Annotated in this window: 59 protein-coding genes (2 of these 59 only partly in view); 22 read left to right on the forward strand and 37 right to left on the reverse strand. The window is 61.6% G+C overall.

The window, feature by feature from the left end:
• Positions 1–730 carry the 5' portion of a tRNA dihydrouridine(20/20a) synthase DusA gene (gene dusA, locus LH464_RS00530; RefSeq protein WP_226784394.1) on the reverse strand. Its footprint begins 302 nt before the window's first position, so 730 of the gene's 1,032 nt are visible here — the first part of the coding sequence; the start codon lies at positions 728–730; its stop codon lies beyond the left edge, outside the window.
• A gap of 148 nt (positions 731–878) precedes the next feature.
• Between dusA and LH464_RS00535 the strand changes: the two genes are divergently transcribed.
• A complete protein-coding gene (locus tag LH464_RS00535) occupies positions 879–1,406 on the forward strand; it encodes a gamma carbonic anhydrase family protein (protein ID WP_226784563.1) in 528 nt (175 codons plus the stop codon).
• On the opposite strand, the gene LH464_RS00540 is transcribed toward LH464_RS00535, so the two are convergent.
• The 3 genes from LH464_RS00540 to LH464_RS00550 are packed head-to-tail and all read right to left on the reverse strand — an operon-like array spanning position 1,403 to position 3,535.
• Complete coding sequence (locus tag LH464_RS00540) at positions 1,403–1,807, reverse strand: Fur family transcriptional regulator (RefSeq protein ID WP_226784395.1); 405 nt, start codon at positions 1,805–1,807, stop codon at positions 1,403–1,405. The genes LH464_RS00535 and LH464_RS00540 overlap by 4 nt on opposite strands.
• The gene (gene znuB / locus LH464_RS00545) at positions 1,804–2,631 is read right to left on the reverse strand and encodes a zinc ABC transporter permease subunit ZnuB (protein WP_226784564.1); all 828 of its coding nucleotides are present in this window, start codon (positions 2,629–2,631) and stop codon (positions 1,804–1,806) included. Before znuB ends, LH464_RS00540 begins: the two co-directional genes overlap by 4 nt.
• A complete protein-coding gene (locus LH464_RS00550; protein WP_390624890.1) occupies positions 2,624–3,535 on the reverse strand; it encodes an ATP-binding cassette domain-containing protein in 912 nt (303 codons plus the stop codon). Before LH464_RS00550 ends, znuB begins: the two co-directional genes overlap by 8 nt.
• Positions 3,536–3,627: 92 nt before the next feature.
• On the opposite strand from LH464_RS00550, the gene znuA reads away from it, so the two are divergent.
• Both znuA and LH464_RS00560 read left to right on the forward strand, forming a co-directional pair.
• Positions 3,628–4,635, forward strand: a complete 1,008-nt coding sequence (znuA, locus tag LH464_RS00555) for a zinc ABC transporter substrate-binding protein ZnuA (protein ID WP_390624891.1) — start codon at positions 3,628–3,630, stop codon at positions 4,633–4,635.
• Positions 4,636–4,719: 84 nt separating this feature from the next.
• Positions 4,720–5,919 carry a GTP-binding protein gene (locus LH464_RS00560; protein WP_226784398.1) on the forward strand — a complete coding sequence of 400 codons (1,200 nt, stop codon included), beginning with the start codon at positions 4,720–4,722 and terminating at the stop codon, positions 5,917–5,919.
• Positions 5,920–5,993: 74 nt separating this feature from the next.
• On the opposite strand, the gene LH464_RS00565 is transcribed toward LH464_RS00560, so the two are convergent.
• From LH464_RS00565 to LH464_RS00610, 10 genes are all read right to left on the reverse strand, one after another.
• Positions 5,994–6,356, reverse strand: coding sequence for an RcnB family protein (locus LH464_RS00565; RefSeq protein WP_226784399.1), 363 nt, complete (start codon positions 6,354–6,356; stop codon positions 5,994–5,996).
• A 125-nt stretch (positions 6,357–6,481) separates the two neighbouring features.
• A complete protein-coding gene (locus LH464_RS00570; RefSeq protein ID WP_226784400.1) occupies positions 6,482–8,092 on the reverse strand; it encodes a glycoside hydrolase family 43 protein in 1,611 nt (536 codons plus the stop codon).
• Between the two features lie 181 nt (positions 8,093–8,273).
• On the reverse strand, positions 8,274–9,317 hold the full coding sequence (gene mgrA, locus LH464_RS00575) for an L-glyceraldehyde 3-phosphate reductase (protein WP_226784401.1): 1,044 nt from the start codon (positions 9,315–9,317) through the stop codon (positions 8,274–8,276).
• Between the two features lie 65 nt (positions 9,318–9,382).
• On the reverse strand, positions 9,383–10,516 hold the full coding sequence (locus LH464_RS00580) for a Gfo/Idh/MocA family protein (RefSeq protein ID WP_226784402.1): 1,134 nt from the start codon (positions 10,514–10,516) through the stop codon (positions 9,383–9,385).
• Positions 10,517–10,540: 24 nt separating this feature from the next.
• Positions 10,541–11,302, reverse strand: a complete 762-nt coding sequence (locus LH464_RS00585) for a sugar phosphate isomerase/epimerase family protein (protein WP_226784403.1) — start codon at positions 11,300–11,302, stop codon at positions 10,541–10,543.
• A gap of 44 nt (positions 11,303–11,346) precedes the next feature.
• Positions 11,347–13,806, reverse strand: coding sequence for a beta-mannosidase (locus tag LH464_RS00590; protein WP_226784404.1), 2,460 nt, complete (start codon positions 13,804–13,806; stop codon positions 11,347–11,349).
• Positions 13,807–14,033: 227 nt separating this feature from the next.
• Entirely contained in the window at positions 14,034–15,122 is a 1,089-nt protein-coding gene (locus tag LH464_RS00595; protein ID WP_226784405.1) for an ABC transporter ATP-binding protein, read from the reverse strand.
• A gap of 8 nt (positions 15,123–15,130) precedes the next feature.
• The gene (locus LH464_RS00600; RefSeq protein ID WP_226784406.1) at positions 15,131–16,087 is read right to left on the reverse strand and encodes a carbohydrate ABC transporter permease; all 957 of its coding nucleotides are present in this window, start codon (positions 16,085–16,087) and stop codon (positions 15,131–15,133) included.
• Positions 16,080–16,982, reverse strand: a complete 903-nt coding sequence (locus tag LH464_RS00605) for a carbohydrate ABC transporter permease (RefSeq protein ID WP_226784407.1) — start codon at positions 16,980–16,982, stop codon at positions 16,080–16,082. The genes LH464_RS00600 and LH464_RS00605 overlap by 8 nt, the downstream gene beginning before the upstream one ends.
• A 133-nt stretch (positions 16,983–17,115) precedes the next feature.
• Positions 17,116–18,351 carry an ABC transporter substrate-binding protein gene (locus LH464_RS00610; RefSeq protein WP_226784408.1) on the reverse strand — a complete coding sequence of 412 codons (1,236 nt, stop codon included), beginning with the start codon at positions 18,349–18,351 and terminating at the stop codon, positions 17,116–17,118.
• A gap of 405 nt (positions 18,352–18,756) precedes the next feature.
• Here LH464_RS00610 and LH464_RS00615 point away from each other — a divergent pair, with 405 nt between their 5' ends.
• Positions 18,757–19,809 (forward strand): LacI family transcriptional regulator, encoded by a 1,053-nt coding sequence (locus tag LH464_RS00615; RefSeq protein ID WP_226784409.1) that lies wholly within the window; start codon positions 18,757–18,759, stop codon positions 19,807–19,809.
• A gap of 79 nt (positions 19,810–19,888) precedes the next feature.
• Here the strand turns inward: LH464_RS00615 and gndA are convergent, their stop codons facing one another.
• The 5 genes from gndA to ccoG all read right to left on the reverse strand — a co-directional run bounded on the left by gndA (position 19,889) and on the right by ccoG (position 25,899).
• The gene (gene gndA, locus LH464_RS00620; RefSeq protein WP_226784410.1) at positions 19,889–21,319 is read right to left on the reverse strand and encodes an NADP-dependent phosphogluconate dehydrogenase; all 1,431 of its coding nucleotides are present in this window, start codon (positions 21,317–21,319) and stop codon (positions 19,889–19,891) included.
• A gap of 92 nt (positions 21,320–21,411) precedes the next feature.
• The gene (gene ccoS, locus LH464_RS00625) at positions 21,412–21,567 is read right to left on the reverse strand and encodes a cbb3-type cytochrome oxidase assembly protein CcoS (protein ID WP_226784411.1); all 156 of its coding nucleotides are present in this window, start codon (positions 21,565–21,567) and stop codon (positions 21,412–21,414) included.
• Complete coding sequence (locus tag LH464_RS00630; protein ID WP_226784412.1) at positions 21,564–23,858, reverse strand: cation-translocating P-type ATPase; 2,295 nt, start codon at positions 23,856–23,858, stop codon at positions 21,564–21,566. The genes ccoS and LH464_RS00630 overlap by 4 nt, the downstream gene beginning before the upstream one ends.
• On the reverse strand, positions 23,855–24,349 hold the full coding sequence (locus LH464_RS00635) for a FixH family protein (protein ID WP_226784413.1): 495 nt from the start codon (positions 24,347–24,349) through the stop codon (positions 23,855–23,857). The genes LH464_RS00630 and LH464_RS00635 overlap by 4 nt, the downstream gene beginning before the upstream one ends.
• Positions 24,346–25,899, reverse strand: coding sequence for a cytochrome c oxidase accessory protein CcoG (gene ccoG, locus LH464_RS00640; protein WP_390624894.1), 1,554 nt, complete (start codon positions 25,897–25,899; stop codon positions 24,346–24,348). Before ccoG ends, LH464_RS00635 begins: the two co-directional genes overlap by 4 nt.
• Positions 25,900–26,045: 146 nt before the next feature.
• Here ccoG and LH464_RS00645 point away from each other — a divergent pair, with 146 nt between their 5' ends.
• Together LH464_RS00645 and LH464_RS00650 are read left to right on the forward strand one after the other, a co-directional pair.
• Positions 26,046–26,474 (forward strand): SRPBCC family protein, encoded by a 429-nt coding sequence (locus LH464_RS00645; protein WP_226784415.1) that lies wholly within the window; start codon positions 26,046–26,048, stop codon positions 26,472–26,474.
• Complete coding sequence (locus LH464_RS00650) at positions 26,464–26,820, forward strand: VOC family protein (protein WP_226784416.1); 357 nt, start codon at positions 26,464–26,466, stop codon at positions 26,818–26,820. Before LH464_RS00645 ends, LH464_RS00650 begins: the two co-directional genes overlap by 11 nt.
• Before the next feature lie 54 nt (positions 26,821–26,874).
• Here LH464_RS00650 and ccoP read toward each other — a convergent pair whose 3' ends face one another.
• The 4 genes from ccoP to ccoN are packed head-to-tail and all read right to left on the reverse strand — an operon-like array spanning position 26,875 to position 30,274.
• The gene (ccoP, locus tag LH464_RS00655) at positions 26,875–27,738 is read right to left on the reverse strand and encodes a cytochrome-c oxidase, cbb3-type subunit III (protein ID WP_226784417.1); all 864 of its coding nucleotides are present in this window, start codon (positions 27,736–27,738) and stop codon (positions 26,875–26,877) included.
• Between the two features lie 3 nt (positions 27,739–27,741).
• A complete protein-coding gene (locus LH464_RS00660; RefSeq protein WP_226784418.1) occupies positions 27,742–27,894 on the reverse strand; it encodes a cbb3-type cytochrome c oxidase subunit 3 in 153 nt (50 codons plus the stop codon).
• 11 nt (positions 27,895–27,905) lie between these two features.
• On the reverse strand, positions 27,906–28,637 hold the full coding sequence (gene ccoO / locus LH464_RS00665; protein WP_226784419.1) for a cytochrome-c oxidase, cbb3-type subunit II: 732 nt from the start codon (positions 28,635–28,637) through the stop codon (positions 27,906–27,908).
• Positions 28,638–28,651: 14 nt separating this feature from the next.
• Entirely contained in the window at positions 28,652–30,274 is a 1,623-nt protein-coding gene (gene ccoN, locus LH464_RS00670; RefSeq protein ID WP_226784420.1) for a cytochrome-c oxidase, cbb3-type subunit I, read from the reverse strand.
• 210 nt (positions 30,275–30,484) lie between these two features.
• On the opposite strand from ccoN, the gene LH464_RS00675 reads away from it, so the two are divergent.
• Complete coding sequence (locus LH464_RS00675) at positions 30,485–30,973, forward strand: hemerythrin domain-containing protein (RefSeq protein ID WP_226784421.1); 489 nt, start codon at positions 30,485–30,487, stop codon at positions 30,971–30,973.
• A 9-nt stretch (positions 30,974–30,982) separates the two neighbouring features.
• On the opposite strand, the gene LH464_RS00680 is transcribed toward LH464_RS00675, so the two are convergent.
• From LH464_RS00680 to LH464_RS00710, 7 genes are all read right to left on the reverse strand, one after another.
• On the reverse strand, positions 30,983–31,693 hold the full coding sequence (locus LH464_RS00680) for a PAS domain-containing protein (protein ID WP_226784422.1): 711 nt from the start codon (positions 31,691–31,693) through the stop codon (positions 30,983–30,985).
• Between the two features lie 141 nt (positions 31,694–31,834).
• Entirely contained in the window at positions 31,835–32,770 is a 936-nt protein-coding gene (locus LH464_RS00685; protein WP_226784565.1) for a lipid A biosynthesis lauroyl acyltransferase, read from the reverse strand.
• 5 nt (positions 32,771–32,775) lie between these two features.
• Positions 32,776–33,804: a zinc-binding dehydrogenase gene (locus LH464_RS00690; RefSeq protein ID WP_226784423.1), complete on the reverse strand. Its 1,029-nt coding sequence runs from the start codon at positions 33,802–33,804 to the stop codon at positions 32,776–32,778.
• 58 nt (positions 33,805–33,862) lie between these two features.
• Complete coding sequence (locus LH464_RS00695) at positions 33,863–35,149, reverse strand: beta-ketoacyl-ACP synthase (RefSeq protein WP_226784424.1); 1,287 nt, start codon at positions 35,147–35,149, stop codon at positions 33,863–33,865.
• A 10-nt stretch (positions 35,150–35,159) separates the two neighbouring features.
• Positions 35,160–36,365, reverse strand: a complete 1,206-nt coding sequence (locus LH464_RS00700; RefSeq protein ID WP_226784425.1) for a beta-ketoacyl-ACP synthase — start codon at positions 36,363–36,365, stop codon at positions 35,160–35,162.
• A 21-nt stretch (positions 36,366–36,386) separates the two neighbouring features.
• A complete protein-coding gene (locus LH464_RS00705) occupies positions 36,387–36,860 on the reverse strand; it encodes a 3-hydroxyacyl-ACP dehydratase FabZ family protein (RefSeq protein WP_226784426.1) in 474 nt (157 codons plus the stop codon).
• Between the two features lie 21 nt (positions 36,861–36,881).
• Positions 36,882–37,160, reverse strand: a complete 279-nt coding sequence (locus LH464_RS00710; RefSeq protein ID WP_003502893.1) for an acyl carrier protein — start codon at positions 37,158–37,160, stop codon at positions 36,882–36,884.
• A gap of 456 nt (positions 37,161–37,616) precedes the next feature.
• Here LH464_RS00710 and LH464_RS00715 point away from each other — a divergent pair, with 456 nt between their 5' ends.
• Positions 37,617–38,345 carry a Crp/Fnr family transcriptional regulator gene (locus LH464_RS00715; RefSeq protein ID WP_226784427.1) on the forward strand — a complete coding sequence of 243 codons (729 nt, stop codon included), beginning with the start codon at positions 37,617–37,619 and terminating at the stop codon, positions 38,343–38,345.
• 20 nt (positions 38,346–38,365) lie between these two features.
• On the opposite strand, the gene LH464_RS00720 is transcribed toward LH464_RS00715, so the two are convergent.
• Entirely contained in the window at positions 38,366–39,325 is a 960-nt protein-coding gene (locus tag LH464_RS00720; RefSeq protein ID WP_226784428.1) for a nucleoside hydrolase, read from the reverse strand.
• A gap of 159 nt (positions 39,326–39,484) precedes the next feature.
• Here LH464_RS00720 and LH464_RS00725 point away from each other — a divergent pair, with 159 nt between their 5' ends.
• Positions 39,485–40,270: a TSUP family transporter gene (locus LH464_RS00725; protein WP_226784429.1), complete on the forward strand. Its 786-nt coding sequence runs from the start codon at positions 39,485–39,487 to the stop codon at positions 40,268–40,270.
• Here LH464_RS00725 and LH464_RS00730 read toward each other — a convergent pair.
• Together LH464_RS00730 and cobU are read right to left on the reverse strand one after the other, a co-directional pair.
• On the reverse strand, positions 40,267–40,692 hold the full coding sequence (locus LH464_RS00730) for an EamA family transporter (protein ID WP_226784430.1): 426 nt from the start codon (positions 40,690–40,692) through the stop codon (positions 40,267–40,269). The genes LH464_RS00725 and LH464_RS00730 overlap by 4 nt on opposite strands.
• Positions 40,693–40,695: 3 nt before the next feature.
• Complete coding sequence (gene cobU, locus LH464_RS00735; RefSeq protein WP_226784431.1) at positions 40,696–41,217, reverse strand: bifunctional adenosylcobinamide kinase/adenosylcobinamide-phosphate guanylyltransferase; 522 nt, start codon at positions 41,215–41,217, stop codon at positions 40,696–40,698.
• A gap of 487 nt (positions 41,218–41,704) precedes the next feature.
• On the opposite strand from cobU, the gene LH464_RS00740 reads away from it, so the two are divergent.
• The 4 genes from LH464_RS00740 (at position 41,705) to LH464_RS00755 (ending at position 45,322) form a co-directional block, all read left to right on the forward strand.
• On the forward strand, positions 41,705–42,700 hold the full coding sequence (locus LH464_RS00740) for a glycine betaine ABC transporter substrate-binding protein (protein ID WP_226784432.1): 996 nt from the start codon (positions 41,705–41,707) through the stop codon (positions 42,698–42,700).
• A gap of 143 nt (positions 42,701–42,843) precedes the next feature.
• The gene (locus LH464_RS00745; protein ID WP_226784433.1) at positions 42,844–43,896 is read left to right on the forward strand and encodes a quaternary amine ABC transporter ATP-binding protein; all 1,053 of its coding nucleotides are present in this window, start codon (positions 42,844–42,846) and stop codon (positions 43,894–43,896) included.
• A gap of 58 nt (positions 43,897–43,954) precedes the next feature.
• On the forward strand, positions 43,955–44,968 hold the full coding sequence (bmt, locus tag LH464_RS00750) for a betaine--homocysteine S-methyltransferase (protein WP_226784434.1): 1,014 nt from the start codon (positions 43,955–43,957) through the stop codon (positions 44,966–44,968).
• 3 nt (positions 44,969–44,971) lie between these two features.
• On the forward strand, positions 44,972–45,322 hold the full coding sequence (locus tag LH464_RS00755) for a hypothetical protein (RefSeq protein ID WP_226784435.1): 351 nt from the start codon (positions 44,972–44,974) through the stop codon (positions 45,320–45,322).
• Here the strand turns inward: LH464_RS00755 and LH464_RS00760 are convergent.
• Together LH464_RS00760 and LH464_RS00765 are read right to left on the reverse strand one after the other, a co-directional pair.
• On the reverse strand, positions 45,319–45,993 hold the full coding sequence (locus LH464_RS00760; protein ID WP_226784436.1) for a 4Fe-4S dicluster domain-containing protein: 675 nt from the start codon (positions 45,991–45,993) through the stop codon (positions 45,319–45,321). The genes LH464_RS00755 and LH464_RS00760 overlap by 4 nt on opposite strands.
• A 101-nt stretch (positions 45,994–46,094) precedes the next feature.
• The gene (locus LH464_RS00765; RefSeq protein ID WP_226784437.1) at positions 46,095–47,666 is read right to left on the reverse strand and encodes a trimethylamine methyltransferase family protein; all 1,572 of its coding nucleotides are present in this window, start codon (positions 47,664–47,666) and stop codon (positions 46,095–46,097) included.
• A 241-nt stretch (positions 47,667–47,907) separates the two neighbouring features.
• Between LH464_RS00765 and LH464_RS00770 the strand changes: the two genes are divergently transcribed.
• Entirely contained in the window at positions 47,908–48,606 is a 699-nt protein-coding gene (locus LH464_RS00770) for a corrinoid protein (RefSeq protein WP_226784438.1), read from the forward strand.
• 54 nt (positions 48,607–48,660) lie between these two features.
• Here the strand turns inward: LH464_RS00770 and LH464_RS00775 are convergent, their stop codons facing one another.
• Complete coding sequence (locus LH464_RS00775; protein ID WP_226784439.1) at positions 48,661–48,819, reverse strand: entericidin domain-containing protein; 159 nt, start codon at positions 48,817–48,819, stop codon at positions 48,661–48,663.
• Between the two features lie 14 nt (positions 48,820–48,833).
• Between LH464_RS00775 and LH464_RS00780 the strand changes: the two genes are divergently transcribed.
• The 6 genes from LH464_RS00780 to LH464_RS00805 all read left to right on the forward strand — a co-directional run bounded on the left by LH464_RS00780 (position 48,834) and on the right by LH464_RS00805 (position 54,608).
• Positions 48,834–49,475, forward strand: a complete 642-nt coding sequence (locus LH464_RS00780; protein WP_226784440.1) for a DUF1638 domain-containing protein — start codon at positions 48,834–48,836, stop codon at positions 49,473–49,475.
• 129 nt (positions 49,476–49,604) lie between these two features.
• Complete coding sequence (locus LH464_RS00785) at positions 49,605–49,907, forward strand: virulence factor (protein WP_226784441.1); 303 nt, start codon at positions 49,605–49,607, stop codon at positions 49,905–49,907.
• Positions 49,900–50,481 carry a methylenetetrahydrofolate reductase C-terminal domain-containing protein gene (locus LH464_RS00790; RefSeq protein WP_226784442.1) on the forward strand — a complete coding sequence of 194 codons (582 nt, stop codon included), beginning with the start codon at positions 49,900–49,902 and terminating at the stop codon, positions 50,479–50,481. Before LH464_RS00785 ends, LH464_RS00790 begins: the two co-directional genes overlap by 8 nt.
• A complete protein-coding gene (locus LH464_RS00795) occupies positions 50,478–51,569 on the forward strand; it encodes a methylenetetrahydrofolate reductase (protein ID WP_226784443.1) in 1,092 nt (363 codons plus the stop codon). The genes LH464_RS00790 and LH464_RS00795 overlap by 4 nt, the downstream gene beginning before the upstream one ends.
• 33 nt (positions 51,570–51,602) lie before the next feature.
• Positions 51,603–52,565, forward strand: coding sequence for a methyltetrahydrofolate cobalamin methyltransferase (locus LH464_RS00800; protein ID WP_226784444.1), 963 nt, complete (start codon positions 51,603–51,605; stop codon positions 52,563–52,565).
• Between the two features lie 9 nt (positions 52,566–52,574).
• Entirely contained in the window at positions 52,575–54,608 is a 2,034-nt protein-coding gene (locus tag LH464_RS00805; RefSeq protein WP_226784445.1) for an ASKHA domain-containing protein, read from the forward strand.
• Between the two features lie 13 nt (positions 54,609–54,621).
• On the opposite strand, the gene LH464_RS00810 is transcribed toward LH464_RS00805, so the two are convergent.
• Positions 54,622–55,563, reverse strand: a complete 942-nt coding sequence (locus LH464_RS00810; RefSeq protein ID WP_226784446.1) for a LysR family transcriptional regulator — start codon at positions 55,561–55,563, stop codon at positions 54,622–54,624.
• A gap of 152 nt (positions 55,564–55,715) precedes the next feature.
• On the opposite strand from LH464_RS00810, the gene LH464_RS00815 reads away from it, so the two are divergent.
• Positions 55,716–55,916, forward strand: coding sequence for a hypothetical protein (locus LH464_RS00815; RefSeq protein WP_226784447.1), 201 nt, complete (start codon positions 55,716–55,718; stop codon positions 55,914–55,916).
• A gap of 216 nt (positions 55,917–56,132) precedes the next feature.
• On the forward strand, positions 56,133–56,145 hold the beginning of the coding sequence (locus LH464_RS00820) for a GlxA family transcriptional regulator (protein WP_390624896.1). It continues 1,007 nt past the right edge of the window; the window shows 13 of its 1,020 coding nt (coding positions 1–13); the start codon lies at positions 56,133–56,135; the stop codon falls past the right edge of the window.

A 56,145-nucleotide genomic window follows, 5' to 3' on the forward strand; every position in this document is an offset into this window, starting at 1 on the left:
CCAGAAGTCCGGCATTCTGGTAGGCGGCGCGGCCGAGCATCACCCCGTCCATATGGGCAAGGTGCGCGGCCGCCTGGTCGAGGTCGCCAATGCCGCCATTGATGCCGATGAAGACATCCGGGTTCTGCTGCTTCATCCGGTAGACGATCTCGTAGTCGAGCGGCGGCACCTCGCGGTTTTCCTTCGGCGAAAGACCCTTCAGCCAGGCCTTGCGGGCATGGATCCAGACGGCGTCCGCGCCGGCTGCGATCACCCTGGCCAGGAAATCCGGCAGAACCGCTTCCGGCTCCTGCTCATCGACGCCGATCCGACATTTCACCGTCACCGGAACGGTCGCCACGCGCTTCATGGCGGTAACGCAATCCGCAACCAGGTCCGGCGTCCTCATCAGGCAGGCGCCAAAAATCCCGGACTGCACCCGGTCCGACGGACAGCCGACATTGAGGTTGATCTCGTCATAGCCGAAGTCCGAGGCGATCCGCACCGCTTCCGTCAGCTTTGCCGGGTCGGAACCGCCGAGCTGCAGTGCCACCGGGTGTTCCTGAGGCGAAAACGACAGGAGGCGCTCACGCGGCCCGTGGATGATCGCGTCGGCCACCACCATCTCGGTATAGAGCAGCGCATGCCCCGTCAGCTGCCGGTGGAAATAGCGACAGTGGCGATCAGTCCAGTCGATCATCGGCGCAATGGCGAAGATCTTGCGGTCGTCTTTCAGGGCGGAGGCGTACATCGAAATCCTTTCGTTGGCGCCGCTCTTACAGCAAGTGCGGCCTGTCCGCCAGTTTTGCCAACCGGTCCGGAGGCGATAGGATTATAGCGTGGAATCGCCCATGGTGGACGACCCGACAATTGAGACTGGACAGACCGGAGGACAAACCATGCCGCTCTACGCCCTCGGCCAACTCGAACCGAAGCTCCCTGCCCCGGACCGCTACTGGATTGCACCCAACGCGACGGTTATCGGCGATGTCAACGTCGGCGAGGATGTCGGCATCTGGTTCGGCGCCGTGCTGCGCGGCGACAACGAGCCGATCCTGCTCGGTGCCGGCACCAACATCCAGGAAGGCGTGATGATCCACAACGACCTGGGCTTTCCGGTCGCGATCGGTACCGGCTGCACGATCGGCCACCACGCCATCATCCACGGCTGCACGATCGGCGAAAATTCGCTTGTCGGTATGGGCGCGACCATTCTGAACGGTGCAAGGATCGGCAACAACTGCCTCGTCGGCGCCAATGCGCTCATCACCGAGGGCAAGGAATTTCCGGACAATTCCCTGATCGTCGGCTCGCCTGCGAAAGCGATCCGCACGCTCGACGACACGGCCGTCGCGGCACTGAGAAAATCCGCCGCCCACTATGTCGAACGGTGGAAAATGTACGCACGGGATCTGCGGCTGCTTTAGGCGCAGCTCTCGCAAAGCCCGCGGATTTCGATCGTCCGCTTTTCCGGCTTGAAGCGCTGGCCACGTGCCCAGTCGTCCAGCCGATGATCGACCTCATGGTCGTGGAACTCGATCACATGACCGCAGCTGTCGCAGATGGCGAAAGCGACCGTGCCATGACCGTGCGAGCCGCAGCAGGCGCTCTGCTGATGGGCACAGGCGACAAAGGCATTGAGGCTTTCCAGCCGGTGCACCATGCCGTGTTCGAGCAGCTTGTCGAGCGCCCGGTAGACTTGCAGCGGCGCACGAAAGCCGTTGTCGCGCAGCTTGTCGAGGATCGTATAGGCGCTAAGCGCGCTCTCCGACTTCGTCAGCACGTCGAAGACCAGCGTCTGGTTCTTGGTCAAGGCGGGCGAAGTCATGGGCGTACTCCTTTATTCGTCACTCCGTCCGATCGGTTTGACCGCGTGACGGGCAGCAGGCTCAGGATGAAGAACACGAGCGCGGCGACCACGATCGAAGGACCGGATGGCGTATCGTAATGTAGGGATCCGAACAGGCCTCCTACAACGGCCAGCGCCCCGATCAGCGAAGCAAAGACTGCCATTTTCTCGGGGCTTGCCGCAAAACGGCGTGCGGTCGCGGCGGGAATGATCAGGAGTGCGGTGATCAGCATGATCCCGACAATCTTCATGGCAATGGCAATGACGAGGGCCATCAGCAGCATGAACAGAAGCCGCGCACGCTCCGGCTTCAAGCCTTCGGCCTCTGCGATGTCCTCGCTGACAGTGGAGGCCACCAGCGGACGCCAGAGGTAGACGACAGCCGCCAGAACGACGAGGCCACCGCCCCAGATCAGCGTGATATCCTGGCGGGTCACCGCCAGAATGTCGCCGAACAGGAATGCCATCAGGTCTATCCGTACCCATGTCATGAAGGCGACCAGAACCAGACCGATTGCAAGCGTCGAGTGTGACAGGATGCCGAGCAACGCATCGGCCGACAAGGCCTTCTGTCGCTGCAGGAGAAGGAGTAGCAGCGATACGATAACCGCCACGCAGAAGACGCTGACCAGCAGGTTCAACTGCAGGAGCAGCGACAGCGCTACTCCAAGCAGTGCCGAATGCGCCATCGTATCGCCGAAATAGGCCATGCGCCGCCAGACGACGAAACAGCCGAGCGGTCCGCTGGTGAGCGCAACGCCGACCCCGGCGAGCAGTGCACGGACGAAGAAGTCGTCAAGCATGGCGGCCGGTCTCCCCCGCCTGATCGGCATGGCTATGTTCGTGACCGTGATGATGGTCATGGTCATCGTGGCCGTGATGAGCATGGTCATGGTCGTGATGGCCGTCGGCCGGGTGGCAATGGTCGGTGATCGAGCCGTCGCCATGCAGCACGCGGCCATCCGGCAGATGCGTGTGGTCGTGGTCGTGGCTGTAGAGCGCAAGCCCGCGCCCGGCGCCGCCGAACAGGCGTTGATAGTCCTCGCTGCGGCTCACCGTCTCGGGCGTGCCACGGCAGCAGACATGGCCGTTCAGGCAGATGACCGTATCGGTGCCGGCCATGACCATGTGCAGGTCATGCGAAATGAGAAGGATGCCGCAGCCCGTCGTGTGCCGGATCTGGCGGATAAGGTCATAGAGCGCCGTCTCGCCGGCGAAATCGACGCCCTGAACGGGTTCGTCCAGGACGAGAAGATCGGGTCTGCGAGCAATCGCCCGCGCCAAAAGGGCACGCTGGAACTCGCCTCCCGACAGATGGCGGACTTCGGCGTCGATGAGATGCGGAATGCCGGTGGCGGCAAGGGCAGCGTCGAGATCGACGTCGGAGAGCTTGCCTGTCAGCCGCATCAGCCGGCGCACCGACAGCGGCATGGTCCAGTCGATGGTCAGTTTCTGCGGGACATAACCGATGCGCAGATCGCCGGCGCGACGGACCGAACCTTCGTCGGAGCGAAGCACGCCTGTCACAAGCTTTGCCGTGGTGGACTTGCCTGCCCCGTTAGGGCCAATGAGTGTCAGAATTTCGCCGCGGCGGATGGTGAGATCGACACCCCGCACAAGCCAGCGCTTGTCCCTGTAGACACCGGCGTCTTTCAATTCGACGAGCGGTTCGGAAGTCGAAGGATCAGCCTGTTTATTCATCAGCATCTTTTTCTGGCGCCCTGTTGCCTGAGGCTATGACACACGTTATAGCATAACGCAATTGATGTAATAACATTACATTTCAAGACAAGGATGCAGTGATGAGACCAGCGGCCCTTCTCCTAGCAACGTCGGCACTTTTCGGCGCCTCCGCCGCAAACGCGGCACCTGATGTTGTCGTATCGATCAAGCCGATCCACTCGCTGGTCGCATCGATCATGCAGGGGGTCGGAGAACCGGCGCTGATCGTGGAAGGCGCCGCCTCCCCGCATACGTTCACGATGAAGCCTTCCAACGCCCGCGCGGTACAAGGCGCCGACATCGTGTTCTGGATGGGTCCCGGCATGGAAGCATTCCTTGAAAAGCCGCTGGAGGCGCTGGCATCGGACGCAACGGTCGTCAGGCTCGATGATGTCGAAGGCCTGGAGAAGCTGCCGTTCCGCGAGGGCGGCGCATTCGAGGCGCACGATCATGGTGACGATCACGGTCACGCGGGTTCACATGATCACGCTGAAGCAGCGGACGGTGACGACCATGAAGGGCACGCCCACGGCGACCATGGTCACGACGACCATCATCACGGCGAGTTCGATACCCATCTCTGGCTTGACCCCGCCAATGCCAAGGCCATGGCGGCAGCTATCGAAAAGTCGCTCGCCGCTGCCGATCCGGACAACGCCTCTGCCTACGCAGCAAATCTCGATGCGTTGAACGGCAAGATCGACGTCCTGGACAAGGAGATCACCGCGACAATCGCCCCGATCAAGGAAAAGCCCTTCATCGTCTTCCACGATGCCTATCAGTATTTCGAGAGCCATTACGGTGTGCGGGTCGTCGGCTCGATCACGGTGAGCCCCGAAGTCATGCCGGGAGCCGAGCGCGTGACCGAAATTCACGACAAGGTAAAGGAGCTCGGCGCCACCTGCGTCTTCGCCGAACCGCAGTTCGAGCCGAAGCTGATTCAGGTCGTTACCGAGGGCACGCCTGCGAAATCCGGCACGCTCGATCCGGAAGGCGCGAGCCTCACGGAGGGACCGGCACTCTATTTCGACCTGATGCAGTCGATCGCCACCAACCTCAAGATTTGCCTCGGCCAGGACACCTGAGCCGACCAGTCTACAAGCGAGGCGGGCTCTGTCCGCCTTTCTATTTTGAATCAAGTGTAATGTTATATCATATGGATAAATACGATGGATAACAGATTGCCGGTCACCGTCATCTCCGGGTTTCTCGGAGCCGGAAAGACGACGCTTCTCAACCACATCCTTGGCAATCGAGCTGGCCTGCGCGTCGCCGTCATCGTCAACGACATGAGCGAGGTGAACATCGACGCCGCGCTCGTTCGCGAAGGCAGCAAGCTCTCGCGAACGCAGGAGCAACTGGTTGAGATGACCAATGGCTGCATCTGTTGCACGCTGCGCGACGACCTGCTGACAGAGGTGCGCAATCTGGCCGGCCAGAACCGGTTTGACTACCTGCTGATCGAATCCACCGGCATCGCCGAACCCCTCCCTGTCGCCGCGACCTTCGACTTTCGCGACGAGAACGGGAAAAGCCTTTCCGACCTGGCGCGTCTCGATACGATGGTGACCGTTGTCGATGCGGCAAATCTCCTGAACAATTACGGATCATCCGATTTCCTTGCGGAACGCGGACAATCTGCCGGCGACGGTGACAGTCGAATGCTGGTCGACCTTCTGGTCGAGCAGATTGAATTCGCCGACGTCGTCATTCTCAACAAGTCATCCGCCGCTTCAGCGGATGAACGAGACGCCGCGCGGAAAATCATCGCCGGGCTTAATCCGGATGCCAGGCTCATCGAGGCCGATTTCGGCCAGGTGGCCGCCACTGATATTCTCGGCACCGGCCTGTTCGACTTTGCGAAAGCCGAGACCAATCCACTGTGGTTCAAGGAACTCCACGGCTTCAAGTCTCATGTGCCCGAGACCGAGGAATACGGGATCCGCAGCTTCGTCTATCGCGAACGGCGTCCCTTCGATCCGGCGAAACTCCAGGCCTTCATCGCCCGTTCCTGGCCGGGCGTCATTCGCGCCAAGGGCTTCTTCTGGCTGGCGACCCGGCCGCACCATGTCGGAGAGATAAGCCAGGCGGGCGCGATCGTGCGGACCGAAAAGCGCGGTCTCTGGTGGGCCTCCGTGCCCCGAGAACAGTGGCCCGCCGATGAGGACTTCCTGCGCATGCTGCAGCCCTATCTCGATCCGACCTGGGGTGACCGTCGCCAGGAGATCGTCTTCATCGGCGCCGATCCGATGAGCGAAGCGGCACTACGGGCAGGGCTGGACGAGTGCCTGGTGGAAGAATGCGACTTTCAACCGCAGCACTGGCACGGGCTGCCCGATCCGTTCACATCCTGGGAACGCAGCGCCTGAGGAATGCGGCGATCAAAAACAGCGAACCCCGCCACGCCATTTCGGGCGGGCGGGGTTCGGGCGTCCAAGGAGAATTACCGGCTGGCGATGATGCTCGCAATGATGCCGGAGGTGATGCCGACCAGCAGGAAGTCGTTGTCTACCCGGACCCAGCGATGGCCGCGCGGCGGTGCGGACAGGCGATGACGGCGATAGTCCCGCACCTCGCGCATGTGGCGACGCTCGGATGACGACATGCGGTGACCCTTGTTCCAGCGCTGCTTGTGCACGTTGGCTTTCCTGTCTGGCCTTACATCCCGGTCAGCGTGACGGCCCCGGTCGTTATCCCGATTGTCGTAATGCCGGCCGCGGTCGTTGCCACGATAATCGTCGCGTGCCTGCGCCATCGGCGCGGCCAGGAAAGTTGCAGCGAGCATAAGGGCAACGAACTTTTTCATCGGTCTCTCCACGTGTTGTTCATGAGGAGGACGATAGGTGGGATGCGATGAATGATAGATGAATTTGATATTAAACTTCCGTAATAAACGCAGGCATTTATCTTGTCTTCCTAAAGTGAGAAACATTAACCGAGGCGCTCGTACACGAAGCCTTGGAAGTCTGCAGGCTGGCCTCTGCCGGACGTATCGAAGGCAAACACGCCGGCAAAGGCGCCGGTGAAGGAGCCGTGCTCGCCTCGGCCACCCTCATCGGAAATCACGCTCGCATCCAGAACAGGGCCGATCGGCTGCCACTCCACCTCCTTAGAGGCCCGCCAGAGGAATTGCAGGTCGTTTTCGCGGATCTCCATTGCCAGATGGACGGGACCTTCGGGCACGGCAACGCCGCTTGCGACGGGAAAGCTCATGCGGCCATGCGGGAAATCTCCCGGGCAGGAGAAGATCGTCACGACACGCCCCAGCTTTTCGTGCAGCGTCACCACCAGCGCATGGAACTTGTGGCGGTTGTAGTAGTGCGTCAGCCCCGCCGCCTGCTGATAGGTATCGGGAGCAAACTCGACGACGGTGTCCGCCCGGAAGGAATGATGCTCCTGCCGGCGCGCCACGAGCGCCTGATCGAACCACGATCCGATGCTCTCCCGACCATGAAGGCGCAGGTACCCGGGTCGCTCCGTGAGGCTGAAGATCCGCTCCGGATACGGCGTGCGCAGCCACTGGAACTCGTCGGGCAGCGGCCCCGGCTGAAAGTGGGTCTCGATGCGGTCCGACCGCCTGGTGAGTGTCGCATTGCCGGGTGCCTGCACGTCGACATCCGGAACCGTTCCACCCTGTGCCAGATAGAGCCAGTCGTCCTCCCAGATGCACTTCTGCAGTGCCGTTTCACGCCCGAGGGTGCAACGCCGTTTCGGCGGCATGGGTCGCCCGCACAGATGGGTGTGATAGGCCTGCCCATCCGGCGTCTCGACATACTGGCCGTGGCCCGCCCGCTGGAGCACGGCCTTGGGATCGTCCTTGGAGGTGATGAGGTGCGTGTTCGGATGCATCTCGTAGGGACCATCGATGGCACGGGATCTCGCCATGGTCACGGCGTGGTCGTAGCCCGTACCGCCCTCGGCGGTGGTCAGGTAGTACCAGCCGTTGCGCTTGAAGAGATGCGGCCCCTCGACCAGGCCGAGCGGGCTGCCCGGAAAGATGTTCCTGATCGGCCCCTTCAGCGATTTCGTTTCGGCATCCCATTCCTGGAAGAGTATCCCGTCGAAGGCCGGATGCTTCGGCGCGCCGCCATAGCTTTCCGTGCGATGGTTCCACTGCATGTTGAGGAACCACTTGCGGCCATCGTCGTCATGGAAAAGCGACGGGTCGAAGCCGGAGGAATTGACATAGACGGGATCCGACCACTCGCCCTCGATCGTCGGCGAGGTGACGATGTAGTTATGGGCGTCCTTGAAGTTGCCGTCGTAGCGTTTGACATCCGTGTAGACGAGCCAGAACAGCCCGTCCGCGTATGAAAGGCATGGCGCCCAGATGCCGCAGCTGTCGGGATTGCCGCGCATGTCGAGCTGGCTCGCACGCTCCAGCGGGCGGTGCACCAGCGTCCAGTTCACAAGATCGCGGGAGTGATGGATCTGAACGCCGGGGTACCACTCGAACGTGGATGTGGCGATGTAATAGTCCTCGCCGACGCGGCAGATCGAGGGGTCGGGGTTGAAACCCGGCAGGATCGGGTTGTGGATCATGTGTTTCCTCCCAATTACGTTTGGCAATGCCCCCTCTGGCCTGCCGGCCATCTCCCCCACAAAGGGGGAGAAACCCGTGGCGCCTGCCTGCCTCAATGGGCCTGGACGGAAGCACCGGGTTAAGCCCTCCCCTTGTGGGGAGGGTGGGAGGGGCCTTTCGACACGCCGGTGAGGCCAACGCCTACCGCTGTGGTCCCTTGCGCTCGGCGGATGCCGCCCAGAGATTGATGTTGCCTTCCTTGGCATGGGTGTCGATGGCGGCCAGTTCCTCCGGCGTGAACTGCGGGTTCTCCAGCGCCTTGACGCAGTCCTCCACCTGTTCCGGGCGGCTGGCGCCGATCAGCGCCGTCGTGACACGTCCACCGCGAAGCACCCAGGCGATTGCCATCTGCGCCAGCGTCTGTCCGCGCTTTTCGGCAATGGCGTTGAGCGCGCGAAGGTTCTCTATGTTCTCGTCGCTCAAGAATTCGGAACGCAGCGACTTGCCCTGCGCGGCACGGCTGCCTTCCGGAACGCCGCCCAGATATTTCGAGGTGAGCATGCCCTGCGCCAGCGGCGAAAACACGATGGAGCCGATGCCGAGGTCGTCCAGCGTGTCGAGCAGTCCGTCCTCCTCGATCCAGCGATTGATCATCGAATAGCTCGGCTGGTGGATGAGGACCGGCGTGCCAAGCGCCTTCAGGATCGCGGCCGCCTCGCGGGTGCGGTTCGAATTGTAGGACGAGATGCCCACATAGAGCGCCCTGCCCGACCGGACGATGTGGTCCAGCGCGCCGCAGGTCTCCTCCAGCGGTGTGTCCGGGTCGAAACGGTGCGAGTAGAAGATGTCGACATAGTCGAGGCCCATGCGCTTCAGGCTCTGGTCGCAGGACGAGATCAGGTATTTGCGGCTGCCCCACTCGCCGTAGGGACCCGGCCACATGTTGTAGCCGGCCTTGGACGAGATGATCAGCTCATCGCGGTAACCGGCAAAATCGGTGCGCAGGATTTCGCCGAACGCGGTTTCGGCACTGCCGGGCGGCGGACCATAATTGTTGGCAAGGTCGAAATGGGTAATGCCGAGATCGAAGGCCTTGCGGCAGATGGCGGTCTTGCGCTCGTGCGGCGTATCTTGGCCGAAATTGTGCCACAGGCCGAGCGAAAGCGCCGGCAGCTTGAGACCGGAATGGCCGCAACGGTTGTACTTCATCTTCGAGTAGCGGTCGTCCGCCGGTTGCCAGACCATGACATCCTCCTTGTCCTTGGAATACGAGGCGGGCTTGGGAAAACCCGCGTCGCATTGATAGTCGATCAGCGCAGAAGTGCCAGCGCCTCATCGATGCCGAGCGGCTGGGGCTGGGTGCAGGTGGTGGTCATGTTGACGAAGCTCCCCTCCTCGCCCGACTTCAGGATAGAGGTCAGAACATCGATGCCGTGCAACGACCGGTCCAGCGAGCAGCGCGGGTCACGCCCCTCGATGAGCGCCACAGCCATGTCGGCGAGGCCTGCAGCCCTGTAGTTGGCGCGCGGCCCGTTCGGATGCTCCTGGTTCGCCTTGGCAAAGGGATGATCCCAGTCCGGCAGCGGCTTGATGTCCTTGTCGCGACCCGCGACCTCCACGAGACCGCCGAAGAAGTTCGGATCGGGGACGTAGATGGAACCCTCGGTGCCGTATAGTTCCATGTTGGCGTGCCGGTGCGACCAGACGTCCCAGCTCGCGGACATGGTGATCGTCGCACCACTGACGAACTCAAGCAGCGCATGGATATTGGTCGGCGTCTCGACGGGGATCACCTGCCCGGCGAGCGGTTCGCTGGTAACCGTTCGCGTGGGGCTCGCCATGGAGGTGAGTGCCGCGACACGGCGCACCGGCCCGATCAGGTTGATGAGGTTTGCCACGTAGTAGGGACCGAGATCGAGGATAGGCCCGCCGCCGGGCAGGAAGAAGAAGCCTGGATTGGGATGCCACATCTCCATGCCGGGGCTCATCACGTGGCAGGTGCCCGACGTGATCCGGCCGATACCGCCCTCGTCTATGTACTTGCGGGCAAGCTGGTGGGCACCGCCAAGGAAGGTGTCGGGTGCGCAGCCGATGGCGAGCCCCCTTTCCGTCGCGATCCGCCTCAGTTCCTCGCCCTCCTCGAGCGAGAGAACCAGCGGCTTTTCGGAATAGACGTGCTTGCCGGCCTCAAGGATCGCGCGGGACACGGTAAAATGCGCCGCGGGGATCGTCAGGTTGACGATGAGATCCAGCTCGTCATTGGCGAGCAGATCCTCGATCGCCTGCGCCTTGACGCCGTATTCCGCCGCCCGAAGCTCGGCCACAGTGCGGTCGAGATCGGCGCAGGCCAGTATCTTGAAACCCTTGAACAACGGCGCCAGCGCCAGGTAGGTGATTGAAATATTGCCGCATCCGATGATGCCGACGCCGAGTTCCTTGGCCATGATGGGCTCCGAAATGCTGTTGTATCAAAAGGTCTTGAAGGCTTCGATCGAGCGGGCGATCAGGCGCTCCAGGTCGTTCGGGTTGTCGTGCTCGACGATGAAGTGTTTGACGGATGTCTTGCGGAGTGCCGCCATCAGCCCCTTCCAGTCGACGGTGCCGTGGCCGACATCCGCCCAGCCATCCTCATCGGTGTTCTGGCCGGCCGGTGCGATATCCTTGACGTGGACCGCCGTGATCCGGTCGCCGTAGCGCTCCATCCAGGCGAACGGATCGGCACCGCCACGGATGACCCAGGCGATATCTGCCTCCCAGGAGAGGTCTGGGCCGCCCGCAAAAATCTGCTCCTGCGGTGTCGTGCCGTCGCCAGTTACGTGAAACTCGAAATCATGATTGTGCCAGCCGAAGGCATAGCCGGCGTCCAAGTAGCGTTTGCCGGCTTCCTGAAGACGCTGACCGAAGGCGAACCAGCCTGCGGCATCGGTGGGACGCTGGTCGGGCATAAGATAGGGGCAATAGATCGCCTCGATACCGAGCGTCCTGGCGATCAGCAGCGCCTTGGCCGGTTCCTTCTCCAGCAGATCAAGGCCGAAATGTCCGGTCGGCATGGTCAGGCCGTTGGCGTCAAGCTCGGCCTTCATCGTCTTGAGCGAACTTTCGTCGAGCGTCGCATAGAGAGCGCCATAGCCCTCGACCTGCGCATAGCCGGCCTTGGCAAGCGCGGCCAGCGTGTCGGCGAGCGGCGGGAAATTACGCGCGCTGTAAAGCTGGAAGCCAAGTTTCGTCATGTGTCATCCTCCTTGGGCGGACGGCCCGTATTGAATGGAAAAGGTCACCCCGCCGACTGGCAGGAATAGAGGTCGTAGATACGGAAGACAGGCCCCCCGGAGACAGGCGCCCCGTTGACAGGCGCCGTCGGGGTGGCAGAGGGGGTGAAGACAATGCGGCGGCTTTCGCCGGCGGCAAGATCGAAGGCATTGTCGGAGTAACGCCCGGCAGTCCCGCTCTCCAGCACCACGTAAAGAGCGAGACCCGAGGCACGGACGTTGATGCCGAAGGTACCGTCACCGACAGGAGACACCGAGAACTCCAGCCCGGGCGGCTGAAGGTCGAGAGCCTTGTAGGTTCCGTGGACATAGTGCCCCTCGCCGCCGGTGCCGTTGGACGCGGTAAAGCTCCAGAACAGGATGGCGCCTGCCGGGATGTCCGATGCGGCAACGGTCAGAGCCGTCACCGCCGCATCCGGCGAGCAGACAGCCGCGATACTCTTGAGAGACTGGCGATGTCCGTCCAGCGTCACCAGCGACAGACTGATGTCGACCGTGACGTCCTCCCTCGTGTCGTTGACGAGCGAGATGCGGATGTCCGAACCGTCCTCCGAGGGAATGGCTGCGACCGCGACTGGCTGGAAGAAGCGGCGGGCAGCGTAGTGGAGAACCTTCCAGCCGCCGCCATAGTCGAGGCTGGACCAGGAGGCGACGGGCCAGGTGTCGTTGAGCTGCCAATACAGCGTGCCCATGCAATGGGGCTTCAGCGACCGCCAGTAATCGACAGCGGTACGGATGGCGAGAGCCTGCTGCACCTGACTGAGATAGACGAAATTGGCGAAATCTGTCGGGAAGCGGAAGTAGCGGAACATGGTCGCCGCGATCCGCTCGTTACCGCCGGCATTCTTCTGGTGGTGCTCCATCACCGGCGAGGCGATGTTCATGTCCAACGCGCTCGCATAGGTCTCGATCACCGGCAGCGACGTGTAGGACTGGAAGCCGAACTCCGAGCAGAAGCGCGGACGGACCGAACGGTAATTGTCGAACGACTTGTTCTCGTGCCAGACGGACCAGAAGTGCATGTCGCCCGAACCGTCCGCGTGCCAGGCATCGCCATAGTCGAGGTAACCGGAAGCCGGGCTCGACGGCCACCAGATCGCCTCGGGCGCCGCCTTCTGGAGCGCCTGTTCGATGGTGCGGTTCAGCCGGTCGTAGGAGACGAGATACCGGTCGCGGTTCTCGACAGATTCCTTGAACCAGTTGAGCGCGCCGACGAGTTCATTGTCACCGCACCAGATGACGATCGAGGGATGCGAGATCAGCCGGCGGACCTGATAGTTCACCTCCGCCGCCACATCGTCGAGGAAGTCCGGCGTCGAGGGATAGAGGTTGCAGGCGAACTGGAAATCCTGCCAGACCATTAGGCCCAGGCGGTCGCAGAGATCGTAGTACCAGTCGGGCTCATAGAAGCCTCCGCCCCAGATGCGGATCATGTTCATGTTCGCGTCGACTGCGGAACGAAGCAGGTCCTCCGTCTTCTCACGGCTGGACAGCGAGAAGAGCGCGTCCGACGGGATCCAGTTGGCGCCGCGGCAGAAGGTTTCACGGCCGTTGATCCTGAAGCCGAAGCGGCTGCCTGCCTCGTCGGGATCGGTGATCAGTTCCACGGTCCGCAAGCCGATCTGGCGCGTGATGCTTTCGCCGGGAATGTCGACAGAGAGACGATAGAGATGCTGATCGCCGCTGCCGGCCGGCCACCATAGGTTCGGCTCATCAATCTCGAACACATGGCGGATCGTCGTCGTACCGGCGCCGATGCCGCAGTCGAGCCGGACGCGCTCCCCGTCGAGGTCGAAATGCACGGGAACGATCGCCGGGTTGTCGGCATGAAGCGTGAGCGACACATGCAATTCGGCCCGCCCCGCCTCATGTCGCTGAGTGGTGACGATGTGTTCGATGCGGGCCGTATCCAGCCGCTTCAGCGAAATCTCGCCGTAGAGCCCGAGCGGCGCAAGCGCGATGTTCCAGTCCCAACCGAAATGGCATTGCGGCTTGCGCAGCATGTTGCCGTTGGGGATCGGGCTGTTGCCCGTCGAATAGGGGATGTAGAAGGGCTGGCGCGCCTGACGTTCGGCGCCGGCCGCGACACTGGAATGGAAGTGGATGCGGATCGTGTTCTCGCCCGATTGCAGCGCCGACGAGACATCCGGCCGGTAGCGGCGGAAGCAGTTGTCGGCGGACAGAACCGGCACATCGTTGACGAAAACGATCGCGACCGTGTCCAGATAAGTGATGTCGAGGTACCAGGCTCCATCCGGATCATCAATGACGAAGCGACGCTCCATCACCCATTCCCGATCGGCCACCCAGCGGACGTCATCCTCGTTGCGACCGACATAGGGATCAGGAATGACGCCGGCCACTTTCAGGGCGGTGTGCACGTCTCCGGGCAGAGATATGGGGGCTCGGTGCTGGCCGTCGGTGGAGGAGAGCTGCCATGGGCCGGAGAGGTCGATGATATTCATGCGCTATAACTGCACTGCTGTTTGTCTAGAAAACTCCCCCTCTGGCCTGCCGGCCATCTCCCCCACAAGGGGGGGAGAGGACTCGCGGCACGGCTTTCGCCCACAGCCGTCCAGATTCGTCAGTCGAACGCCAACTGGAGGGTGGAGATCATGCGCCCAGCTAGTCTCCCCCCTTGTGGGGGAGATGGCCGGCAGGTCAGAGGGGGTGATACGCACACTCAGACCCATCAGATCCGCTCTTCCGTTTCGGCATCGAAGACAGACGCCACCGACATGTCGAACGAGAGGCGAAGCTTCGATCCGGGCGAAAACCGTTTCGCGCCGCCGATGCGCACGGACATGGTGTGGCCGGCATGCTTGAGCCAGAGGAGATTGTCGGCTCCCATCGGCTCCTCGATGTCGACGACCGCATCATGCACTTCGCCGCCTGACAGATGGCCATCCACACGGACGTGCTCGGGGCGGACACCAAGCACGACCTTGCGGCCGGCGTTCAGCGGACCCGCGGTCTCGTAGCCGTCGAGGGAGAAGGTGACGCCATGCGTCCTGAACACCGGGCGACCGCCCTCCTCCGCCAGCTCGCCGCGCAGGAAATTCATGGAGGGCGAACCGATGAAGCTGGCGACGAACAGGTTCCGCGGGCGGTTATAGATCGTCATCGGATCGTCGAGCTGCTGGATGACGCCGCTCTTCATGATGGCGATACGGTCGGCAAGCGTCAGCGCCTCGATCTGGTCGTGGGTGACGTAGATCATCGTGTTCTTCAGTGAATGGTGCAGCCGCTTGATCTCGACACGCAGTTCGGAGCGCAGCTTGGCGTCGAGGTTGGAGAGCGGCTCGTCGAACAGGAACACGTCCACGTCGCGCACCAGCGCGCGCCCGATCGCCACACGCTGCCGCTGCCCGCCGGAAAGCTCGGCCGGCTTGCGATTGAGCAGCGGCTGGATCTGCAGGATATCGGCAGCCCGCGCGATGCGCCGGTTGATGTCCTCCTTCGGAACCTTCGCCACGCGCAGGCCGAAAGACAGGTTCTTCTCCACCGTCATCTGCGGATAGAGCGCATAGGACTGGAACACCATTCCTATGCCGCGATCCTTCGGCTCTTCCCAGGTGACGTTGCGCTCCTTGATGAAGATCTGTCCGTCCGTCGGTTCAAGCAGTCCGGCGATGCAGTTGAGCAGCGTCGATTTTCCGCAGCCGGACGAACCGAGCAGGACGAGGAACTCGCCATCGCGAATATCGAGGTTGAGGTTCTCCAGCACATTCACCGCGCCGAAGGAGAGCGAGAGGTCCCGGATGGATACGCTATTGTTCATGGATCGAGTTACCCCTTCACTGCGCCTGCGGCGATGCCGCGGACAAACAATCGGCCGGAGATGAAATAGACGACGAGGGGAATGGCACCCGTCAGAAGCGTCGCGGCCATGTTGACGTTGTATTCCTTCACGCCCTGGACCGAATTGACGATGTTGTTGAGCTGAACCGTCATCGGATAGGTGTCAGGGCGGGTGAAGACGACACCGAACAGGAAGTCGTTCCAGATACCGGTGACCTGCAGGATCATGGCGACCACGAAGATCGGCAGCGCCATCGGCAGCATGATGCGGAAGTAGATTTGCCAGAAACCGGCTCCGTCGATGCGGGCCGCCTTGAAGAGCTCGACCGGAAGCGAGGTAAAATAGTTCCGGAAGAGCAGCGTCAGGATCGGCATGCCGAAGATCGTGTGGACGATCACCAGCCCGGTAAGGGTGCCGTAGACGCCCAGTTCACGAAGCGCGATCACCACCGGATAGATCATCACCTGATAGGGAATGAAGGCGCCAATGATGAGGATCGAGAAGAACAGTTCCGATCCCTTGAAGCGCCAGTTCGCCAGGGCGTAGCCGCTGACCGATGCGACCGCGATGGACACAACGACCGAAGGAATGAGGATGCGGACCGAGTTCCAGAAGCCGCGCGACAGACCATCGCAATTCAGCCCGGTGCAGGCCTGCGCCCACGCCTTCACCCAGGGCTCGAAGGTGATTTCCATGGGCGGCGAGAAGATGTTGCCCATGCGCACTTCCGGCATGCCCTTGAGCGAGGTGACGACCATCACGTAAAGGGGCAGAAGATAGTAGAGCGCGGCGACTGCCAGCGTGCCGTAGAGCATGATGTTGCGTGCGGACATGACGCGCTTCGGCTTGCGGCCACGCGGCCCGGTGGCGACCTGGTCCGCGATCCGATCAGAGACCGCATCGAGGCCGGTGACCGGGGCATTGAGGCTGGAGATGTTAGCCACGCTTCTTGCCTCCGAATTCGAGATAGGCCCAGGGAATGACGATGATGGCGACGGTGAGCAGCATCATCGTCGATGCCGCGAAGCCCTGACCCAGGTTCTGGGCCTGGAACATGTAGTCATAGACATACTTTGCCGGCACTTCAGACGCGTTGCCCGGCCCACCGCTGGTCTGCGCCACCACGAGGTCGTAGACCTTGACGATGCCGCTCGCGATGATGACGAGCGTGGTGATGAAGACCGGCCGCATCATCGGGATGACGATGAAGATATAGGTCTTCCACATGGGGATGCCGTCGACGCGGGCGGCCTTCCAGATGTCCTCGTCGATGCCGCGCAGGCCGGCCAGCATCAGGCACATCACCAACCCCGTTCCCTGCCAGAGACCGGCAATCAGGATGCCGTAGATGACGATGCTGGCGTCGTAGAGCGGATCGAACTGGAAGCTTGTCCAGCCGAGCGAGCGAACGATGCCCTGCACGCCGAACTCGGGATTGAGGATCCACTGCCAGACGAGGCCGGTAACGATGAAGGACAGCGCGAAGGGATAAAGGAAAATGGTTCGGAACGTGTTCTCGAAGCGGATCTTCTGGTCCATCAGGGCCGCAAGAACGAAGCCGATCACCAGGCTGAAGATCAGCGACAGGATGCCGTAGATGGCGAGATTCTGGATCGAGATGATCCAGCGCGACGACGCCCACAGCCGCTCGTACTGGTCGAAGCCCACGAAAGTGGCGCGCGGTAGGAGCTTCGAATTGGTGAAGGAATAGACGACGGTCCAGAGAGAGCCGCCCAGGAAAATCCCCACGGCCACAAGGATCATCGGGATGGATGCAATCTTGGAATTCAGATTGCGAAAGAGCTGGTTTGGTCGTTTGGCAGGTGCATGACCTGTCATCAGGAAGTCCTCCTCGAACGCGACGGCGGCAACGGGCACGGAAGTCCGTGCTCACGGCCATACGTTGCGACGGCGCGGGTCAATCCGGCCGACGTTCACAACGGAACGCCGGCCGGTTGGCGGTCGCTTGGGATCAGTCGGCCGAGGAGATGATCTCCGCGAAGCGTTCCTGAGCTGCCTCGGGCGTCATCGACGTGCTGGCGAAGAACTCGGTCATCAGGTCCTCCTTCTGCTTCTGCGTGTCGGCGGAAAGCAGCTGGTCGGTGCTGGTCAGCGCATTGCCCTTGGAGACGATGTCCAGGCCCTTCTGCATGCAGTCGTTGACCGACGCGAGGTCCACGTCGCCGCGGATCGGCAGCGAGCCCTTCTTGAGGTTGAACGCCACCTGGGTTTCCGGCGCCACGAGGATTTCGGCCAACGTATCCTGCGCCTTGGATCTTTCCTCGTCATCGAGAACGGGGAAATAGAACGCATCGCCACCGGTGGTGATGTAGTCGCTCACGCCGAGCCCGGGCAGGCAGCTGTAATCCTTGCCCGCCTGCATGCCGGCGATCTGGAACTCGCCCTGCGCCCAGTCACCCATCACCTGACCGCCAGCCTTGGCCGTGATCACCATGTTGGTCGCCTGGTTCCAGTCCTGAACGTTCGTACCGATCGACAATTCACGGGCCTGGGCTGCCGCCGCGAAAATCTTGGCGACGTCCGGGCCGGCAGCCGCTTCGCCGTTCTTGTTGACGTAGACGGCCTCGTGCAGATCCTTGCCGCCAAGCGCGAGCAGCAGCGTGTCGAACAGGCCGTTCGCCTGCCATGCCTGGCCACCGAGCGCGAGCGGCTGGATGCCGGCTTCCTTCAGCTTCGGCCCGGCTGCAACGAATTCATCCCAGTTCGTCGGAACGGCAACGCCGGCCTTCTCGAAGGCTGCGTTCGAAAGCCATAGCCACTGCCACGAGTGGATATTGACAGGCACGCAATAGATCTTGCCGTCGATGGTGCAGCTGTCCAGGAGGCTCGCCGGCTTGATGACGTCCTTCCAGTTGCCCTTCTCGGCAACTGCGGTCAGGTCGCGCATCAGCCCGGCCTCGACCAGTTCCTGTGCCTGACGGCCATGGTTGAACTGCGTCGCCGCCATCGGGTCACCACCGGTGATGCGGCTGATCATGATCGGGCGTGCCGTGCTGCCGCCACCGGCGATCGCACCATCCACCCACTTGTTGCCGGAAGCATCGAAGGCCTTGGCGAACTCGGAGACCGCGGCAGCCTCGCCGCCCGACGTCCACCAATGCGTCACCTCGAGGTCCGCAGCCTGTGCCGCCCCGATCGGCAACACGACAGTCGCCGCCAGAGCGGTCGCTATTGCACGAATATTCATTGAGTCTCCTCCCTCACTGAAACGTTACAGTAAAAAGCTATGTCAAACCTGCCGAGGAGGCAACCGGTCGAGATATAAAAAATTTTGGATTCACTCAAATACAACCCATGAGCGATTTTCCGAAAGCCAGCAAAACGGGCATCAGGCGGGCAACACTACTGTTTTAATTGAATATTTAATATGAACTTTAGTCTTGTATCTTCGCAGACGCACAAAATCATCCCGCAGTTGCGTTATGCAACCTGCAAGACAGGGTTGATCGATGGACTTCGAGATTTCACTCGACATTCTTCCTGTATCGTTTCAGGTTGAACACTCAGTGGTGCCGATGCACGGAGGAGGCATCCGTATCCAGGCGCGGCAAAGACTTCTATAGTCCAAGCCGGATTCGGGTGGCGGCAGGGAATGGACGAAAGCAACACGAACAAGATGTCCAAGCTGCCTCAGGCAGCCCGGGAGCGGCCAACGCTCAAGACGATCGCCTACATGACCGGGCTCGGGATCACCACGGTCTCACGTGCCCTGAAGGACGCGCCGGATATCGGCGCGGACACCAAGGAGCGCGTCCGGCTGGTCGCCAACCAGCTCGGCTATCAGCCAAACCGTGCCGGCGTGCGCCTCAGAACGGGCAAGACCAATGTCATCGCGCTGGTCCTCAGCATCGAGGAAGAGCTGATGGGCTTCACCAGCCAGATGGTGTTCGGCATTTCCGAAGTACTGGCAGGCACCCAATACCACCTCGTGCTAACCCCGCATTCGCACCAGAAAGACCCGATGGTGCCGGTCCGCTACATCCTGGATACCGGTTCTGCCGACGGCGTGATCATCTCCAGGGTGACGCCGGACGATCCGCGGGTCCGGCTGATGAGCGAGCGCAACATGCCGTTTGCGACCCATGGCCGAACCGACATGGGGATCGACCACCCGTTCCACGACTTCGACAACGAGGCGTTTACCTATCAGGCGGTTGAAAAGCTCGCCGCCAAGGGCCGTCGGCGTATCGCCCTTCTGCCACCGCCGGCCACCCTCTCCTTCTACCTGCACAGCCGCACCGGATTCGAACGCGGCCTTTCAGATTTCGGCGCCACCGAGGTTGCCCTGGGGCGGATCAGTACGGAGACGCCGCTCGGCGACATCCGAACCTATGCGGAAAGGATGATGGGTTCCGCAAATGCGCCTGATGGCATCATTTCGATCAGCGGAAGCTCGACCATCGCGCTGGTGGCCGGCATCGAGGCGGCCGGCAAGAAGCTCGGACTGGACGTCGATCTTGTCTCCAAGCAGTCGGCCGATTTCCTCAACTGGATCCGTCCTGAAATCCATACGATGAACGAGGATGTGCGGCTGTCGGGCCGGGAACTCGCAAAGGCCGTGATCGCGCGGATAGACGGCGTGGCCCCGGAACTGTTGCAGAGCATCAGCCAGCCCGCCTGGTCCTCCATGGGACCGACGGACTGATACGCGCCAAGTTTGAATTGCTGAAGCTTCACATAAAAAACCCGCCACAAGGGCGGGTTTTTTATTAGCATTGTTGCATTCAGCTCTGATTGAGGCCGCTGCCCCATGGGCCGTGCGGGCGATCCACCCCGTCCACACGCTCGAAGCCGTGGGCGCCGAAGAAATCGCGCTGTGCCTGGATGAGGTTTGCCGTACCACGACCGCGACGATAGGCGTCGAAGTAGGATAGTGCCGACGAAAGCGCCGGAACCGGCAGACCCGACAGGACTGCATAGGATACGACGCGGCGCAGGGCGCCGTCCGTCTCCTTCACCATCTGCGAGAAGGCAGGCGTGACAATCAGGTTTGCGACATCCGGGTCCTTCGTGAAGGCCGAGGTGATCTCGTCGAGGAACTGCGAACGGATGATGCAGCCGGCACGCCAGATCCGCGCGATCGTCGGCATCGGCAGGTTCCAGTTGTATTCCGTCGAAGCCGCGGACATCACGGCAAAGCCCTGGGCATAGGCCCCGATCTTGGCGGCGAGAAGCGCGTTTTCGAGGTCTGCGAGGAAGGCAGCGCGATCCTTGGGAGCCTCCGCCAGAACCGGAACACCGAGGATCTTCTCGGCGGCTTCGCGCTCAGGCTTCTGCGACGACAGGATGCGGCCGGCAACGGCTGCTTCGATGGCAGTGGCGGCGACGCCCATGTTCTGGGCTTCGATGACCGACCACTTGCCGGTACCCTTCTGGCCGGCGCGGTCGACGATCATGTCGACCATCGGCTTGCCGGAAACGGGATCCGTCGCCTTGAGCACCTTTTCGCTGATTTCGGTCAGGTAGGAGTTGAGACGGCCGGTATTCCACTTGCCGAACACCTCACCGATCTCGGAGGCGCTCATGCCAAGACCGTCACGCAGGATGCCGTAGATTTCGGCGATCATCTGCATGTCGGCATATTCGATGCCGTTGTGGATCGTTTTCACGAAGTGACCCGCGCCGTTCTCGCCGAGCCAGGCAACGCAAGGATCGTCGTTGAATTTTGCGGAAATGGAGGTCAGCACCTTCTCGACGCGCTTCCAGCTCTCTTCCTTGCCGCCGACCATGATCGACGGACCATGGCGTGCACCTTCTTCACCGCCGGACACGCCCATGCCGATGAAGGTCAGCCCGCTGTCCTTGAGATTGTCGAAGCGGCGCATCGTGTCGCGGAAATTGGCATTGCCGGCGTCGATCATGATGTCGCCTGCGGACAGATAGGGCTTCAGCGCTTCCATCTGCTGGTCGACCGGCTCACCGGCCTTGATCATGATGATGATCGGCCGTGGCGGGCGGATCGAAGCGACGAACTGCTCCAGCGTTTCGCAGGGAATGATCTGCCCCTGCAGGTCACCAGCCTCTGCGTAGAATTTCCGCGTTGCCTCGGGGCTGCGGTTGAAGACCGCGATGCGGTTGCCTTTCTCGGCGATATTGAGCGAGAGGTTCGAACCCATGACGCCGAGCCCGATAAGGCCGATTTCTGCCTGTTCCACGGAAGTGCCTCCATTTTCATTCGGCGCTGTTTTGGCACCCCGAATAGCAAACGGCAAGGCTCAAACGATTAAATTGAAATGATATCAGCTTGTCAGACAGGGGGACGATCGTCGTCGTCATCGATCGCCCGCCAGGCGGCACCGTCCATATCCTCGTACTGACCACTCTTCAAAGACCAGAGGAAGGCAAGCAACCCCATACCACCCAGAAAAAGCGCAATCGGGATGAAATAGACGAGAATATTCATGCCAGCTTCGCCTCCGCCGGAACAGTGTGAGCCTGTCCCATTGGTGCAAGGCCGATTTCCGTCCTGGCCATGCTGTTTAGCCTGAGAGCATTCGCGACCACGATGATCGAGGACGTGGACATGGCGACAGCGGCGATCAGCGGCGTTGCGTAGCCGGCCAGTGCGATGGGAACAGCGAAAACGTTGTAGCCGATGGCCAGAGCAAAGTTCTGGCGGATAAGGCGACCGGCCCGCTTCGACACCTCTATGGCCAAGGGCACGGCGTTCAGGCTGTCGTGCATGAACACGAAATCGGCAGCCTGCCGGCCCACATCGGCAGCCGTGGCGGGCGCTATGGACACATGCGCGGCGGCAAGAGCCGGCGCGTCGTTGATGCCGTCACCCACCATAAGAACCCTGTTCCGGTTTCGACCAAGTTCCTCGACAGCATCCACCTTGTCGCGAGGAGAAAGCTCCGCACGCCACAGGGCGACATCGAGGCGCCGGGCCAAGGCCTCCACGACAGGGGCACGATCACCCGACAGAATGCCGGTCGCAAATTCCGCATCGCTCAAGGCCGCGACCGCATTCTGGGCGTCGGGACGAATGGCATCCTCGAACCGGAAGCAGGCGAGTTCTTTCTCGTCCAACGACAGGACAACCTCGGAAGCCGTGCCTGTCTCGGCGGCGCTGCCGCAGGCAAAAACCCGGTTGCCCAGGCGATAGACGCCTTCCTCGGTGCGGGCTTCCAACCCCTGGCCCGGCAATTCGGAAACCCCGGAAAACATCGTCACGGCTCCCGGGACACTTCCGTGGAGCGCCTGCGAAAGCGGATGACGGGAATGGACGGCGAGACCGCCGGCGATTTCGAAATAGGCCGGCTTCACCTCCTGCGCGTTGATCAGCCGCGGGCGACCGAGCGTCAGCGTTCCGGTCTTGTCGAACAGGACCGTGTCGATCTCCGCCAGACGTTCCATGGCCGAACCATCCTTGACCATCACGCCGTTCCTGAAGAGCCTGCCGGCGGCAACGACCTGCACGACAGGCACAGCAAGACCCAGCGCGCATGGGCAGGTGATGATGAGGACCGCGACGGCGACGAGCATGGCCTGCTTCCAGTCACCGCCGAAAATACCCCAGGAGAAAAATGCGATCAGTGCCAGCAGGTGAACGGCCGGCGAATAGAGCTGCGCCGCGCGGTCGGCGATCCGCCGGTAACGTGCCCTGCCCCCTTCGGCGGCCTCCATCAGCAAAATGACTTCGGCGAGGAAGGAATCCCTGGCCGCGGCCGTCGCGCGAACCACCATGGAGCCCGTGAGGTTGAGCGTGCCCCCCTGCACGGCGCCACCGGGGCCGACCCCGACCGGCGCGCTTTCTCCATTGACGATCGACAGGTCCAGGTCGCTTCTGCCACTCTCCACCTCGCCGTCGACCGGAATGCGCTCGCCTGCGGCGATCATCAAACGGTCACCGGGACGGATGTCCTCGACCGGTCTGTATTCGCGCCCGCCGTCCTCAAGCATCACCATGGCACCGCGTGGTGACAGGCGCGCAAGGCCGCTGATTGCCGCACGAGCGCGGTCGCGCATAACGTGATCGAGCGTACGGCCGATCAGCAGGAAGAACAGCAGCGTGACGGTAGCATCGAACCATGCGTGATCCCCATGGTGCATCGTCTCCCAGAGCGATACGACATAGGAGAGCGTGATCGCCAGCGCGATCGGCACATCCATGTTGGTGCGGCCATGCCTGATTGCATTCCACGCGGACTGGTAGAAGAAGCGCCCGGCATAGACGAGCGCCGGGGCGGCTATCATTGCGGAGATCCAGTGAAACAGGTCTCTCGTCGAAGCATCCGCACCCGACCATACCGAGACGGAGAGAAGCATGATGTTGGTGGCGGCGAACCCGGATACGGCAACGGCGCGGATCAGGTCGCGCTGCAGCTTGTCACCCGCATCGTCCGCCATGGTGAAGAGATGTGCGTCGTAGCCCGTGGCGTTCACGATCGTCCGGACAAGATCGACAGGATCGGTGACGCGACCGTCCACCTGCTCCTTCCAGACGATGGATACGCGCTTGGTTGACAGGTTGACGCGCGCCCTCTCTACCTCCGCAAACGCGTGAAGCGCCTTCTCGATCGTGCTGATGCAGGCGCCGCAATAGACACCCGGCACACCGAGATCGGTCTGTCGCAAGCCGGGTTGGATGGTGCGGCTGGACAAGATCAGTTCCTCGGTAGACGGCAGCGCATGCCTCAACCGGTCAAGTTCGACAGCCCCCTCGGTGCCAGGCGCACAGCAGACAGTCATCGTGCTGCTCCGTCGACCGTGACGCGCTCGGTATCGTAAAGTATCCGCTGGCCGCCCGACACCGCGTCGGCCTCCACGATCCAGGTGCCAGGCGCAACGTCGTGACGTGCGGCAAAAACACCGATGGCCATCGGTTCCAGGGTCAGCTCGAAATCCTGCTCCTCGCCCACCGGACGCTTGAACTTGAGAGTGACCGTATCCGCTTCGATGGATCCCTCTGTCGGGTGCGAGATCTCATAGCGGATGTCCGATCCATCCATGCTCAGCTTGCCGACGACGCCTGACGCTGCAAGCGCCTTGGCTTCCGCCACCTTGCCGTTGAATTCCTGGCTGGCGATGTAGGTGTTCTTGACCACCAACCCGCTCCAGGTCTGGGTCGCCTGCCAAGCCATGTAGAAGTTGACGGAGACGATGACCCCGAAGAACAGCGTCATGGCGCCCAGCATGTGCCAACCGGTGAATACGAATTCCTTGCGGGGCGTGGTGCTCATTTCTTTCCCTCGGGACTATTGAACGTTGCGTTGTAGCGATCGTGCTCATGGCTCGAACGGTCTTCGGCGATGAAGCTGAAGCTCTCGTTGCCATCCGGCAGCGCGCGGGCGGGCACGGTGACGAAGACCTTCAAGGTGGTAGCCTTGTCGGGATCCACAGAGACGGCGAACAGGCGACCATCGTCGCTTGAGAGGCCGTTGATCTTCATCGTCGCATCCGGCAGGCCGTCCAGCGACAACAGGATCGTCCGTGGCTCGGGGATCATGTTCAGGAGCCGGATCGTGTAGCCGTTACGGATCGACCCGTCCGACTCCAGGACATACTGCGGGTTCCGGTCATGGAGGACATTCACCTCCAGCCGGTCGCGGTTGAGAAGCGCGATCAGCATGGCGACCCCAACCGCGGACCAGACGCCCATGTAGAGCAGCGTGCGGGCGCGAAAAATGATGCGCCAATCGAAGTGGCGGACCTGATCGACGAAACTGCCGTCGGCATCGCGCACCTTTTTCGGGTTGATCCGCGTCGTGCCGTTATCCGTCGCCAGTTCCATGTTGGATTGGTACTCGTTCAACGTCGCATAGGCGATCAGGCCGCGCGGCTTGCCGATCTTGTCCATGACGCTGTCGCAGGCATCGATGCACAGCGCGCAGGTTATGCAGGCAAGCTGCTGGCCGTCGCGAATGTCGATACCCATCGGGCAGACCGCCACACAGGCGTTGCAATCGACGCAGTCGCCGACAGGCTCGCCGGCCGCCGCCAGCTTCTTGGCGTGACGGTTGCGGGGCTCGCCCCGCCAGTCGTTGTAGGTGACGACCAGGGAATCATCATCAAGCATCGCCGCCTGAATGCGCGGCCACGGACACATGTAGATGCAGACCTGCTCGCGCAAAAGCCCGCCGAACACGTAGGTGATCGACGCCAGCACGGCGATGGTCGAATAGGCGACAAGGGCCGCGTTGCCGACGACGACATCATAGGCAAGCGTCGGAGCATCGGCGAAATAAAAGATCCACGCACCACCCGTCGAGACCGAGATAGCCATCCAGATCGCGTGCTTGAAGACGCGCTTGCGGATCTTATCGAACGTCCAGGGACCGGCATCGAGCTTCATGCGGGCATTGCGATCCCCCTCGATCCAGCCTTCCACGAGCAGAAACAGATCCACCCAGACCGTCTGCGGACAGGTATATCCGCACCAGGCGCGACCGACTGCCGATGTCACCAGGAAGAGACCGAAGCCCGCCATGACGAGGAGGCCGGCAACATAGAAGAATTCCTGCGGCCAGATTTCGATGAAGAAAAAGTAGAAACGGCGATTGGCGAGATCGACCAGCACGGCCTGATCGGGCGCATAGGGTCCACGGTCCCAGCGAATCCACGGCGTCAGGTAGTAGATGCCGAGCGTGATCAGCATCACCAGCCACTTGAAGCGCCGGAAGCGACCTTCGGCACGTTTCGGGAAGATCTTCCTGCGCGATTCGTAAAGCGCCCCGCGCGCACTACCCTCATCAGCCGAATCGGAATCCTGCCCACTTGCGTCGACATTCAGGTGTTCGGCAGTGTAAAGGTTCATGGCGCAGTTCCACTTCTTTACCCGCTTGTCCCATCGGAAGCCCCACGCATCCTTGACATAAATCAAGCTGCGGAGAAGTCTTGCCGCGCTCATTGTCGCAGGCTCACAGTCCGGAGTGCAAGTTGCCCACAACAGAAGTGAAGATAATTCACGTGTCGATCGATGTGCCATGGCGCATCGTGTACGATTTTGCGCACCGCCCCGAGAGCATGCCGCAGTGGGCTGCAGGCCTTGCTTCCGGCCTGACGCGGGACGGCGACGAATGGATCGCCGACGGCGGGCCGGTGGGTAATGTTCGCGTGCGATTTGTCCCGCCGAACATCTTCGGCGTGATCGACCACGAGGTGGCCCTGCCGAATGGAACCGTGGTCCACAATTCGCTCCGGATCGTGCCGAATGGCGATGGCGCCGAGGTCATGTTCACGCTTCTGCGCCAGCCGGACATGGACGTTGCGGCATTCCAGGCCGATGCCAAAGCCGTGCAGCATGATTTGCAGACGCTGAAGACATTGATGGAGACGACCCAGAAGGAGCAAGCCGGTGGGCACTAAGGGCGCGGACAGGAAAATCGACTATGTCGAGCTCAACGTACAGGATATCGAGCGAGCAAAGGCCTTTTATGGCGACGCATTCGGCTGGACGTTCACTGACTACGGACCGGACTACTGCGAGTTCCAGGACGGACGGCTGACAGGGGGATTCGCCAGGAGCCATACGGTGACTTCCAAGGGAGGCGCTCTGGTCATCCTGTTCGCGGATGATCTCGACGATATCCGTGCCAGCGTGGAGAAGGCCGGCGGGCACATCTCTCGCCCGATCTTCCCGTTTCCCGGCGGACGGCGGTTCCACTTCGTCGACCCGGAAGGATACGAACTCGGCGTCTGGTCGGATAAATAAACGAAGGGCCGCGCCATGAGCGCGGCCCTTCTCTGGATTAGAGATCGAGCAGGCCTACTCGCCCCCACCCAGCGAATGCACGTAGACGGCAAGCTGCTTGACCGTTTCGCTGCTGAGACGGGCATTCCAGGCCGGCATGACGCCATGCTTGGGAGCCTGGATCTGACGGGCGATCTCTGCTTCACCCTCCGCCTTCAGCCAGATGGCGTCAGCAAGGTTCGGCGCACCGAGATCACGGTTGCCTTCGGCACTCTCGCCATGGCAGGACGCGCAATTATCCGCGTAGAGCTGCTTGCCCGGCTCGATCATCGAAGCATCCCGCGGCGTGCCGCTGAGGCTGACGACATAGGCAGCAACCTGACGGACCTCTTCCGGTTGCAGGATGTCCATGAAAGCGGGCATGTCGGAGATCCGCGTATCGGCATCCACGGTGTCGCGAACGCCGTGCGCGATCGTCTGGTAGATCGCGTTGATATCGCCGCCCCACAGCCATTCGTCATCGTTGAGGTTCGGATAGCCCTGGCTGCCCACCGCGCCCGTACCGTGGCACTGGACGCAGTTGACGCGGAACGCCGATGCGCCGCCGGCCGTGGCGAACTGGGCCAGCTGCGGATCCGCCAGAATCTCCTCAAGCGAGACCTTGGAGATTTTCTCCATGATGCCACCCTGGGCAAGCCTTGCACTCTCCATCTCTCCAGCCAGTTCGGCGCGGCTTGAATAGCCGAGCACGCCCTTGGTCGCCTCGTTCACCATCGGCCACGCCGGATAGAGGATCATGTAGGCGATGCCCCAGACGATCGTGCCGTAGAAGGTCCAAAGCCACCATCTCGGCATAGGGTTGTTCAGTTCGCGAATGCCATCCCATTCATGGCCCGTGGTCTCGACACCACTGAGTTCGTCAATGTGTTTCTCGGCCATGGATCAATCCTCCTTCAGAGGGATTCGCGCAGCTTCGTCTGCCAGATGCTTGGCACTGGGACGAAAGACAAAGATGATGGCGCCGAGGAAGAACAGGACCATGCCGAGCAAGGCCCAACTGTCGGCGAATTGCCGCATAGCGGTGTAAGTTTCCATGCTTGGGCTCCTCAACGATAGCCGGTGGTAGCGTCATAGGTCGAGAAATCGACCAGCGTTCCGAGCATCTGCAGATAGGCCACGAGGGCGTCCATCTCCGTCAGCGATGCGGGATTGCCGTCAAAGTCACCGACCTTGGCCTTGGGGTAGCGAGCCTCGACGCCGGACGTATCCGCGTTGGGATCGGCCTGGGCCTTGAGATCGGCGACAGCATTGTCGAGCATCTCGTCGGTGTATGGGACGCCCACTGCCCGGTTGGCTTTCAGGTTCATGGTGATGTCAGTGATGTTCAAGGGTGCCGTCGCGAGGAACGAGTAGCGTGGCATGATGGATTCAGGAACGACCGAGCGTGGGTCGTTCAGGTGCTGGACGTGCCATTCGTTGGAGTAGCGATCCCCGACGCGAGCAAGGTCAGGCCCCGTTCGCTTCGAGCCCCATTGGAACGAATGGTCGTACATCGATTCCGCTGCAAGGCTGTAGTGGCCATAGCGCTCGACCTCGTCACGGAACGGACGGATCATCTGGCTGTGGCAGGTGTAGCAGCCTTCGCGGATGTAGATGTCACGGCCGGCCAGTTCGAGCGGCGAGTATGGCCGCATGCCCTCTACCTTTTCGATCGTATTATCGAGCCAGAAGAGGGGAGCGATCTCGACGATGCCACCGATCGTCACCACGACGAGCGAGGAGACAAGAAGCAGCGTCGCGTTCTTTTCGAGGATTGCGTGTTTATTGAGAACAGACATCGGTTCACCTGCCCTTATTCAGCTGGCTGGAGTGCGGGGGTCGCACGGGAGAGAGGGCTTTCCTCGCGCAACTTGCCCTTGACCGTCATGTAGACGTTGTAGGCCATGACAAAAGCACCCGTGAGATACAGCGCCCCGCCGACCGAGCGGATGACGTAGTACGGGAACATGGCAAGGACCGTTTCGGCGAAGGAGTAGACCAGGAAGCCCTGATCGTCGTATTCGCGCCACATCAGGCCCTGCTGGATACCGGCGACCCACATTGCGGCGGCGTAGAGAACGATGCCGAGCGTTGCGAGCCAGAAGTGCCAGTTGACCATGCGGATCGAGTAGAGCCGCTGACGGTTCCACAGCTTCGGCGCAAGGTAGTAGACGGCAGCGAAGGTGATCATGCCGTTCCAGCCGAGCGCGCCGGCGTGGACGTGACCGATGGTCCAGTCCGTGTAGTGCGACAGAGAGTTTACCGCCTTCACGGACATCAGCGGGCCTTCGAAAGTCGCCATGCCATAGAAGGCGATGGCGACGACCATCAGGCGGATGATGGGATCGGTGCGGATCTTGTCCCATGCGCCCGAGAGCGTCATCAGGCCGTTGATCATGCCGCCCCACGAGGGCATCCAGAGCATGATAGAGAAGACCATGCCGAGCGTCTGCGCCCAGTCCGGCAGCGCGGTGTAATGCAGGTGGTGAGGACCGGCCCAGATGTAGAGGAAGATGATCGACCAGAAGTGAACGATCGACAGCCGGTAGCTGTAGATCGGGCGATTGGCCTGCTTAGGGACGAAGTAGTACATCATCGCCAGGAACGGGATGGTGAGGAAGAAGGCGACGGCATTGTGCCCGTACCACCACTGCGTCACCGCGTCCTGGACACCGGAAAATGCAGAGTAGCTCTTGGTTCCCAGAAGCGAGACGGGGAATGCCAGGTTGTTGACCACGTGCAGCATCGCAACGGTGATGATGAACGACAGGTAGAACCAGTTGGCCACAAATATATGCGGCTCCTTGCGTCGCAGCACGGTGCCGAGGAAGACCACGAGGTAGGCAACCCAGACGATGGTCAGCCAGATGTCGACGTACCATTCCGGTTCCGCATATTCACGCGACTGCGTGATGCCGAGAAGATAGCCGGTCGCCGCCATGATGATGAAGAGGTTGTAGCCCCAGAAGACGAACCAGCCGAGGTTTCCACCGAACAGCCGCGCGCGACAGGTCCGCTGCACAACGTAGAAGGACGTTGCAATCAGGCCGTTACCGCAGAACGCGAAGATGACCGCGGAGGTATGCAGCGGGCGGACGCGACCGAAATTGAACCACGGCTCGACGTTGAGGTCCGGAAAGGCCATCTGCAGGGCAATGACGACGCCGACCAGAAACCCGACCACGCCCCAGAATACGGTGGCGATGACACCGTATCTGATGACTTCGTCGAAATATTCCGTTTGCTGCGCCGCTTTCTGGGCGGCAGTAACCGGCGCAAAACTGACGCGCCGCAGCATGACGATCGAGCTCGCCAGAAGGACGAAGAAAAGAACCCACATATGCGCAGCGAAAAGGCTGTCATGGGTGAACGCCACTGCGAGCAGCGCCAGAAAGGCACCGACCACTAAAGCGATGGTTTCAAAGGTATAATTCATTGTTGGACATCCCCCAACGGCTTGATTCATTTCGCGTTCCTGCCCAAGTCGAAACGAATCCGCCCCAGAACATGCCCGTGATTGTCAGGAGAATTGCCATCCAAAAGGCGGCGCAGCCTTGATTTAGATCAAGGCAGACGAGCCCGCGTGCGGCGAACCTGTAAAAAAGCAGCAAGACCGACCGATTGGCCGGGTGTGAGGGAAAACACCATGAACAACGGACAGCAGGACGAAAATTTCAGCTCTGTCTGTCGGGTTCCCGACGCAGAGATGATCGCCTGGCTTCATAACGCACACTCGCAGCAGCTGGCGCTGTGCGACGAACTGGAGGAAATCGCCGATTCACTGCCTGTCAACGTAAACAGGCAGAAGTGCATCTATGCCGCAAAAGCGCTGGTTCCGATGATCCGCACCCTTCACCACTACGAGGAAACGGTGCTTTTTCCGAGAGTTCATCGACAAAACGGCGGACACGACAACAGCGAGATCCTCTCGCGCCTGCGCTATGAGCATCTTGAAGATGAGGGCTATGCCGAGGAACTCACGGAAACCCTGCTGAAACTCGGATCCGGCGTCTCGGTGAATATGGAAGCCGTTGGCTATATGCTGCGTGGCTTCTTTGAAGGGCTGCGCCGCCACATCGCTTACGAGGGCACCCTTCTGGAGGATCTACCCGCACCGCGAAGCGGCCATGCCTAGGCGGTCGGCCTAGCCTGCCCGATGCCGGCGGCGATCGGGCATTTCCTGCATGACCACGAGAGCGCCGACCTGCGTGCGGGCATCCGAGAAGCAGGGTGACATGCGGCAGCAGATCACGACGGTCTCATCATCCCTTTGCTCCGCATAGGTCATCGAGATGCTTTCCCCCGCGAGGCAGCGATCAAGCATACCTCTCGCGTCGCGCTGGAACTGCTGGATACCGATCACTTCGGCGAAATGGCAACCGATAAGCTTTTCCTTCGGTTGTCCCATTCGCAGTGCATTGGTCTCGTTCGTGTAGAAAACCCGATAGGCGGGGGCGACGACGACGATCCGCTCCGGAATGCGATCGAAGAGCGCCGGATCGAGGAATGTGCTGTCGCCATCGGACAGGATCGTGACCCCTCCGCCCTGCTCGCCCCCCGCACGCGCGGCGGCGCAGCTGATCTGCGGCGCGAGATACCGCTCGACAAGCATCTGTAGAAGGTGACCGTTGCGATGCACGCAGCCACGGTCATCGGCCTCCTCTTTCAGGAGGTCGAGCGCAAAGCGGAACTGCGCCTGAATGCCGGCGGGATCCAACACCTGGTGTTTGAATATCGCCTGAAGGAGCGGATCGATTGCTTGATCCAGCGCCTCTACGGCAGCCGAATCCTCCATATCCACGGCTGCCTGCAGCCGGTTATATTTCGACCAGAATAATTCGATCAGGGCTTCCAAGTCGCACCTCACCACAGCAAGGAGAACAGCATTCCATGGCCTTCAGAACCTCTTCCGAAGTTGTACATGGGATTGCAGCAGCTATACAACCTGAAACTTGCGCGAGCGTTACCAGCACCGGGACGGCGTTCTTGAAAGAACTTACGCCTTAAGCGATTTCTTGATTGCCCACCGGTCGTGATACCAGAGCCATTGCTCGGGATACTCGCGCACCCAGCTTTCAACCTTGTCGTTCAGCATCTGTGCCGTGCCCTGGACATCGACATTGCCACGCGCATCGCGCGGGACGTCAATCCTCGGCTCAATTTCGAGACGGTATCGATTGTCAGGCAAACGGATACAGCGGGCCGGATAAACGTCCGCGTCGAACTGCCGGACCAGCTTTGCGAGGAGCGGATTGGTGCGCACCTGGCGACCGAAGAACGTCGTCGTCAGACCCCTGCCGAATTTCTGGTCCACCAGCACGCCAACGCCGCCGTCAGCTTCCAGCCTGCGGGCAAGCGCGAAGGACGAACCCGCATGGGAGGGCACGAGCTGGCCCATCCGGGCGCTGCGGAACGAGAAGACCTTTTCGGCGATATAAGGATTGTTGGGCGGACGGAAGAGCACCATCACATCCAGGCCGAAGCTGTTTCCCGCCACCGGCAGAAGTTCGAAATTTCCCGTATGCGCCGTGAAGACGATGAAGGGTCTCGGGTTATCGCGCAGTTCGACGAAGATCGGAATGCCGGAGACTTCGATACGGCCCGCCTCGGTTTTTTGCGGATCGAAATCGAACAGCCGATCGAGAAACACGTATTCGGCGGCAAGCCGGCCCATATGGCCCCAGCTCGCCAAAGCGATCTGCTCCAGTTCCGCGTCGCTTTTCTCCGGATAGGCGTTGCGGAGATTGGTCAGCATCAGCCGGTGGCGGCCGAACTTCGGACCGAGCCAGCGCGCGGTACGATCCGCAAAATTCAAGGCGGGATCGGCGGGCAGGACCTTCATCGCATTGAGGATGCCGAACGCCGCCTGCGCCACCAGCCATTGCTGGAAGCGCCGGGCACCCAGCACGATCCTCGTCACAAACATCTTCAATGGCATCAGTCCATGCGCAGGACGATCTTGCCGAACACCTGCCGCGTTTCCATACGCTCCAGAGCCCGGTCGATATCGTCGAAGGTCACTTCCGTGTCGATCACCGGATGGACGACGCCGCGCGCCATCTTCTGCATGGCGTTCGCCATGTTCTCCATGCGGCAGCCGAACGAGCCAAGCAGTTTCAGCTGCTGCTGGAACAGCATCATCAGATTGACATCGGTCGAAACGCCCGAGGTCGAGCCGCAGGTCACCAGTCGTCCGCCGCGCTTCAGGCAGAACATCGAGGCGGCAAAAGTGTCTTTGCCGACATGCTCGAACACGACATCGACGCCCTTCTTCTTGGTCAGCTTGCGCACGACGCCTTCGAAGCGGTCGGTGCGGTAGTTGATCACATGGTCGGCGCCGAGCGCCTTGGCGCCCTCGATCTTGTCGTCCGAACCGACCGTGGTGATGACGGTGCAGCCGGTCTTCTTGGCGAGCTGGATCGCAGCCGAACCGATGCCGGAGCCGCCGGCATGGATGAGAATGGTCTCGCCCGCCTCAAGCTTGGCGTTGTCGAACAGCATGTGCTCGACCGTACCGAAAGTGACCGGAGCAAGAGCGGCTGCAACGGCGTCGATACCCGGAGGCGCCGGAACCAGCAGGCGCGCCGGCAGGTTTGCCTTCTCTTGCGCGAAGCCATCCAGGTGGAAGCCGTGCACACCGGAAACGTTTTCACACAGGTTGTCGCGCTTCTCGCGGCAGGGCTTGCAGAGCCCGCAGGTCCGTGCGCCGTAGATCGACACGAGCTGACCTGGGAGCACATTTGAAACGCCTGGCCCAATAGCCTCGACGACACCGGATGCTTCGGCACCGATCGTCAGCGGCATCTTGCGCTTGGCGAACGCCATGCCGCGCCAACCCCACACGTCGATGTGGTTCAGAGCCACAGCCTTGACCCGAAGCGTCACTTCGCCAGGGCCTGGTGCATCCGGTTCAGGAATGTCGACTGCTTCGAGCTTGCGGTCGTCGATCAGCTGGAGAGCACGCATAATAGGTCTTCCTTCGCCCGGAGGCGTTAACAAGTAAGCAAACAGTATTTTGCGCTGTCTAGGCCGGTTCCACCGTCATGACAAGGCTGGCGTTCTGTCCGCCGAAGCCGAACGAGTTGGAAAGCACTGCCGTCACCTGCTGGTTCCGCTTGGTATTGGGTACCACATCCAGGACGATTGCAGGATCCGGATTGACGTAGTTGATGGTCGGCGGAAGCGTTCCCGTCAGCATCGTCTGGATGGAGAATACAGCCTCTACCGCGCCGGCAGCCGTGAGCGTGTGGCCGATCATCGACTTGTTCGACGAGACCGGAATATCCTTCAGACGGTCCCCGAAGACCGCAAGCATGGAGCTGTACTCCATCTTGTCGTTCTCCGGCGTCGATGTGCCGTGAGCGTTGATATAGCCGATGCCGGTTTCGTCGATGCCGGCATCCGAGAGCGCCGCACGGATCGTGGCGATGGCCGGTGCGCCATCCGGCGAGGACCGGGTGCGGTGAAAATGGTCGGCCTTCTCGCCGCATCCCTTCACGATGCCGAGAACCTTGGCGCCGCGGGCAACGGCTGCTTCCAGCGATTCCAGCACGAGCGTGGCTGCACCCTCGGCGATGACGAAGCCGTCGCGTTCCTTGCTGAAGGGCTTCGAGGCCTTTTCCGGCGGGTCGTTCTGTGTCGACAGGGCCGAAAGCAGCGAGAAGCGGATCAGGGCTTCCGCGCTCACGGAGCCGTCGGTCGCGACCACGAGCGAGCGATCGGTGCGACCCTGGCGGATCGCCTCGACGCCGAGCTGGATGGCTGTGGCACCCGATGCGCAGGCCGTCGACAAGGTCACCGGCAGGCCGCGGGTACCGAAGCGATCGGCAAGCCGCTCTGAAATGGAGCCGAACTGGACCGCCTCGAGAAAGGACGGGTCCGGACGTTCGCGCATGGCTGCCAGGAACCGGTCATAGGCATCGCCTTCGACCTGTGCAGGCGGCGCACGATCCGCAAGCGCGAAGCGTGCCGACCATTCCGGCTCGACAGGCGGCGCGGCGAGAAACAGCGGTCCTTCGAAATCGCCGGACAGGCCGGCCTGCGCCAACGCTTCGGCCGTCGTTTCGCGGGCGTAGGCATATGAGCGCTCGACCGGATTCTCCACCGGCACATCGATGAAGTCGACAGTACCGCTGATGCGTGTGGAGAGACCGGCAGTCGGGAAGCGGGTAATATTGTGGATGCCGGACGTGCCGGAGGTCAGGGCAGCCCAGTTGTCCTGAAGGCCCTGCCCCAGTGACGTGATGACGCCCATGCCGGTCACGGCGATGATCGGCCGGCCGAGGTGGTCCTTGAAACGGTTGTCGCTCATAGCTGTCTCCTCACGCGTTCGGCGATAGGACCGCAAGGCCCTCGCCGCGCGTATAGCCGACCGTCGTCACCACCGCATGCTTCGCGGGCGCCGCCATCGGCTGCTCAATGCTGGGGTCGAAGGACGGGACGCTGAGCCCACCGTCGAGCGTGAGCGCGGCTAGCGCGAGGCCAAGCGGAAACTGCGCTTCCATGCCATGACCCGTAACGCCGCCATAGCCGCGGAGCGTCGCGCCGCCGAGCTTGTCCTCAAGCACCGACCGCTCGCGGGCAGATGCATCGACGAGCCCGCTGGCACCCGAAAATATGACTGTCTGCTCAGGACTAACGTCCGATGTCAGGCCGGCAAGGCGGGACAGACGCTGCTCGAGCTTGCCGTCTTCACGGCTACCGCGATCGCCTTCGACCGCGTCGATGGCTGCATAGATATGCGCGCCGCGGGATTCGGCATGAGCACGCGATTCCAGGACGAGGAATGCGCCGACGGTTCCCATCATCATGCCGCCGCCATTCTCGGACGAGCGCTGCCACAGCGGGTGCCATTCGCCGGTGGCGTGGGCGCGGATGCCTTCCACGAGAAGAAGGATATCCGCCCGCTCCGCGACGAAGGCGCCGCCGACCAGCGAATGGGTCGACTGGCCTGCCTTGATGCGGTGGAACGCCGTTTCCACGGCAGAAATGCCTGCCGACTCTTCGCCCATGAATGTGCGGGACGAGCCGGTGACCTTATGAACGATCGAAATGTTGCCCGCGACGAGGTTCGAAAGCTGCGCAAGAAACAGCGTAGGACGCAGTTCCGTGGTCAGCTTCTCGTTGAGCAGTATTTCGCGGTCGTTGCGCTTCAGCGCTTCGTCGACGATGAGAGAATCGACCTTGATGTCGCGCTCGCCGCCGCCGGCCGCAACTATCATGTCCATGGAGGAGCAGGCTTCGGCATCCGTCTTCAGCCCGGCGTCATCGAGCGCGAGCCCCGCGGTAAAGACGCCGAGTCGCTGCCAATTCTCCATCTGCCTCTGATCGCCGCGCTTGGTGATCTGCTCGGACCAGTCGATCTCGGGCATGGGATGCACGGGGTATGGCTTGAACCGTTCGGTCTCGACCTGCGGAGACGTCATCTCCGCAGCCGACAGCAAAGCCACATGCGGCTCCTTGCCGACACCGTAGCAGGTGACGATCCCGATTCCGGTGATCACGACATCGTTGTCAGACTTGCTCATTCTGTCCTCATTGCCCGGCGTTCACGCACCAGCTTGAAGCGCGTCCATGAGCCCGACTTCTTCTGCACGTTTGCGAACGATGTCTGCAAGCGGCACTTCACTGAACGGCATGGTGCGAAGCTTCAACTGCGCATCGCATACTTTCTTGCCAGCCGAGGTAATCTTTGCCTTGGTAACGGCGTAGCCCGACCCCTCATGCTCCAGAAACGCCTCGATGTCGAGGACCGCATCCGGCCCGACGAAGGAGCGCATCTTGGCCCCGTCGACCGACATCAGGAACGGCATGGCAGCAAAATCCGTTGCCGCCAGAATAAGCATGCCAGAGGCCTGCGCCATCGTTTCGATCAGCAGAACGCCCGGAACCAAAGGCATTCCGGGAAAATGGCCTTCGAACACGGGGCTCTTCGTCGGCACGACCGACCGTGCCCGCAAAAGCTTGCGGGGGAGGTCCACGCCCTCCACCCGGTCGATCATCTGGAAGTATTCAAGCAGCATTCATGCTTGGGGAACGGCGTTTCAGCCCTTCGCCGCCCTCAGTTCGTCAATCTTGGCGCAGAGGTTCTTGAGGACGAAATACTCCTCGGTCGAAACCTTGCCCTCGTTCACTTCCTGCGTCCACTGCTCGAGCGGAATCTTGATGCCGAATTCCTTGTCGATGGCAAACACGATATCGAGGAAGTCCAGGCTGTCGATGCCGAGATCGTCGATCGTATGGCTCTCCGGCGTGATCGTTTCGCGGTCGATTTCGCTGGTTTCCGCGATGATGTCGGCAACTTTGTCGAATGTAGCAGTCACGCCAAATGTCCTCTGAACAGTCAAATCAAGGTTCCACATAGGGAATACCTCGCCAAATGCCAATCCCCGTCTGCAGCCGCGGGAAAATTGTCCGCTCACTGTTGCGCAAACGGCGACGATTTATCGGAGGCGCCAAACTCTCTCTCAACCCGTTGGAGACCTGACAGGAGGTCAGAAAGAGAGGCCTGAATACCCGTAATGTCGAGAGCACTTTTCCGTTGCGCACAAATGTCACAGTTTACATGTGTGTCGGAATGGGATGCTTTCCGGGTATCCGCAGAACGGGCCACCACCTCGCGACCAGTGGCGGCGGCCGGTCTCGGACGGCCTCGATGAGGCGATGAGTACATGCGGAGAAGATTTCGCGAAAGTTGATGTGGATCAATTCGCCCTGGACGAATTTGACGAAAATCAACCTTCCTCGTGCGTCGTGCAACCGGTTTGAGAATAGCTATCATGGACTTGCTTGCCAGAGACCTTCACCAGCCCGAACTTCCGGTGGTGTGCCGTTCGTGCGAGGCACGCAACGGGGGCATCTGTTCGGCACTGAAGCCTGCCCAGCTGGCGGAACTCAGCAAGCATTCGTCGCGCCGCAAGATCGAAGCTGGCAACGAGTTCATCGGCCAGGGCGAAAGCGTCTCGTCCTACAGCAACATCCTCAACGGGGTCGTGAAGCTCTCCAAGGTCATGGCGGATGGGCGTCAGCAGATCGTCGGCCTCCAGTTTGCCCCCGACTTCATGGGCCGGCCCTTCCAGGGCGAGAGCCGCATGGCCGCGGAAGCGGCGACGGATACGGAAATCTGCATTTTCCCGCGCCGCGCCATTGAGCGCCTGATCGCCGATATTCCGGAGCTGGAGCACCAGCTGCATAACCAGGCACTCAAGGAGCTCGACGAAGCTCGCGACTGGATGCTGACGCTCGGCCGCAAGACGGCGCAGGAGAAGGTGGCGAGCTTCCTGTCGCTGATCGCAAGCCATAGCGACCCCGAGCAGCAGGACATCAGCAGCGTCTTCGAGCTACCGCTGTCCCGCGCCGAAATTGCAGACTTTCTCGGGCTGACCATCGAGACCGTCAGCCGCCAGATGACCAAGCTGCGCAAGGAAGGCATCATCCAGATCGAGAACAACCGCCACGTCACGGTGCCCGATCTTGACCGCCTTGCCTTTGCAGCAGGCAACGATTGAGGACTCGAAGATAGGCGGCCTCAGGCCGCCCTGCCCTCGACGACCGCCCCCCGGATGATCTCAAGCACACGATCGGCGTCCACGTCCGTGCAGATCAACTGGCTCGGGTGACCATCCCAATGCCCCGGCGGGAACACGCGGCCGTCCGGCTTCTGAATGGTCTGGCCGTCAGCGATCCCACCGCAGACGACGCGAATCGGACCACTGCGCGTCTTGAACAGCTCGCGAGCGACGACATACACGCAGGCACAGCTGTCGTGAATCACCATGCCGTCGCCGACGCGGTGCTTGTAGAATTCGATGTAGAACTGCGAGATATCCGACAGCAGCCTGACCGACGCATCGCCGACCGCAGCCATTTCGGCGAGGTATCCGCTGGTCATCACGGTCTTCAACGTCACGTCGAGACCGACGACCGTTACGCGCCACGGGGCGGTAAAGACCACGTCCGCGGCCTCCGGGTCGCCATGGATGTTGGCCTCTGCGGCCGGGCTCACATTGCCGTTCAGATGGAAGGCGCCGCCCATCACCACGACTTCCTTCACGAGTGCCGCGAAGTCGGGATCGGCCTTCAGCGCAAGCGCCAGGTTGGTCATGCGACCGACCGCGACGAGCGTCACCTCGCCCGGCTGCGCGCGAACGGTATCGATGATGAACTGCCAGGCAGGCCGACCATCCGCCGTCACGGAAATGGCCTCCGGAATATCGATATCGCCGAGCCCGTTTTCACCGTGGATGAAGGTCGGCCAATGGCCTTCCGGCCGCGACGGATCGAAGGTCACGCCGGCACCTTCCGCAACCGGTGCCGAAATGCCCCACTCCTGCTTCAGAAACAGGGCGTTGCGCGTGGTCAGATCGATCGGCGCATTGCCGAAGACCGTGGTGATCCCGATGAGATCGATCTGCGGATGCCGGTGAAGGAAGAGCAGCGCCATGGCATCGTCGATGCCGGGATCTGTGTCGAAAATGACCTTGTGCATGTTCACGCTCTGGAAGTTTGAAGGGACCGAGTAAGATCGGGGACCATATCGCGGTTTTCACATCGCACAATCGCGAAAGAACCAGCCTGCCCGGTTGCAAGCGGTTGCCGTCGGTGGCAGGAGTGCGCCGCAATATCCTCCCATCGCCGGTCTTTCCCCTTGCACGATATAGCCTTTCACCTTCTGGTGCTGTTGTTCGCCGCCGCGTTCCTCGCAGGTTTCGTTGATTCGATTGCAGGAGGTGGCGGACTGATCACCATTCCGGCCATGCTGATCGTCGGCATACCGCCGCTCGAATCGCTGGCGACCAACAAGCTGCAGGGGCAGTTCGGCGTTGCGTCCGCCACGATAGCGTATGCGCGCAACGGTCATGTCGACCTGAAGAAGCAGTTTCCCATGGCGGCCACCGCCGTCTTGGGCGGCATTCTCGGAGCCCTCCTCGCCTCGGTCGTGCCCGCTCATTATCTGGCTGCCGCCATTCCCTTCCTGTTGGTGGCCATTGCACTGTTCTTCGCGCTCAAGCCGAACCTCAGTGATATCGACAGTCACCAGCGGGTGACACCCTTCGTCTTCGGCCTCACCATCGTGCCGCTTATCGGACTTTACGATGGCGTCTTCGGCCCCGGCGCAGGCTCCTTCTACATGCTCGCCTTCGTGCTGTTGGGCGGCTTTGGCCTGTTGAAGGCAACGGCCCACACGAAGCTGCTCAATCTCGGCTCAAACTTCGGATCGTTCCTCGTCTTCGCCGTCACGGGATCGATTCTCTGGAAGGTCGGGCTGATCATGGGCGCGGGCCAGTTTCTCGGCGCGCAGGTCGGCTCCCGCATGGCGATGCGCAACGGCGCCAACATTATCAAGCCGCTGCTGGTGTTTTCCTGCCTGGCGCTCGCCCTGAAGCTGCTTTCCGATCCGACCCATCCGGTGCGGATCTGGCTGGGTATCTAGAAAATCGCCAGCACCAGGGCCCCGACGGTGATCAGCGAAATCCCGATCCAGTGGGCGAAGTTGAGCTTCTCGCCCAGAAACATCACGGCGAAGATCGCAACGAGCACGATCGAGAGCTTGTCGACGGGGGCGACGCGCGCGGCATCACCCAGGCTAAGCTCCCGGTAGTAGGCAAGCCAGGAGGCGCCGGTCGCCAGACCCGAGAGAACCAGGAAGAGCCAGGTTTTCGAGGAAATCGTCGACGGCGCCTGCCATTGCCCGGTGGCGGCAACAATGCCGACCGTCACGACCAGTATGACGACGGTACGGATGAGCGTCGCCATGTCTGCCGGCACTCCAGCGACGCCGATCTTGCCGAAGATCGCGGTCAGGGCCGCAAATGCAGCCGACAGGAATGCCCAGAAAACCCAGCTCGCCGACAATCGCTACCCTTTCATTTTCAAGGGAAGGCCGGCGGCGACGAAATAGACCTCGTCCGCGACGGCGGCGATCCTCTGATGCAGCCTGCCGGCGTGATCCCTGAACTCCCTCGCCATCCGGTTGTCCGGGACGATGCCGAGACCGACCTCGTTTGAAACGAGGATCAGGCTGCCTTGATGATCGGCCAGGCTATCGACCAGAGCGAGGCCGGCGCTATCGACATCGGCGTCGGCCATCATCAGGTTGGTGACCCACAACGTCAGGCAATCCACAAGGATGACGCAACCCGAATCGCGGATCTGCTGCAGATGCGGCGTGAGATGAAGTGGAACTTCGTGTGTCGTCCAGCCGTCGCCCCGGTCCACCTGGTGGCGGGCTATACGCTGCCGCATCTCGTCGTCATAGGCCTGTCCCGTCGCCACGTAATGGCGCTGCAGGCCTGTCTCCACCGCCAGCCGCTCGGCGAAGCCGGATTTTCCGGAGCGGGCACCGCCCAGAACAAGCGTCACGCGACCATGTGCAGTCATCGGACACCTGTGGGTGCGCCAAGCGAACGGATTGGGAAAGGAGAGATTGCGGCAGGGCAGAAACTGAAAGATCGGACGATTCGTAGATTCATGAGGCGTCCGCCTTGGTTCATCAGTTAAGCACCGCCGCACAACAAAGGTGATAGCTGAGCGCATCCGTGTCAAGCGACAGACGGTTTCGCGATACCGAACCGGAAGGAAAACAAGCGGCGGGTACGCACTACCTCACCCGAACGCTTGAGCGGAACAACCGTCCGCGAAGACATATTTAGCGACACATCGTTACCGGAAGGTTAGTGCGAGAAAGATTTCTCGAATTTGCTGCTGGATAATGTTTTTCGCGTTGCAGCAGGGTCTGCCTCAGAACGGTTGATTTCCCCGTCCAGAACCCTAGTCTCAGGTATGGATGCCGCTGACATTGGCAGACAACTCCTGCAGAATCGCTGCTGAACGCCGGCCGGGTCCGCCGGATCTTGGGATGTTGATGATGCGAAATCCTATTGCCGCGGTCGCCCTTCTGATCGGCTTCGGCCTTCATACCGAAGCCGCCGAGGCTGCGTGCGGCGATGTGACGATCGCGGAAATGAACTGGGGTTCTGCCGCAGTCGCAGCACATATCGACAAAATCGTCCTCGAACGCGGCTTCGGCTGCAAGGTGACCCTGGTGCCCGGCGACACCGTTCCCACCTTCACCTCGATGATCACCAGGGGCCAGCCTGACATGGCACCCGAATTCTGGATCAATGCCGTCCGCGGGCCGCTCGCGAAGGCTACCGCCGAGAACAGGTTGGTTCTCGGCGCCGAAATACTGGAAGACGGAGCCGTCGAGGGCTGGTGGGTGCCGAAGTTCATCGTGGATGCCCATCCCGAAATCCGTACGGTCGATGACGCACTTGCGCGCCCGAACCTGTTCCCGTCACCGAAGGATCCGCAGAAAGGCGCGCTCCACAGCTGTCCCAGCGACTGGAGTTGCCAGGCGACCACGGCCAATCTCTTCAAGGCGTTCGGCGTGGCGGACAAGAACTTCGAGCTCGTCGAGCCGCAGACGGCCGAAGAATTGGACCAGTCCATCGCCGAGGCTTTCGAAGCCCAGACGGGGTGGCTGGGCTACTATTGGGCACCGACGGCAATCCTTGGCAAGTACCCGATGGTGAAGCTGTCGTTCGGCGTCCCCCACAACAAGGTCGAATGGGACAGTTGCACGGCCGTTCCGAACTGCGCGAGCCCGCAGCGGAACGCCTACCCCACCTCGCAGGCTTTCACGCTCGTTACGCATGAATTCACCGAAAAGGCGGATGCGGCGATCGGCTATGTTCGCGCGAGGCGCTGGACCAACGCCACCATCAACAGCGTTCTGGCATGGCAGCTGGAAAACAAGGCGAGCAACGCGGAAACCGCCGAATACTTCCTGAAGCACCATGAGGACGTATGGTCGAAATGGGTGGTTCCGGTCATCGCCGAGAAAATCACCGGTCGGCCCTGACGCCGCTCCGCGTTCGCGATGCGTCGCAAATCACGCATCCCTTGCAGCCGCGATATTATAGTTCAAGATGGAGCGTCTAACGTGGACGGCGGTTGCTTGCCGCTGAAACAGCACGCCGGGGGCACCAATGACACGGACAGCGCATGGCTAGCCACGGGATCGAGATCAAAGGCCTCTATAAAATCTTCGGCTCCCGTCCCGCCGGGTACATCGACCAGGTCCGCAGTGGCTTGTCAAAAGCGGAACTGAACGAAAAGCACGGACACGTCCTCGGCCTGAAAGACATCAACATTTCTATGCCGGCCGGCAGCGTTACGGTCGTGATGGGGCTTTCCGGCTCCGGAAAATCCACGCTCATACGCCACATCAACCGGCTGATCGAACCCACTGTAGGAGAAGTCATCTACGACGGCACCGACATCTGCAAAATGAACCAGCGTGACCTGCGCGAGTTTCGCCGCCAGAAGACCGCCATGGTCTTCCAGAAATTCGCTCTTTTGCCGCACCGGACGGTGATCGAGAATACCGTCTACGGGCTGGATGTTCAGGGCATGCCGCGCGACGAGAGCACGAAGAAGGCGCTGTACTGGATCGAGCGCGTCGGGCTGGCCGGCTTCGAGAACCATTACCCCAACCAGCTTTCGGGCGGCATGCAGCAGCGCGTCGGCCTCGCCCGCGCGCTGGCGAACGACGCCGATATCCTGCTGATGGACGAGGCCTATTCCGCACTCGACCCGCTGATCCGCGTCGATATGCAGACGGTTCTCCTCGACCTGCAGAGCGAATTGAAGAAGACGGTCGTCTTCATTACCCACGATCTCGACGAAGCGCTGCGGCTCGGCGACAAGATCGCCATCCTGCGGGACGGCCAGATGATCCAGCAGGGAACGGGCCAGGAAATCGTTCTTTCGCCGGCCGACGACTACATCGCCGCCTTCGTCAAGGAGGTGAACCGGGGCAGGGTTATCAAGGCGCGGACGGTCATGAAGCCGGTCGCGGACCTGCCGGACGGCATCAGGATTGCCGCCGACGAAACGCTGGAGAGTGCCGCGCAACGGCTGACGCAGGCCGGGCGGGCGAACGCGGTCGTCATCGATGACGACGGTTCCGAGATCGGCATGCTCGACCTCGACACGATCGTCACGGCAATGGTCACGCCAGCAGGCACGGTCTCGGCCGTCGGGACGATACAGTAGCCACAATTGAATTTCGCACGCCAAGCGCCTATAGCCCGGCAATCGCAGGAGTATTCCGATGACCGTCCGCAATCCGCTCTCTGATCTCATCGCCGAGAAGGGCGTTCTGCTCGCCGATGGCGCCACGGGAACCACACTCTTTGCCATCGGCCTCGAGGCCGGCGAGGCACCGGAACTGTGGAACGAGACCCACCCGGAACGGATCGACAAACTGCATCAGGACTTCGTCACTGCCGGCGCGGACATCATCCTGACCAACACCTTCGGCGGCACGCGTCACCGGCTGAAACTTCATCACGCACAGGACCGCGTCTTCGAGCTCAACAAGCGCGCGGCGGAAATCGCCCGCGCCGTCGCCGACCGTGCGCAGCGAAAGGTGATCGTTGCGGGATCGGTCGGTCCGACCGGAGAACTTCTGATACCGCTCGGCGCCCTCACCTATGAGGACGCAGTCGCGGCCTTCGTCGAGCAGATCGAGGGGCTGAAGGCGGGCGGGATCGATGTCGCCTGGATCGAGACCATGTCCTCGCCCGAGGAAATTCGCGCTGCTGCGGAGGCTGCCACCAAGGTCGGCCTGCCCTACACCTATACCGGTTCGTTCGACACCGCGGGCAAGACGATGATGGGGCTGGACCCTAAAGACATCCACCGCGTCGCCGGCGATGTCGGCGCAGGCCCCGTCGCGGTTGGCGCCAATTGCGGCGTCGGCGCATCGGACATTCTTTCCAGTCTGCTCGACATGACGGCGGCAGACGCTGGTGCGATCACCATCGTGAAGGGCAATTGCGGCATCCCCGAATATCGCGGCGCCGAAATCCATTATTCCGGCACGCCGCCGCTGATGGCTGAATATGCCCGCCTCGCCCGGGCCGCCGGCGCCAGGATCATCGGCGGCTGCTGCGGCACGTCCTGCGAGCATCTTGCCGCCATGCGATCGGCGCTGGACGAGTATACGCCGCGCCCGCGCCCGACCATCGAGGAAATCGTCGAGCGGATCGGTCCACTACGAAACAAGACCGCCAGTGAATCAGGCGGAGAAGGCGGCCGCGAACGCCGTCGCCGCAGGAGCTGACCCATGACCAATGTTTCACCAATTGCCAACCGCCATACGGTCGCGGATAGCCTGTCCGCACTGAGCGACGAGAACCGGTCCTGGCTGATGCTGCTGATGGACACCCCGACCGCCGACGCGGCGCTGCTCGACGGCCTGCATCTCTATCTCGACCGGCAGTCCGAAGCGCGGCTCCTGAACTCGCTGAAGCTGCAGAAATGCGGTGAGTGGCTTGGCGACACAGCCCCTGCCCGGCTCCAGGTGCGACTGATGGAGGCCGCCAAGTCGAGCCAGCATGCCGCCCATGCCGCCTTTCGCGCGGGGCTGGCCCGATCCGGAGGATTGGAAAACGCCTACCCGAAGGCGAAAGTCTAGAACAGCGCCCGCATGTGAAACCGCAACTGATCCGGCGGGTAGCGGAACTCTGCCCCGATCGGACAGGCATTGCGTGAGGCGCAACCGCTAACCATGCATGTCGCCTGTCCGGCCTCGCTTTGAAGGTAGGCCCGGCATTTGGCCACGTCGAAGCCAGCGGATGTAACCGCCGCCACGGGACAGGCCGTCACGCACGCTTCGTCCCAGGAGCCTAGCTCGGTGACTGGCTCCATCTCTGCAGGCGGACAGTCTACCGCAAACGAAAAACCGAGCGCGCCGCGATAGCCGTGCCAAAGACCATAGCGGGGATGCAGAAGGATGCCGAGCGGCGAGGGCTTCAGGTCTTCCGCCTGCAACGCCCATCGCTGGAACGGTTGGTAAGGGGGATCGGACGGGAAATAGGCGGTCGCCGACAGTTTCCGGGCAAGAGGACCGATCATCGCCTTTGACCACGTATCCAGCGGATCGGGTCCGGTATAGTTCTCGCGCCAGAGTGCAAAAGCGGGCCAGATCGAACCGCCGACATTGCCCAGGAGAACGACCGAGCGTGCGGCATCGCCATCCTCCAGCTCAGGGCCTTCGCCCTCATCGAACCGCACGACACCCCGCATGAAGATGCCAACCGACTCCAGAGCCGTCGCGATCTCCGACAAGGGCGACACACCGCTCATCGCGGTGCCCCAGGCTTGTAGTGCGGCCTCCAGACCTCCGCCTGAATAAAGTCGGCGACCGTCGCCGCCCCGCCTTGCTCCCTGGCGGTGTCGGGACCCTTTCAGGTGAAGGCGTCTGCCATCGAATCCTTCCGCTCCTTGATGAAGTTGAGCAATGCCTCGTCGATCGCCGGATCGAGCGGCGGGGCTTCATAGCTATCCAGCCATGACCGGCAAAGCGCATTGGCGCGATCCTCGATCCGCTTTTCACCTTCGATTTCCCACTGCTCGAAGGAATTGTTGTCCATCAGGGCAGAGCGATAGAAGGCGGTCTGGAAATGTGCCTGCGTATGGGCGCAGCCGAGGTAATGGCTGCCCGGTCCCACCTCGCGGATGGCATCCAGTGCCTGGCCGGATTCCGAAAGATCGACGCCCTCCGCCATTTTCTGCATCATGCCGAGCTGGTCCTGGTCGATCATGAACTTCTCGTAGGAGGAGACGAGGCCGCCCTCGAGCCAGCCTGCCGCGTGAAGCACGAAGTTCGTGCCGGCCAGCAGCGTCGTGTTGAGCGTGTTCGACGACTCGTGAGCCGCCTGCGCATCTGGAACCTTCGAACCGCAGAGCGAGCCGCCGGTACGGAACGGCAGACCAAGGCGGCGGGCAAGCTGAGCCGCCCCATAGGACACGAGCGAAGGTTCAGGCGTGCCGAAAGTCGGCGCGCCCGACTGCATGGAGATCGACGCGGCAAAGGTGCCGAACAGTACCGGTGAGCCGGGACGGATAAGTTGCGTCAACGACGCACCGGCCAGCACTTCAGCAAGGATCTGCGTCAGCGTGCCCGCCACCGTGACCGGGCTCATGGCTCCGGACAGAATGAACGGAGACACGACCGAGGCCTGGTTATGCCGCGCATAGACCTTCAGCGCGCCGAGCATCGTCTCGTCGAACACCATCGGAGAATTGGCGTTGATGAGGTTGAGCGTGACGCAGTTGTTCTCAACGAACTCGTCACCGAACACCATCTTCGCCATGGCGATCGTGTCTTCCGCCCGCTCGGGTGCGGTGACAGATCCCATGAAGGGTTTGTCGGAATACTTGATGTGGCTGTAGATCATGTCGAGATGGCGCTTGTTCACCGGCACATCCACCGGTTCACAGACCGTACCGCCGGATGCGTGCATGGACGGCGCCAGGTAGGCGAGCTTCACGAAGTTACGAAAATCCTCGATCGTCGCATACCGGCGCTTGCCTTCCAGATCGCGAACGAAGGGCGGACCGTAAACCGGCGCGAACACTGTCGCATTGCCGCCGATCTCGACATTCCGGCTGGGATTGCGCGCATGCCAGGTGAACTGCTTCGGCGCGGTTTTCAAAAGTTCGCGGCACAGGCCCTTCGGAAAATGGACCCGCTGCCCCTTCACATCGGCGCCGGCTTTGGCCCACAGCTCCAGAGCCTCGGCGTCATCGCGAAACTCGATCCCGATCTCCTCCAGGATCGTATCGGCATTACGCTCGATAAGCTGCAACCCCTCCTCGTCCAGCACGTCATAGACGCCGATCTTGCGGGTGATATAGGGCAGAGAGGGACCCGGTCCGGCACCTGATCGCGAAGCGCGCCGGCCTGCCGCACCGCGTTCACCGCGAGAACGGCGTCCGCCAGCCGCTGCATCCGTTGGTTGGTTCAAGTCGTCCATGGTTTCCTCGCCGTTGCGCTGGAAGCGCCTGCCATCACTGATGCGACATGCTAGGACGGCAGGCAAGCGGAACCCTGCCTTTCTGCGTCACGGGCTTGCGCAGAACAGACATTCCGACCACTCGCGCTCCGTCGTTTTCCATCCCGCCGAAGTCGTTTTCAAAGAAGTCGGAAAACCTTTTGCGTTTCATCATGTTCCCCACGCATGCCGTGCGGCCTGCCATCAGAAATGGAAGCATTCAATGTCTGACGACGACATCATCTTGGCCGAACTTTCCGACGAGGAACTCGTGCAGCAGATGCACGACGATCTCTATGACGGATTGAAGGAGGAAATCGAGGAAGCGACGCAAATCCTGCTTGGCCGAGGCTGGGCACCCTACGATGTGCTGACCAAGGCACTGGTGGAGGGCATGAGGATCGTCGGCATCGATTTCCGCGACGGCATCCTGTTCGTGCCGGAAGTGCTGCTGTCCGCCGGTGCGATGAAGGCCGGCATGACCATCCTGCGTCCCCTGCTTGCCGCCACGGGCGCTCCGAAGCAAGGCAAGATGGTCATTGGCACCGTGAAGGGCGACATTCACGACATCGGCAAGAACCTCGTCGGCATGATGATGGAAGGCGCCGGCTTCGACGTCATCGATCTCGGCATCAACAATCCGGTCGAAAACTACCTCGAAGCCATGGAGCGCGAGAAGCCGGACATCCTTGGAATGTCGGCGCTTCTGACAACGACCATGCCCTACATGAAGGTCGTCATAGATACGATGAAGGAAAAGGGCATCCGTGACGATTACGTCGTTCTCGTCGGCGGCGCGCCGCTGAACGAGGAATTCGGCAAGGCCGTCGGAGCCGATGCCTATTGCCGAGACGCCGCGGTGACGGTGGAGATGGCAAAGGACTTCATCCGGCGCAAGCACAACTCGCTGGCCGCCGGGTAAAGAAAAACCGGCCGATAGTCCCGGCCGGCCCTTCCTGCATTTTTAATGTCGCCGTTAGTTTGCGGCACGCTCTACGTTGCGGCCGGCATCCTGGGTGGCATCAACGGCATTGGCCGTATCCGCCCCAACGCCGCGAATGGTATTGCCGCAGGAGCTGAGTGCTGCTGCCGTTGCAAAAAGGGCTGCGATCACAGTGACTGTCTTTGTCGTCATGATAGAATACTCCAATGGTTGTTGATAAAAACGTTACGGAAAATGACCTTCCGCCACTGGAACGTTCCAATCGCGAAAAAGTTCACGTGATCGCGTGCGGCGCTCTGGCTCGTGAAATATTGGCCGTTTGCGCGCAGCACGGACTGCACCATGTCGACATCCAGTGCCTGCCCGCCATCTGGCACGCCTACCCGCAGAAAATTGTTCCCGGCCTGGAAAAAGCGGTGTCGGAAGCGCGGTTACATGGCTTCGAAAAGATTTTCTTCGCCTATGCCGACTGCGGTACCGGCGGAGACATCGATCGCCTTTGCGAGCGGGAAGGCATAGGCCGCATCGAGGGTCCGCACTGCTATTCGTTCTTTTCCGGAAATGCCATATTCGAGGAAAAGGCAGAGGACGACCTGCTGAGCTTCTTCCTGACCGATTTCCTGGCTCGCCAGTTCGACGCCTTCGTGATCGAGCCTCTGGGACTGGATCGCCACCCGCAACTGAAGGACATTTATTTCGGCAACTACCGGAAACTTGTCTATCTCAGCCAAGAGGAAGACCCGGCACTGCAGGAAAAGGCGAAGGCTGCTGCGGACTATCTCGGTCTCACCTACGAATACCGCTTTACCGGCTACGGCGATCTCGCGCCGTCGCTCAAGAATCTGTAGCCGAAGCGGACGTCCCGGCAGAATAAGATCGCTGACCGCGCCGACGTCGCTTTTTGCCGTATGCGACGTCGTGGCAAGCGCAGTCTCTGCTATCCACCCCGTGCATGCTGCTGAAAACGGGAGCAGTGCATGGCCGATCGCATCATCGTCTTCTGGCGGGATATCCCGGCGCAGGTGATCATCAAGCAGGGGCGGAAAACGGCCAAACGCGAGCTTTCGCTGCGCTTCACCGAGGCGATAGACATGTGCGCCATGCGCACCGGCGCAGCGGAGACGGACGACTATCTCGCCGAATGGCGCAAGGCCGATCCGGTTCCCGTATCCGACGACCTTGAAGCGGAAGCCGACAAGGCCGCTGCGGAACTGGAAGCAGCCTACGACAAGGAAAGGCTCGTCACGCTCGTGAAGAGCGGAGGTCGGGAAAATGCCTGAACTCAAGCCCGCCATCGGCAATGCCGGCGCGGCGATGAAGGCGGCAACGGGCGCCTACACGCCAAGCGACGTTTCGCCGAACCGGCGCGTCCAGCGGCGGTATTCGATACGCCTGTGGTCCGTGCGCCATTCACGGCTGCTGGAATGGTTCTATGGCCGTTTCGCGCACGTCTTCCTGCTGCTCCATCCGCTCTGGAAAGCGATCGGCTACAGCCGGGCCGAAGCGCCGGTGACTTTCGTCGAGAAGCGCGTGAAGGGCCTGCTCTTCGATTGCCGGATGTGCGGCCAGTGCATTCTCTCGTCGACCGGCATGTCCTGCCCGATGAACTGTCCCAAGCAATTGCGAAACGGACCCTGCGGCGGCGTTCGAGCCAACGGCAATTGCGAGGTGGAGCCCGACATGCCCTGCGTCTGGGTGAAGGCTTGGGAAGGCTCGCGCAACATGACAAAGGGAGACGATATCCTGAACGTGCAGAAGCCGGTCAACCAGTCCCTGCGGGAGACGTCGTCCTGGCTGCGGGTTACGGCGGAGGCGGCCGCCATGACCGAAACGATCAAGGACGTGCAGGCATGATCGCCGACATCAACCCACACGATCCCGGAGCGCCACTCGATCCCCTGCCCGGCCATTCCTCGCACGGACGGCTCGAACGCGTATTGAGGCGTGGTGAGTTTGCGGTGACTGCCGAACTTAACCCGCCGGACAGCGCCAATCCCCAGGAGGTCTATGAGCGAGCCGCGATCTTCGACGGCTGGGTGGACGGCATCAACGCGGTCGACGCCTCGGGCGCCAACTGCCACATGTCATCGGTCGGGATCTGCGCTCTGCTGACGCGAATGGGCTATGCGCCGATCATGCAGATCGCCTGCCGCGACCGCAACCGGATCGCCATCCAGGGCGACGTGCTCGGCGCATCCGCCATGGGCGTCCAGAACATCCTGTGCCTGACCGGCGACGGCGTGCAGGCCGGCGACCAGCCCGGCGCCAAACCCGTCTTCGACCTCGACTGCATGTCGCTGCTATCGACCGTCCGCACCATGCGGGACGAGGCGAAGTTTCTGTCCGGTCGGAAGCTCACGACCCCGCCGCACGTGTTCCTCGGCGCGGCGATCAACCCTTTCGCGCCGCCCCGTGATTTCCGTCCCTACAGGCTCGGCAAGAAGATCGAGGCAGGGGCCCAGTTCGTTCAGAGCCAGTACTGCTTCGACGTGCCTATGTTCCGCGACTACATGAGCCGTGTCCGGGATCTCGGCTTCCACGAAAAATGTTTCATCCTCGTCGGTGTCGGGCCGCTTGCATCAGCCAAGACCGCCCGCTGGATCCGCTCCAACGTGCCGGGCATCCACATCCCCGACAGCGTGATCGCCCGGCTTGAAGGCGCGCAGGACCAGAAACGGGAAGGCAAGCAGCTCTGCATCGACATCATCAACGAGGTGAAGGAGATCGAGGGCGTCGCGGGCATCCATGTCATGGCCTATCGCCAGGAGGAGTATGTCGCCGAGATCGTCCATGAGTCCGGCGTCCTCAAGGGGCGGCGGCCGTGGAAACGCGAAGCCAATCCCGGCGATTCCGTCATCGCGGAACGTCTTGAAGAAATCCGCCAGGGCAAGGAGGAGAACCAGCAGCAGCTGGCCGACCTCGCAGCCCACAAACCGCACTGAACAGACACCGCTTCATCCGGCGCCGGAGACATCATGACACGCACCATCGTCGCATCTGCAACCCGCGAACTCATCATCGGTTTTGACCAGCCCTTCTGCGTCATCGGCGAACGCATCAACCCGACAGGCCGCAAGAAGCTCGCAGCCGAAATGGTCTTGGGCAACTTCGATACCGTCATCCGGGACGCCCTGGAGCAGGTCGCCGCGGGTGCCACCATGCTCGATGTCAATGCGGGCGTTACCGCGGTCGATCCCAATGCGACCGAGCCTGCACTGCTGGTGCAGACGCTGCAGATCGTCCAGAGCCTTGTTGACGTGCCGCTGTCGATCGACAGTTCGGTCACCGCCGCCATCGAGGCTGCCCTCAAGGTTGCGAAAGGCCGGCCGCTGGTGAACTCCGTTACCGGCGAGGAAGAAAAGCTGGAGGCCATCCTGCCTCTCGTCAAGAAGTATGACGTGCCTGTCGTGGCGATCTCCAACGACGAGACGGGTATTTCGATGGACCCGGATGTGCGCTTTGCCGTCGCCAAGAAGATCGTGGAGCGGGCCATGGATCATGGCATCAAGCCCGAGGACGTCGTGGTCGATCCGCTGGTCATGCCGATCGGCGCCTTGGGCGATGCCGGGCGCCAGGTCTTCGCCCTGCTGCATCGTCTACGCCACGAACTCAAGGTCAACACGACCTGCGGCCTTTCCAACATCTCCTTCGGATTGCCGCACCGCCACGGCATCAATGCTGGCTTCATCCCAATGGTCATTGGCGCAGGCATGACCTCGGCGATCATGAACCCCTGCCGCCCGCAGGAAATGGAAGCCGTTCGCGCCGCCAACGTCCTGAACGGGACGGACCCTAACTGCGGCAACTGGATCATGACCTATCGCGACCACAAGCCGGCCGAACCTGGTACAGCTGCGTCCATCACACCACCCGCCGCCTCCAGCGGCCGCCGCGGCGGCCGAGCTGCCCGTGCCGGAGCCGGCGCAAGAACAGACTGATCGCATGCCATGACCGACCTGACCAAAGATCCTCTCGTCCTCTTCATGCCGTCCGGAAAGCGTGGCCGGTTTCCGGTGGGCACGCCCGTTCTCGATGCCGCCCGCCAGCTGGGTGTCTACGTGGAGAGCGTTTGCGGCGGGCGCGCCACCTGTGGCCGCTGTCAGGTGTCGGTACAGGAGGGTCGTTTCGCCAAGCATGGCATCACCTCGAATAACGATCACCTGTCGCCGGTCGGCCCGAAGGAGGAACGATACGACCGCGTCCGGGGCATCCCAGAAGGTCGCCGTCTCTCCTGCTCCGCCCTGGTGCAGGGCGATCTCGTTATCGACGTGCCGCAGGACACGGTGATCAATGCGCAGGTGATCCGAAAGGAATCGGACGGCCGCGTCATCGAGCGGAATCCGGCAGTCCACATGTGCTATGTCGAGGTCGAGGAACCGGACATGGAAAAGCCGCTCGGCGACCTCGACCGGCTGAAGGCCGCACTCGCCCAGGATTGGCACTACGACGAGCTCGACGTCGACTTCCATCTGGTCCCCAGGGTTCAGTCGATCCTCAGGAAGGGCGAATGGAAGGTTACGGCCGCGATCCACAGGGATCGGCAGGACGACCGCCCGCGCCTGATCGCCCTCTATCCGGACCTGAAGAACGAGGCCTATGGCATCGCCTGCGACATCGGCTCGACGACGATCGCCATGCATCTGTCCTCGCTGCTGTCGGGACGTACGGTCGCATCCGCGGGCGCGTCCAATCCGCAGATCCGCTTCGGCGAAGACCTGATGAGCCGTGTCTCCTACGTGATGATGAATCCCGACGGTCGGGAGGCGATGACCGCCGCTGTCCGCGAGGCCCTGAACGGCCTGATCGACAAGGTATGCGAGCAAGGCGGCGTCCGCCGTGAAGACATCCTCGACTCCGTCTTTGTCGGCAACCCGATCATGCATCACCTCTTTCTCGGCATTGATCCGACGGAACTCGGCGGCGCTCCCTTCGCGCTCGCAGTTTCCGGGGCAGTCGAGGTGAAATCCTCCGAAATCGGCCTGCCGATGAACGAGGGCACGCGAACCTACATGCTACCCTGTATCGCCGGCCATGTTGGCGCCGACGCTGCCGCCGCGACCTTGTCGGAGGGTCCGCATCGCCAGGACGAGATGATGCTGCTGGTCGATATAGGCACCAACGCGGAGATCGTGCTCGGAAATGCGGCGCGCGTGGTGGCGGCCTCCTCGCCGACCGGCCCGGCATTCGAGGGCGCCGAGATTTCCTCCGGCCAGCGCGCCGCGCCCGGCGCAATCGAGCGGGTCCGGATAGATCCCCTCACGCTCGAACCGCGCTTCCGCATAATCGGCGTAGAACAGTGGTCGGATGAGGCAGGCTTTGCGGACGCTGCCGCAGGGACCGGAGTGACCGGCATCTGCGGCTCCGCCATCATCGAAGTCATCGCAGAGATGTACCTCGCCGGCATCATATCCGAGGACGGCGTGGTCGATGGCACACTTGCCGAACGCACTCCACGTATCCTGCCGACGGGTCGGACATTTGCCTACCTTCTGCACGACGGCGAGCAACGCATCACCGTCACCCAGAACGACGTCAGGGCCATCCAGCTCGCCAAGGCGGCGCTCTATGCCGGCGTCAAACTGTTGATGGACAAGCAAGGTGTCGATCACGTCGACCGGATCGGTCTTGCCGGCGCCTTCGGCACCTTCATCGATCCCAAATACGCGATGGTCCTGGGACTGATCCCCGATTGCGACCTCGACAAGGTGAAGGCAGTCGGCAACGCCGCCGGAACCGGTGCGCGCATGTGCCTGCTGAACCGCGGCTACCGCCGCGAGATCGAGGAAACAGTCAGCAAGATAGAGAAGATAGAGACCGCTCTTGAAGCAAAGTTTCAGGAGCACTTCGTCTACGCCATGGCCCTGCCGAACAAGGTCGACAGCTTTCCCAACCTCGCGGGCGTCGTGACCCTGCCGGAACGCAAAGTCCTCGCGGACGGCGACGACGGCGGCGGTCGCCGGCGTCGTCGGGGGCGCGGTTAGGTCATTGTCCTGATCAGGCAGCGACCGCCCGCATCATCTGGCCATAGGACTCGCGGATGCTTTGCGCGACCGCCATTGCCGGAGCCGTCAGTTGCGGAGTGGTCAGCAGGCGAACGTCGAAACTGAAGAGTTCCGGCAGGCCCTCCTGCGGGCCAAGCACAACCATCTGATCCGTGAGGTATGACCTCGGGAATGGCGCGATTGCCAGATCCGACAGCACGGCGGCGCGCTGAGCCATCGTATGGGCGCTGGCATAGGCGATCCGGTAGGTGCGCTTGTGCTTCTCCAGCTGCGAGATCGCGTCCTGTCGCCAGACACACCCCTCTTCCCATACGGAAATCGGCAGCGGATCGCGCAGATGCGCATTGCCGCATTTCGCTCCGGCCCAAACCAGCTTTTCGGTGTGGATGACCTCACCGAAATTCGGGAAAGATCGGGGATGGCAATTGAACAGGGCGAGATCCAGCCGCTGTTCGTCAACCCGCTTGCGCAGGGCCGAACTCATGTCCACGGTCACATCGACCATGATGCCCGGGAATGCCTCGGCGAAACCTTTCAGAACGCGGGGCAGAAGACGCTCGGCAATATCGTCGGGAGCACCCAGTCGCACGACGCCCGCCAGTTCCGGCATCACGAAGCGAGACACCGCTTCGTTGGACAGCGCCAGCATTCGGCGCGCATAGGACAAAAGCATCTCGCCATGCTGCGTCAGCGTCACGGAGCGTGCATCGCGAAGGAAAAGCGTCGTCTTCAACTGCTCCTCCAGCTTCTTGATTTGCATGGAAACGGCGGAGGGCGTCCGAAGAACCGCCTCTGCCGCAGTGGAGAAATTGCCGGTCTCGGCAATCGCCACGAATGTCTTGAGTACGTCATTATCCAGCAGGGGCAGCGGTGAACGAAACGGAGTAGACATGGCAGCCTCGATCAAAAAATCTGAACTTAAGCACCATATCATTTCGTTTGATTGAACGTCAATGGGCGAGCAAGATCGCAGCATGAAAGGTAGCGACGCCCGGCGATACACCACAAAAGTTCATCGCTGGCATCACCTGCATCATATTGATTGATGGCGTCGCTGTGTCACCTTTCGAACAAAGGAGAGCTACCATGGCATCCACATCTCAGCGCACCCATAGCTCCGGCTGGCAATTGCAGAACCTGGCACGCCCCATCGTCCAGCTCACCTTACGCCTGCATGCCGAATGGCAGCACCGCCGCAACGAAAGGATGCTCGAGTCCCTTCCGTCGGAAATCAGGAAGGATATCGGCTGGCCGGTTCCTGACGATACCACAAGGTGCATGCAGTAACCGGATCAGATCGCCGCTCCTCCGGCCAAACGCGCCGGAGGGGGCGATGCTTCGCGAGTAACGCAGCTGGCGCGAACAGCCGTTCTTGCTTTTCAGCTGTCGTAAAAATACTTTTCAGCCGCGCCTTAACCCATCTTTTCCTTATCAAAATTTCATGTCAGTGTCGCAATTGAAGTATTCGCCAGTAACGGCGCTTCGGAGCGAGGCATGGACTTTATGAGCAAGCAGC

Source organism: Pseudorhizobium xiangyangii, assembly GCF_020531965.1.
In the GTDB taxonomy this organism is placed as follows: domain Bacteria; phylum Pseudomonadota; class Alphaproteobacteria; order Rhizobiales; family Rhizobiaceae; genus Neorhizobium; species Neorhizobium xiangyangii.

Excerpts from the sequence above, each read along its gene's own strand:
- bmt (WP_226784434.1), top strand. The coding sequence starts at position 43,955 with ATGACCGTCCGCAATCCGCTCTCTGATCTCATCGCCGAGAAGGGCGTT.
- LH464_RS00615 (WP_226784409.1), top strand. The coding sequence starts at position 18,757 with ATGGACGAAAGCAACACGAACAAGATGTCCAAGCTGCCTCAGGCAGCC.
- znuB (WP_226784564.1), bottom strand. The coding sequence starts at position 2,631 with ATGCTTGACGACTTCTTCGTCCGTGCACTGCTCGCCGGGGTCGGCGTT.
- ccoO (WP_226784419.1), bottom strand. The coding sequence starts at position 28,637 with ATGTCTGTTCTCAATAAACACGCAATCCTCGAAAAGAACGCGACGCTG.
- LH464_RS00565 (WP_226784399.1), bottom strand. The coding sequence starts at position 6,356 with ATGAAAAAGTTCGTTGCCCTTATGCTCGCTGCAACTTTCCTGGCCGCG.
- LH464_RS00540 (WP_226784395.1), bottom strand. The coding sequence starts at position 1,807 with ATGACTTCGCCCGCCTTGACCAAGAACCAGACGCTGGTCTTCGACGTG.
- cobU (WP_226784431.1), bottom strand. The coding sequence starts at position 41,217 with ATGACTGCACATGGTCGCGTGACGCTTGTTCTGGGCGGTGCCCGCTCC.
- LH464_RS00550 (WP_390624890.1), bottom strand. The coding sequence starts at position 3,535 with ATGCTGATGAATAAACAGGCTGATCCTTCGACTTCCGAACCGCTCGTC.
- LH464_RS00535 (WP_226784563.1), top strand. The coding sequence starts at position 879 with ATGCCGCTCTACGCCCTCGGCCAACTCGAACCGAAGCTCCCTGCCCCG.
- LH464_RS00765 (WP_226784437.1), bottom strand. The coding sequence starts at position 47,666 with ATGGACGACTTGAACCAACCAACGGATGCAGCGGCTGGCGGACGCCGT.
- LH464_RS00800 (WP_226784444.1), top strand. The coding sequence starts at position 51,603 with ATGACACGCACCATCGTCGCATCTGCAACCCGCGAACTCATCATCGGT.
- LH464_RS00675 (WP_226784421.1), top strand. The coding sequence starts at position 30,485 with ATGAACAACGGACAGCAGGACGAAAATTTCAGCTCTGTCTGTCGGGTT.
- LH464_RS00745 (WP_226784433.1), top strand. The coding sequence starts at position 42,844 with ATGGCTAGCCACGGGATCGAGATCAAAGGCCTCTATAAAATCTTCGGC.
- LH464_RS00755 (WP_226784435.1), top strand. The coding sequence starts at position 44,972 with ATGACCAATGTTTCACCAATTGCCAACCGCCATACGGTCGCGGATAGC.
- LH464_RS00635 (WP_226784413.1), bottom strand. The coding sequence starts at position 24,349 with ATGAGCACCACGCCCCGCAAGGAATTCGTATTCACCGGTTGGCACATG.
- LH464_RS00795 (WP_226784443.1), top strand. The coding sequence starts at position 50,478 with ATGATCGCCGACATCAACCCACACGATCCCGGAGCGCCACTCGATCCC.
- LH464_RS00790 (WP_226784442.1), top strand. The coding sequence starts at position 49,900 with ATGCCTGAACTCAAGCCCGCCATCGGCAATGCCGGCGCGGCGATGAAG.
- LH464_RS00660 (WP_226784418.1), bottom strand. The coding sequence starts at position 27,894 with ATGGAAACTTACACCGCTATGCGGCAATTCGCCGACAGTTGGGCCTTG.
- LH464_RS00590 (WP_226784404.1), bottom strand. The coding sequence starts at position 13,806 with ATGAATATCATCGACCTCTCCGGCCCATGGCAGCTCTCCTCCACCGAC.
- LH464_RS00715 (WP_226784427.1), top strand. The coding sequence starts at position 37,617 with ATGGACTTGCTTGCCAGAGACCTTCACCAGCCCGAACTTCCGGTGGTG.
- LH464_RS00810 (WP_226784446.1), bottom strand. The coding sequence starts at position 55,563 with ATGATATGGTGCTTAAGTTCAGATTTTTTGATCGAGGCTGCCATGTCT.
- LH464_RS00605 (WP_226784407.1), bottom strand. The coding sequence starts at position 16,982 with ATGACAGGTCATGCACCTGCCAAACGACCAAACCAGCTCTTTCGCAAT.
- LH464_RS00560 (WP_226784398.1), top strand. The coding sequence starts at position 4,720 with ATGGATAACAGATTGCCGGTCACCGTCATCTCCGGGTTTCTCGGAGCC.
- LH464_RS00570 (WP_226784400.1), bottom strand. The coding sequence starts at position 8,092 with ATGATCCACAACCCGATCCTGCCGGGTTTCAACCCCGACCCCTCGATC.
- LH464_RS00610 (WP_226784408.1), bottom strand. The coding sequence starts at position 18,351 with ATGAATATTCGTGCAATAGCGACCGCTCTGGCGGCGACTGTCGTGTTG.
- ccoS (WP_226784411.1), bottom strand. The coding sequence starts at position 21,567 with ATGAATATTCTCGTCTATTTCATCCCGATTGCGCTTTTTCTGGGTGGT.
- LH464_RS00580 (WP_226784402.1), bottom strand. The coding sequence starts at position 10,516 with ATGGCCAAGGAACTCGGCGTCGGCATCATCGGATGCGGCAATATTTCA.
- mgrA (WP_226784401.1), bottom strand. The coding sequence starts at position 9,317 with ATGGTCTGGCAACCGGCGGACGACCGCTACTCGAAGATGAAGTACAAC.
- LH464_RS00585 (WP_226784403.1), bottom strand. The coding sequence starts at position 11,302 with ATGACGAAACTTGGCTTCCAGCTTTACAGCGCGCGTAATTTCCCGCCG.
- LH464_RS00740 (WP_226784432.1), top strand. The coding sequence starts at position 41,705 with ATGCGAAATCCTATTGCCGCGGTCGCCCTTCTGATCGGCTTCGGCCTT.
- LH464_RS00690 (WP_226784423.1), bottom strand. The coding sequence starts at position 33,804 with ATGCGTGCTCTCCAGCTGATCGACGACCGCAAGCTCGAAGCAGTCGAC.
- LH464_RS00770 (WP_226784438.1), top strand. The coding sequence starts at position 47,908 with ATGTCTGACGACGACATCATCTTGGCCGAACTTTCCGACGAGGAACTC.
- LH464_RS00760 (WP_226784436.1), bottom strand. The coding sequence starts at position 45,993 with ATGAGCGGTGTGTCGCCCTTGTCGGAGATCGCGACGGCTCTGGAGTCG.
- ccoN (WP_226784420.1), bottom strand. The coding sequence starts at position 30,274 with ATGAATTATACCTTTGAAACCATCGCTTTAGTGGTCGGTGCCTTTCTG.
- LH464_RS00780 (WP_226784440.1), top strand. The coding sequence starts at position 48,834 with ATGGTTGTTGATAAAAACGTTACGGAAAATGACCTTCCGCCACTGGAA.
- LH464_RS00720 (WP_226784428.1), bottom strand. The coding sequence starts at position 39,325 with ATGCACAAGGTCATTTTCGACACAGATCCCGGCATCGACGATGCCATG.
- LH464_RS00815 (WP_226784447.1), top strand. The coding sequence starts at position 55,716 with ATGGCATCCACATCTCAGCGCACCCATAGCTCCGGCTGGCAATTGCAG.
- ccoP (WP_226784417.1), bottom strand. The coding sequence starts at position 27,738 with ATGGCCGAGAAACACATTGACGAACTCAGTGGTGTCGAGACCACGGGC.
- LH464_RS00775 (WP_226784439.1), bottom strand. The coding sequence starts at position 48,819 with ATGACGACAAAGACAGTCACTGTGATCGCAGCCCTTTTTGCAACGGCA.
- LH464_RS00805 (WP_226784445.1), top strand. The coding sequence starts at position 52,575 with ATGACCGACCTGACCAAAGATCCTCTCGTCCTCTTCATGCCGTCCGGA.
- LH464_RS00630 (WP_226784412.1), bottom strand. The coding sequence starts at position 23,858 with ATGACTGTCTGCTGTGCGCCTGGCACCGAGGGGGCTGTCGAACTTGAC.
- LH464_RS00700 (WP_226784425.1), bottom strand. The coding sequence starts at position 36,365 with ATGAGCAAGTCTGACAACGATGTCGTGATCACCGGAATCGGGATCGTC.
- LH464_RS00595 (WP_226784405.1), bottom strand. The coding sequence starts at position 15,122 with ATGAACAATAGCGTATCCATCCGGGACCTCTCGCTCTCCTTCGGCGCG.
- LH464_RS00705 (WP_226784426.1), bottom strand. The coding sequence starts at position 36,860 with ATGCTGCTTGAATACTTCCAGATGATCGACCGGGTGGAGGGCGTGGAC.
- LH464_RS00695 (WP_226784424.1), bottom strand. The coding sequence starts at position 35,149 with ATGAGCGACAACCGTTTCAAGGACCACCTCGGCCGGCCGATCATCGCC.
- LH464_RS00785 (WP_226784441.1), top strand. The coding sequence starts at position 49,605 with ATGGCCGATCGCATCATCGTCTTCTGGCGGGATATCCCGGCGCAGGTG.